Annotated in this window: 48 protein-coding genes and 1 tRNA gene (2 of these 49 only partly in view); 24 read left to right on the top strand and 25 right to left on the bottom strand. The window is 64.3% G+C overall.

All coding sequences use genetic code 11. The features are described 5' to 3' along the window. A protein-coding gene (locus MUB52_RS13360) for a vWA domain-containing protein (protein ID WP_263844829.1) crosses the window boundary here: on the top strand, positions 1 to 1,077 show its 3' portion. It extends 186 nt beyond the left edge of the window; 1,077 of the gene's 1,263 nt are visible here — the last part of the coding sequence; the start codon falls outside the window, past its left edge; it ends in the stop codon at positions 1,075 to 1,077. A 246-nt stretch (positions 1,078 to 1,323) separates the two neighbouring features. On the opposite strand, the gene purL is transcribed toward MUB52_RS13360, so the two are convergent. Then, on the bottom strand, positions 1,324 to 3,483 hold the full coding sequence (gene purL / locus MUB52_RS13355; RefSeq protein WP_263844725.1) for a phosphoribosylformylglycinamidine synthase subunit PurL: 2,160 nt from the start codon (positions 3,481 to 3,483) through the stop codon (positions 1,324 to 1,326). Positions 3,484 to 3,766: 283 nt separating this feature from the next. Further along, entirely contained in the window at positions 3,767 to 4,672 is a 906-nt protein-coding gene (locus MUB52_RS13350; protein WP_263844724.1) for a LysR family transcriptional regulator, read from the bottom strand. Positions 4,673 to 4,842: 170 nt separating this feature from the next. Between MUB52_RS13350 and MUB52_RS13345 the strand changes: the two genes are divergently transcribed. From MUB52_RS13345 to MUB52_RS13300, 10 genes are all read left to right on the top strand, one after another. Next, positions 4,843 to 8,259 (top strand): indolepyruvate ferredoxin oxidoreductase family protein, encoded by a 3,417-nt coding sequence (locus MUB52_RS13345; RefSeq protein WP_263844723.1) that lies wholly within the window; start codon positions 4,843 to 4,845, stop codon positions 8,257 to 8,259. Positions 8,260 to 8,343: 84 nt separating this feature from the next. Beyond that, a complete protein-coding gene (locus tag MUB52_RS13340) occupies positions 8,344 to 9,219 on the top strand; it encodes a lysophospholipid acyltransferase family protein (protein WP_263844722.1) in 876 nt (291 codons plus the stop codon). A gap of 27 nt (positions 9,220 to 9,246) precedes the next feature. Then, the gene (locus MUB52_RS13335; RefSeq protein ID WP_263844721.1) at positions 9,247 to 10,056 is read left to right on the top strand and encodes a glutamate racemase; all 810 of its coding nucleotides are present in this window, start codon (positions 9,247 to 9,249) and stop codon (positions 10,054 to 10,056) included. 32 nt (positions 10,057 to 10,088) lie between these two features. Continuing rightward, positions 10,089 to 11,117 (top strand): N-acetyl-gamma-glutamyl-phosphate reductase, encoded by a 1,029-nt coding sequence (argC, locus tag MUB52_RS13330; protein ID WP_263844720.1) that lies wholly within the window; start codon positions 10,089 to 10,091, stop codon positions 11,115 to 11,117. Positions 11,118 to 11,123: 6 nt separating this feature from the next. Then, on the top strand, positions 11,124 to 11,567 hold the full coding sequence (gene ccmE / locus MUB52_RS13325) for a cytochrome c maturation protein CcmE (RefSeq protein ID WP_263844719.1): 444 nt from the start codon (positions 11,124 to 11,126) through the stop codon (positions 11,565 to 11,567). Positions 11,568 to 11,645: 78 nt separating this feature from the next. Then, entirely contained in the window at positions 11,646 to 12,257 is a 612-nt protein-coding gene (locus MUB52_RS13320) for a holin-associated N-acetylmuramidase (RefSeq protein WP_263844718.1), read from the top strand. Further along, the gene (locus tag MUB52_RS13315; RefSeq protein ID WP_263844717.1) at positions 12,248 to 12,838 is read left to right on the top strand and encodes a holin family protein; all 591 of its coding nucleotides are present in this window, start codon (positions 12,248 to 12,250) and stop codon (positions 12,836 to 12,838) included. Before MUB52_RS13320 ends, MUB52_RS13315 begins: the two co-directional genes overlap by 10 nt. 59 nt (positions 12,839 to 12,897) lie before the next feature. Then, positions 12,898 to 14,865 (top strand): heme lyase CcmF/NrfE family subunit, encoded by a 1,968-nt coding sequence (locus MUB52_RS13310; RefSeq protein ID WP_263844828.1) that lies wholly within the window; start codon positions 12,898 to 12,900, stop codon positions 14,863 to 14,865. Continuing rightward, complete coding sequence (locus tag MUB52_RS13305) at positions 14,862 to 15,314, top strand: cytochrome c-type biogenesis protein (RefSeq protein WP_263844716.1); 453 nt, start codon at positions 14,862 to 14,864, stop codon at positions 15,312 to 15,314. Before MUB52_RS13310 ends, MUB52_RS13305 begins: the two co-directional genes overlap by 4 nt. 69 nt (positions 15,315 to 15,383) lie before the next feature. After that, complete coding sequence (locus MUB52_RS13300; RefSeq protein ID WP_263844715.1) at positions 15,384 to 16,160, top strand: enoyl-CoA hydratase-related protein; 777 nt, start codon at positions 15,384 to 15,386, stop codon at positions 16,158 to 16,160. A 448-nt stretch (positions 16,161 to 16,608) separates the two neighbouring features. On the opposite strand, the gene gltA is transcribed toward MUB52_RS13300, so the two are convergent. Then, complete coding sequence (gltA, locus tag MUB52_RS13295) at positions 16,609 to 17,904, bottom strand: citrate synthase (protein WP_263844714.1); 1,296 nt, start codon at positions 17,902 to 17,904, stop codon at positions 16,609 to 16,611. An 87-nt stretch (positions 17,905 to 17,991) separates the two neighbouring features. Next, positions 17,992 to 19,401, bottom strand: coding sequence for a glutamate--tRNA ligase (gene gltX, locus MUB52_RS13290; RefSeq protein WP_263844713.1), 1,410 nt, complete (start codon positions 19,399 to 19,401; stop codon positions 17,992 to 17,994). 89 nt (positions 19,402 to 19,490) lie between these two features. Between gltX and MUB52_RS13285 the strand changes: the two genes are divergently transcribed. Further along, positions 19,491 to 21,536 carry a ComEC/Rec2 family competence protein gene (locus tag MUB52_RS13285; protein WP_263844712.1) on the top strand — a complete coding sequence of 682 codons (2,046 nt, stop codon included), beginning with the start codon at positions 19,491 to 19,493 and terminating at the stop codon, positions 21,534 to 21,536. Here MUB52_RS13285 and lexA read toward each other — a convergent pair. From lexA to MUB52_RS13250, 7 genes are all read right to left on the bottom strand, one after another. Further along, positions 21,530 to 22,231, bottom strand: a complete 702-nt coding sequence (gene lexA / locus MUB52_RS13280; RefSeq protein WP_263844711.1) for a transcriptional repressor LexA — start codon at positions 22,229 to 22,231, stop codon at positions 21,530 to 21,532. The genes MUB52_RS13285 and lexA overlap by 7 nt on opposite strands. A gap of 65 nt (positions 22,232 to 22,296) precedes the next feature. Further along, positions 22,297 to 23,469 (bottom strand): molybdopterin molybdotransferase MoeA, encoded by a 1,173-nt coding sequence (locus tag MUB52_RS13275; protein WP_263844710.1) that lies wholly within the window; start codon positions 23,467 to 23,469, stop codon positions 22,297 to 22,299. Beyond that, complete coding sequence (moaC, locus tag MUB52_RS13270; RefSeq protein WP_263844709.1) at positions 23,466 to 23,945, bottom strand: cyclic pyranopterin monophosphate synthase MoaC; 480 nt, start codon at positions 23,943 to 23,945, stop codon at positions 23,466 to 23,468. The genes MUB52_RS13275 and moaC overlap by 4 nt, the downstream gene beginning before the upstream one ends. 1 nt (position 23,946) lies before the next feature. Then, positions 23,947 to 24,759 (bottom strand): indole-3-glycerol phosphate synthase TrpC, encoded by an 813-nt coding sequence (gene trpC / locus MUB52_RS13265; protein ID WP_263844708.1) that lies wholly within the window; start codon positions 24,757 to 24,759, stop codon positions 23,947 to 23,949. Next, complete coding sequence (locus tag MUB52_RS13260; protein ID WP_263844707.1) at positions 24,756 to 25,427, bottom strand: uracil-DNA glycosylase; 672 nt, start codon at positions 25,425 to 25,427, stop codon at positions 24,756 to 24,758. Before MUB52_RS13260 ends, trpC begins: the two co-directional genes overlap by 4 nt. Next, positions 25,424 to 26,443: an anthranilate phosphoribosyltransferase gene (trpD, locus tag MUB52_RS13255; RefSeq protein WP_263844706.1), complete on the bottom strand. Its 1,020-nt coding sequence runs from the start codon at positions 26,441 to 26,443 to the stop codon at positions 25,424 to 25,426. Before trpD ends, MUB52_RS13260 begins: the two co-directional genes overlap by 4 nt. After that, positions 26,440 to 27,021 carry an anthranilate synthase component II gene (locus MUB52_RS13250; protein ID WP_263844705.1) on the bottom strand — a complete coding sequence of 194 codons (582 nt, stop codon included), beginning with the start codon at positions 27,019 to 27,021 and terminating at the stop codon, positions 26,440 to 26,442. The genes trpD and MUB52_RS13250 overlap by 4 nt, the downstream gene beginning before the upstream one ends. 185 nt (positions 27,022 to 27,206) lie before the next feature. Between MUB52_RS13250 and MUB52_RS13245 the strand changes: the two genes are divergently transcribed. After that, entirely contained in the window at positions 27,207 to 28,943 is a 1,737-nt protein-coding gene (locus MUB52_RS13245; RefSeq protein ID WP_263844704.1) for a divergent polysaccharide deacetylase family protein, read from the top strand. Here MUB52_RS13245 and MUB52_RS13240 read toward each other — a convergent pair. The 9 genes from MUB52_RS13240 to fabI all read right to left on the bottom strand — a co-directional run bounded on the left by MUB52_RS13240 (position 28,940) and on the right by fabI (position 39,620). Next, positions 28,940 to 30,970: a putative bifunctional diguanylate cyclase/phosphodiesterase gene (locus tag MUB52_RS13240; RefSeq protein ID WP_263844703.1), complete on the bottom strand. Its 2,031-nt coding sequence runs from the start codon at positions 30,968 to 30,970 to the stop codon at positions 28,940 to 28,942. The genes MUB52_RS13245 and MUB52_RS13240 overlap by 4 nt on opposite strands. A 331-nt stretch (positions 30,971 to 31,301) precedes the next feature. Beyond that, positions 31,302 to 32,339, bottom strand: coding sequence for a succinylglutamate desuccinylase/aspartoacylase family protein (locus MUB52_RS13235; RefSeq protein ID WP_263844702.1), 1,038 nt, complete (start codon positions 32,337 to 32,339; stop codon positions 31,302 to 31,304). Between the two features lie 3 nt (positions 32,340 to 32,342). Then, complete coding sequence (gene trpE, locus MUB52_RS13230; protein ID WP_263844701.1) at positions 32,343 to 33,854, bottom strand: anthranilate synthase component I; 1,512 nt, start codon at positions 33,852 to 33,854, stop codon at positions 32,343 to 32,345. Positions 33,855 to 33,856: 2 nt separating this feature from the next. Further along, complete coding sequence (locus MUB52_RS13225; protein WP_263844700.1) at positions 33,857 to 35,698, bottom strand: peptidyl-prolyl cis-trans isomerase; 1,842 nt, start codon at positions 35,696 to 35,698, stop codon at positions 33,857 to 33,859. A gap of 76 nt (positions 35,699 to 35,774) precedes the next feature. Next, a complete protein-coding gene (locus MUB52_RS13220; RefSeq protein ID WP_263844699.1) occupies positions 35,775 to 36,956 on the bottom strand; it encodes an aminotransferase in 1,182 nt (393 codons plus the stop codon). 126 nt (positions 36,957 to 37,082) lie between these two features. After that, positions 37,083 to 37,595 carry a xanthine phosphoribosyltransferase gene (gpt, locus tag MUB52_RS13215; protein ID WP_263844698.1) on the bottom strand — a complete coding sequence of 171 codons (513 nt, stop codon included), beginning with the start codon at positions 37,593 to 37,595 and terminating at the stop codon, positions 37,083 to 37,085. 4 nt (positions 37,596 to 37,599) lie between these two features. Then, on the bottom strand, positions 37,600 to 38,202 hold the full coding sequence (locus MUB52_RS13210) for a LysE family translocator (protein WP_263844697.1): 603 nt from the start codon (positions 38,200 to 38,202) through the stop codon (positions 37,600 to 37,602). A 3-nt stretch (positions 38,203 to 38,205) separates the two neighbouring features. Continuing rightward, complete coding sequence (locus MUB52_RS13205; RefSeq protein ID WP_263844696.1) at positions 38,206 to 38,817, bottom strand: LysE family translocator; 612 nt, start codon at positions 38,815 to 38,817, stop codon at positions 38,206 to 38,208. Further along, positions 38,814 to 39,620, bottom strand: a complete 807-nt coding sequence (gene fabI / locus MUB52_RS13200) for an enoyl-ACP reductase FabI (RefSeq protein WP_263844695.1) — start codon at positions 39,618 to 39,620, stop codon at positions 38,814 to 38,816. The genes MUB52_RS13205 and fabI overlap by 4 nt, the downstream gene beginning before the upstream one ends. Positions 39,621 to 39,775: 155 nt before the next feature. Here fabI and pdxH point away from each other — a divergent pair, with 155 nt between their 5' ends. The 4 genes from pdxH (at position 39,776) to MUB52_RS13180 (ending at position 41,775) form a co-directional block, all read left to right on the top strand. Beyond that, a complete protein-coding gene (gene pdxH, locus MUB52_RS13195; protein ID WP_263844827.1) occupies positions 39,776 to 40,381 on the top strand; it encodes a pyridoxamine 5'-phosphate oxidase in 606 nt (201 codons plus the stop codon). A 278-nt stretch (positions 40,382 to 40,659) separates the two neighbouring features. Beyond that, on the top strand, positions 40,660 to 41,196 hold the full coding sequence (locus MUB52_RS13190) for a cold-shock protein (RefSeq protein WP_263844694.1): 537 nt from the start codon (positions 40,660 to 40,662) through the stop codon (positions 41,194 to 41,196). Continuing rightward, positions 41,193 to 41,657 carry a DUF192 domain-containing protein gene (locus tag MUB52_RS13185; protein WP_263844693.1) on the top strand — a complete coding sequence of 155 codons (465 nt, stop codon included), beginning with the start codon at positions 41,193 to 41,195 and terminating at the stop codon, positions 41,655 to 41,657. Before MUB52_RS13190 ends, MUB52_RS13185 begins: the two co-directional genes overlap by 4 nt. A gap of 41 nt (positions 41,658 to 41,698) precedes the next feature. Then, positions 41,699 to 41,775: transfer RNA gene (locus tag MUB52_RS13180), tRNA-Pro, on the top strand. Positions 41,776 to 41,797: 22 nt separating this feature from the next. On the opposite strand, the gene MUB52_RS13175 is transcribed toward MUB52_RS13180, so the two are convergent. Further along, positions 41,798 to 42,346, bottom strand: a complete 549-nt coding sequence (locus tag MUB52_RS13175) for a hypothetical protein (RefSeq protein WP_263844692.1) — start codon at positions 42,344 to 42,346, stop codon at positions 41,798 to 41,800. A 748-nt stretch (positions 42,347 to 43,094) separates the two neighbouring features. On the opposite strand from MUB52_RS13175, the gene MUB52_RS13170 reads away from it, so the two are divergent. Further along, positions 43,095 to 46,748 carry a vitamin B12-dependent ribonucleotide reductase gene (locus tag MUB52_RS13170; RefSeq protein ID WP_263844691.1) on the top strand — a complete coding sequence of 1,218 codons (3,654 nt, stop codon included), beginning with the start codon at positions 43,095 to 43,097 and terminating at the stop codon, positions 46,746 to 46,748. A gap of 405 nt (positions 46,749 to 47,153) precedes the next feature. Here MUB52_RS13170 and MUB52_RS13165 read toward each other — a convergent pair whose 3' ends face one another. Next, positions 47,154 to 47,657, bottom strand: a complete 504-nt coding sequence (locus MUB52_RS13165; protein WP_263844690.1) for an RNA polymerase sigma factor — start codon at positions 47,655 to 47,657, stop codon at positions 47,154 to 47,156. 264 nt (positions 47,658 to 47,921) lie between these two features. Between MUB52_RS13165 and MUB52_RS13160 the strand changes: the two genes are divergently transcribed. After that, positions 47,922 to 48,158 (top strand): EF-hand domain-containing protein, encoded by a 237-nt coding sequence (locus MUB52_RS13160; protein ID WP_318527430.1) that lies wholly within the window; start codon positions 47,922 to 47,924, stop codon positions 48,156 to 48,158. A 99-nt stretch (positions 48,159 to 48,257) separates the two neighbouring features. Here MUB52_RS13160 and MUB52_RS13155 read toward each other — a convergent pair whose 3' ends face one another. Then, entirely contained in the window at positions 48,258 to 49,796 is a 1,539-nt protein-coding gene (locus MUB52_RS13155) for a trimethylamine methyltransferase family protein (protein WP_263844689.1), read from the bottom strand. A 173-nt stretch (positions 49,797 to 49,969) separates the two neighbouring features. Here MUB52_RS13155 and MUB52_RS13150 point away from each other — a divergent pair, with 173 nt between their 5' ends. Further along, entirely contained in the window at positions 49,970 to 50,821 is an 852-nt protein-coding gene (locus MUB52_RS13150) for an outer membrane protein (RefSeq protein WP_318527429.1), read from the top strand. Positions 50,822 to 50,879: 58 nt separating this feature from the next. Here the strand turns inward: MUB52_RS13150 and MUB52_RS13145 are convergent, their stop codons facing one another. Further along, positions 50,880 to 52,052, bottom strand: a complete 1,173-nt coding sequence (locus tag MUB52_RS13145; protein ID WP_263844688.1) for a pyridoxal phosphate-dependent aminotransferase — start codon at positions 52,050 to 52,052, stop codon at positions 50,880 to 50,882. A 223-nt stretch (positions 52,053 to 52,275) separates the two neighbouring features. Here MUB52_RS13145 and cysS point away from each other — a divergent pair, with 223 nt between their 5' ends. The 4 genes from cysS (at position 52,276) to MUB52_RS13125 (ending at position 57,127) form a co-directional block, all read left to right on the top strand. Continuing rightward, positions 52,276 to 53,688 (top strand): cysteine--tRNA ligase, encoded by a 1,413-nt coding sequence (cysS, locus tag MUB52_RS13140; protein WP_263844687.1) that lies wholly within the window; start codon positions 52,276 to 52,278, stop codon positions 53,686 to 53,688. A 331-nt stretch (positions 53,689 to 54,019) separates the two neighbouring features. Next, positions 54,020 to 55,642: a citramalate synthase gene (gene cimA, locus MUB52_RS13135; RefSeq protein ID WP_263844686.1), complete on the top strand. Its 1,623-nt coding sequence runs from the start codon at positions 54,020 to 54,022 to the stop codon at positions 55,640 to 55,642. Then, positions 55,639 to 56,367: a class I SAM-dependent methyltransferase gene (locus MUB52_RS13130; protein WP_263844685.1), complete on the top strand. Its 729-nt coding sequence runs from the start codon at positions 55,639 to 55,641 to the stop codon at positions 56,365 to 56,367. Before cimA ends, MUB52_RS13130 begins: the two co-directional genes overlap by 4 nt. Continuing rightward, positions 56,357 to 57,127: a squalene/phytoene synthase family protein gene (locus MUB52_RS13125; protein ID WP_263844684.1), complete on the top strand. Its 771-nt coding sequence runs from the start codon at positions 56,357 to 56,359 to the stop codon at positions 57,125 to 57,127. Before MUB52_RS13130 ends, MUB52_RS13125 begins: the two co-directional genes overlap by 11 nt. Positions 57,128 to 57,183: 56 nt before the next feature. Here MUB52_RS13125 and MUB52_RS13120 read toward each other — a convergent pair whose 3' ends face one another. Then, a protein-coding gene (locus MUB52_RS13120) for an MFS transporter (RefSeq protein WP_263844824.1) crosses the window boundary here: on the bottom strand, positions 57,184 to 57,460 show its 3' portion. It continues 947 nt past the right edge of the window; only the last 277 of its 1,224 coding nucleotides appear in the window; the start codon falls outside the window, past its right edge — the gene reads right to left on this strand; its stop codon occupies positions 57,184 to 57,186.

Raw genomic sequence — 57,460 nt, 5'->3', positions numbered from 1 at the left:
TGTTTCGTGAACCGGCCAGAGCATCGCCTCGTCTTCGGCCAGATCTTCCGGCTCTACTGGCGTGATCCGCGTTATCTGGAACACATGATGTCCTACATGATCCCGGCGGTCCGGGGCGTGCAGGAGGAGCGCCGCGCCCAATCGGCGGAGAAGCGGGCGGCGGAGGCGCTGCTCGACGGGGCCGAAGTGCCGGATTTTGGCGATAGCGATGCGGAAGACACGGGCGAGACGGAGATCGAGATCGACGCGAGCCTCACGATGTCGTCCGAAGAGCGGCTGCGCAGCCTCGATTTCGAACAGATGAGCACGGCCGAGATGGCGGCGGCCAAGCGGATGCTCGCAAAGCTGAACCTGCCGGTGCCGCCGATCCTGTCGCGCCGGGCGCAGGCCGATCCGCTGGGGCGCCGGGTGGATGCAGCGCGGACCTTGCGGGGCGCGATGCGGCAGGGCGGCGAGCTTCATCGGATCGCCCGCCGCGCGCCGCGCCCGCGCTGGCCGAACCTGGTGGTGCTCTGCGATATCTCCGGGTCCATGAGCCAGTACTCAAGGGTTGTGCTGCATTTCCTGCATGCGGTGGCGAACGCGAAGGGGGCAGGCTGGGCGAAGGTGCATGCCTTCACCTTCGGGACCCGGCTGACGAATATCACCCGGCATCTGAAGCACCGCGATGTGGATGCGGCGCTGGCGGCGGCGGGGGCGGAGGCGCAGGACTGGGAAGGGGGCACGCGGATCGGTGATTGCCTGACCGCCTTCAACCGCGACTGGTCGCGGCGGGTCATGGGGCAGGGCGCGGTGGTGCTCCTGATCACCGACGGGCTCGACCGGGACGATCCGGAGGCTCTGGAGCGGCAGATGGAGCGGTTGCATCTCTCATCGCGACGGCTCATATGGCTGAACCCTTTGCTGCGCTGGGAGGGGTTTGCGCCGAAAGCGCGTGGGATTGCGGCGATGCTGCCGCATGTGGACAGCTTTCGCGCCGGCCATTCGATTGCCTCGCTGGAGGATCTGGCGGTGTCGCTCTCGCGCCCGGATGACATGGGTGAGAAAGACCGGCTGATGCGGGCGTTGGCTGGTTAGGTTTGATCGGCGGAGCGCGCTGGCGCGCGCATTCCATTTTTTGTTCGGGGCTGCGGGCTCACCAAAAACCAGCCGGGTTGCGGCGCGGCCCTTGCTGTGCGTCGCGCCTGACAGACCCGGACGCTGCGATCAAGGACAATAGCCGTCTCCCCGCCCGGGGCGGGGCCCCTCGGCGATTCTCCTTGATCCCACCATCCGCGCCTATCCGGTCGAAGCTGCGCAAGGGCGGCTCCGAAAACCGGCCGGTCAGGCGACAGCTTTGGCAAAGGCGGTGCGGTAGAGTTCGGCGAGCTCGGCGAGGGGGGCGCTGCGGCTGCCGAGGGTGACGGCGTCGCCGCCGAATGTGCCGACCTCGGTCAGCGGGAGGCCCGCCTTGGTGGCAGCTGTCGTGAGAACTGCGGCCTGCTCGGGCGTGGCGGCGATCAGATAGCGGGCCTGGTCTTCACCGAAGAGCTGGGCGGTGTCGTCGGCGGTGAGGGTGATGCCGAGGCCGGCGGCCTCCGCCATCTCGAAGGCCGCGAGCGCCAGGCCGCCGTCGGAAAGATCGGTGCAGGCGGCGATGCTTGCGCGGTTCGCGCGGATGAAATCGCCATGGGCTTTTTCCTCGGCCAGATCGACCGGCGGGGCGTCGCCCTCCGACCGGCCGAGATGTTCGGCAAGCAGGGCGGATTGGCCGAGGTGTCCGGTGGTCGCGCCCAGCAGAAGGGCCAGGTGGCCGGGACGGATGTCGAAGCCAATGATGTCGTCGGTGTGGGCGATCAGGCCCACGGCACCGATGGTTGGGGTGGGCAGGATCGCCGCACCATCGGTTTCGTTGTAGAGCGAGACGTTGCCGGAGACGATGGGCATGTCGAGGGCCGCGACGGCTTCGCCGATACCCTTGATGGCGCCCACGAACTGGCCCATGATGCGCGGCTTTTCGGGGTTGCCGAAGTTCATGTTGTCGGTCGTGGCGAGCGGCGTGGCCCCAACGGCGGTGAGGTTGCGGTAGGCCTCGGCCACCGCCTGTTTGCCCCCCTCAACCGGGTTGGCCAGCACGTAGCGGGGCGTCACGTCGGAGGTGAAGGCGAGCGCCTTGTCTGTGCCGTGGACCCGGATGATCCCCGCGCCCAAGCCGGGCGTGCGCACCGTATCGGCCATGACCATCGTGTCGTATTGCTCGTAGACCCAGTGCTTGGCGGCGTAGTTGGGGCTGGAGAGGAGGGATTTCAGACCTGCGATAGGATCGATCTGCGGCACCTCTGCGAGTGGGGTCGGGCTGGGCGTTTCCTCCCACGGGCGGTCGTATTCGGGGGCGGTGGAGGCGAGCTTGGAGAGCGGCAGGTCGGCCTTCACCTCGCCGTTCAGCATGATGAGGAAACGGTCTTCTTCTATGGTCTCGCCGACGATGGCGAAATCGAGGTCCCACTTGTCGAAGACGGCCTTGGCTTCTGCTTCAAGTTCGGGGCGCAGGACCATGAGCATGCGTTCCTGGGATTCGGAGAGCATCATCTCGTAGGCGGTCATCGCCTCTTCGCGCACGGGCACGTTTTCCAGATCGAGCTGGACGCCAAGGCCGCCCTTGTCGCCCATCTCGACGGCGGAGCAGGTGAGGCCGGCTGCGCCCATGTCCTGGATCGAGATCACCGCGCCGGTGGCCATCAGCTCCAGCGTGGCCTCCATCAGGCGCTTTTCGGTGAAAGGGTCACCGACCTGCACGGTGGGGCGCTTTTCCTCGATGGTCTCGTCGAACTCGGCGGAGGCCATGGTGGCGCCGCCTACACCGTCGCGGCCGGTTTTGGCGCCAAGATACACCACCGGCATGCCGACACCGGAGGCCGCGGAGTAGAAGATCTTGTCGGCATCGGCGAGGCCCGCGGCGAAGGCGTTCACCAGGCAGTTGCCGTTGTAGGCGGGGTCGAACCGGACCTCGCCGCCCACCGTGGGCACCCCGAAGGCGTTGCCGTAGCCGCCGATGCCCTCGACCACACCGTTGACCAACTGACGGGTCTTCGGGTGCGACGGTTCTCCAAAACTCAGCGCATTCATCGCCGCGATGGGCCGCGCACCCATGGTGAAGACGTCACGCAGGATGCCGCCCACGCCCGTGGCCGCGCCCTGGTAGGGTTCGATGTAACTGGGGTGGTTGTGGCTCTCCATCTTGAAGACCACGGCCTGCCCATCGCCGATGTCGACCACGCCTGCATTCTCACCGGGACCGCAGATCACCTGCGGGCCTTCGGTGGGCAGCGTGCGCAGCCACTTCTTGGAGGATTTGTAGGAACAATGCTCGTTCCACATGGCCGAAAAAATGCCCAGCTCGGTGAATGTCGGCTCCCGGCCCACGATCTCGAGGATGCGCGCGTATTCATCGAGGCTGAGGCCATGATTTGCGATCAGATCTGGTGTGATGGCAGGTTCGGTCATCGCTCGATTTGGCCCCCCATGGCAGGTATTGCCAGTGTCTTTAGAGGAAGGGCGGCGCGGGGAAAAGGGCAAAGGCCGCGCCGGTCTTTTGCGCCATTTGATAGCCGCGAAAAAAGAGGCCGAGCACAAAGCTCGGCCAAGTCCAACAGGGAGGTATGAAGGAAGATGCAGCGCATCCGCTCCTTCAAGAGAGCAAATAAGAGGCGGACTGCACACGATCAAGGCTGATTCAAAATTGTTTCAGCATGTCTGATATGCGCTTGATGCATAGCTGACTATTTGGTCAAATTTTCTGCTTGTCTCTCAGTTGTTTGCGGTAGGCAATGATCTCGTCCTGCACGAAATCCTTGAAAGCGGCAACCCGCTGCGAATGACGCAGCTCTTCGGGGTAGGCCAGGAAGACGGGCACATCGGCGGATTCGACATCCGGAATGACCCGGACCAGATCGGGGAAATCCTCGGTCACGTAGTCGGGCAGCACGCCGATGCCGAGGTTGTTCAGCACGCCTTGCAACACCCCGAAATAGTTATTCACCGTGAGCGTTGAGCGGATGTCGTAGGTCATCAGGTGCTGCACCAGGTTCCGGCCCGCTCCAACCTGATCGCTGTTTGTGTTCTGACAGATGAGCCGGTGGCTTTCGATGTCTTCGATCTCGACGGGCGTGCCGTTCTCGGCAAGGTAGTCCGGCGTCGCGAAGAGGCACATGCGGATCATCATCAGCTTCTTGCGGATGAGATCGGCCTGGCTCGGTTCCTTCATGCGGATGGCCACATCGGCCTCGCGCATGGGCAGGTCGAGCACCCGTTCCTCCAGCATGAGGTCCACCTTAAGGTCCGGGTATTGCTCGTAAAGTTTCGGCAGGCGCGGGGCCAGCCAGAGCGTGCCGAAGCCGGTTGTGGTGGTCACCCGCAGCTCGCCGAAAACCTCCTCTTCGCTGTCTCGAATGCGGGCCGAGGCGGTGTCGAGCCGCTTGGTCATCGCGGAGGTCGCGTCGAACAGAAGCTCGCCCTGTTCGGTCAGAATGAGCCCGCGCGCGTGGCGGTGAAAGAGCGTGGTGTTCAGCATCTCTTCGAGCCCGCGCACCTGACGACTCACCGCCGATTGCGACAGGTTGAGCTTGTCGCCGGCGTGCGTCAGCGAGCCTGCATCAGCCACCGCGTGAAATATTCGAAGCTTATCCCAATCCATGAAACACCCTGTACCAACCTTCGCGCCTTCCCTAGCGACATATTGTTTCGAAATACAGCGGAGCCGCGCGCATTCAGGACGAAACGGCAAAAATTTCCTATACAGGTCAGCTTTCATGACCTATTATTGGGCTAAATCTATGCAAGACTGGGAAAGCTGGGAGGCGACCGATGAGCACTCAGAAGATCTCACTCAATGACCGCTATGACCTATCCAAAAGCCCGGTTCTGTTGAACGGAACGCAGGCGCTGGTGCGTCTGATGCTGATGCAAAAGGCCCGGGACACGGCCGCGGGGCTGAACACCGCCGGGCTGGTGACCGGCTATCGTGGCTCGCCGCTGGGGGCGGTGGATTTGCAGATGCAGCGGGCACTCAAACCACTGACGGAACATGACATTACCTTTCAGGCTGGCTTGAACGAGGATCTGGCCGCGACCGCACTCTGGGGCAGCCAGCAGGCGGAATTGCGGGGCGAGGGCAAATTCGATGGCGTCTTCGGGCTCTGGTACGGCAAGGGGCCGGGGGTCGACCGTTCGGGCGATGTGATGCGGCATGCGAATATGGCCGGATCTTCCACCCACGGCGGTGTTCTGATGGCCATGGGCGACGATCACACTGGCGAAAGTTCGACCGTACTGCACCAATCCGAATGGGCGATGGTCGATGCCTACATGCCGGTGGTCAGCCCCGCGGGCGTGCAGGAAATCCTCGACTACGGGCTTTATGGCTTTGCCTTGTCGCGGTTTTCCGGGCTCTGGGTCGGGCTGAAGACGATGAAGGATACGGTCGAGGCGACCTCGGTGGTCGATGCCGATCCGGCGCGGGTGCAATTCGTACTGCCGAACTTCGAAATGCCGGAGGGCGGGCTCAACATCCGCCTGATCGACACGCCGCACGCCCAGGAAGCGCGCATGATCGACTACAAGCGCTTTGCGGCAGAGGCCTTCTCGCATGCCAACGGGATGGACAAGCGCGTCTGGGGAAAGCCGGGTGCCAAGATCGGTTTTGTGGCGGCGGGCAAGAACTGGCTCGACCTCGAACATGCGCTGGCGCTGCTGAATATCGACGCGGGCGAGGCGGAGCGGCTCGGGATCACGACCTACAAGGTGGGGCAGACCTTCCCGTTGGATATGGAAGGGTTTCACGACTGGGCTGAGGGGCTCGATCTCATCGTGGTGGTCGAGGAAAAGCGCAAGCTCATCGAGGTCCAGATCAAGGAAGCCATTTTCGACGATCGGCGGGGGCGTCGCGTCTATGGCTGGTACAAAGGTGGCGCGGGGGCTATGCACCGCGAGGAGCTGTTCCCGACGCGCGGCGCACTGGACCCGATCATGATCGCCGAGAAGCTCGGCGGCATCCTGATCGATGAGGGGCGGGAGACCGATGGGATCAAGGCGGGCTTGCACCTGCTCGAAGAGGCGCGGCGCAATGACAATGCCGAGGATATCGCGGCGCGGTTGCCCTACTTCTGCTCGGGCTGTCCGCACAACTCTTCCACGAAGCTGCCCGAAGGGTCGCGGGCCTATGCCGGCATCGGCTGTCACTACATGGTGCAGTGGATGGACCGCGAGACCACCGGCTTTACCCATATGGGTGGCGAGGGGGCGAACTGGATCGGCGAGGCGCCGTTTTCGACCCGCGATCACGTGTTCCAGAACCTGGGCGACGGGACCTACAATCACTCCGGCGTACAGGCGATCCGTGCGGCGCTGAACGCGGGCACCAACATCACCTACAAGATCCTCTACAACGACGCGGTGGCCATGACCGGCGGGCAGCAGAACGAGGGCGATCTTGATGCGCCGCGGATCGTGAAGGAGTTGCAGGCGATGGGCGTTCCGCATATCGCGGTGGTCTATGACGAGAAAGAAGATGTTGATCCGAAAGCGTTTTCCGGTGTTGAGGTTCATGAACGGGCAGATTTGCAAACTGTTCAGGAGAAGTTTGCAAAGTTGTCGGGAGTCTCGGCGATTGTTTACATTCAGACCTGCGCGGCCGAGAAGCGGCGGCGGCGCAAGCGCGGGCTGTTCCCCGATCCGGACAAGCGCGTTTTCATCAATACGGATGTCTGCGAAGGCTGCGGCGACTGTGGGGTGCAGTCGAACTGCGTATCGATTGTGCCGAAAGAAACCGAACTGGGCCGCAAACGGGCCATCGATCAATCCTCCTGCAACAAGGATTTCAGCTGTCTCAAGGGCTTCTGCCCGTCCTTTGTGACACTTGAAGGTGCGACGGTCCGGAAAGACCCGACCGCGCGCCTCGATATCCCTGATTTGCCACAGCCAGAGCTCCCCGCCATCGACGGGACGTGGAACGTGGTCGTCACCGGGGTTGGCGGCACCGGTGTGGTGACCATCGGGGCCGTGATGGCGCAAGCCGCGCATATCGACGGGAAGGGTGCCGGCATGATGGAGATGGCCGGGCTGGCCCAAAAGGGCGGCGCCGTACACATCCACTGTCGCCTTGCTGAAAAGCCGAGTGATATCAGTGCAATCCGCGTTGCCACCGGCGAAGCGGACGCCCTGATTGGCGGCGATCTGGTGGTCTCGGCCGGGGCAAAGACGCTTGGGCTGACGCGTGCGGGGCGGACCGGGGCGGTGGTGAACAGCCATGAGATCATCACCGGCGACTTCACCCGCGATACCGAGTTTCAGCTGCCCAGCGAACGGCTGGCGCTGGCCCTCGAAGCGCGGCTGCAGGACCGGGTGGATCTGTTCGATGCCTCCGATCTGGCCAAGGCCACGCTGGGCGACTCTATTTTTTCGAACATGATGATCTTCGGCGCGGCCTGGCAGCGGGGTCTGGTGCCGCTGTCGCTGGAGGCGATTTCCGAAGCGATCACACTCAACGGCGCCGCGGTCGAGCGGAACCTGCGGGCCTTTGAAATCGGACGTTGGGCCGTTCTCTACCCCGAGGAGGCCGCGGCGCTGGTCCAGCCCAAGGTGGTTCGCCTGCCCAAGACCGTGGACGAGCAGATCGCGTTCCGCGCCGACCACCTGAAGGCGTACCAGAGCGCCCGGCTTGCCAAACGGTACCGGAGTTTCCTGGAGCAGATCACTGATCCAGAGGTCCGCGCGGCTGCTTTAAAAGGCTATCATAAACTGTTGTCTTACAAGGATGAATATGAAGTCGCGCGGCTCTTGCTGACCAGCCGCGAGAAGGCGGCGGAAGAGTTCCACGGCGACTTCAAGATGACCTTCCACCTCGCCCCGCCGCTGTTGTCGAAAACCGGGCCGGACGGGCGGCCGCAAAAGCGAACCTTTGGGCCCTGGCTGGAACGGCCCCTGCGGCTGTTGACCCGTCTGAAGGTTCTGCGCGGCACACCGCTTGATCCCTTCGGGTACAACACGGAACGCCGCATGGAACGGGCGCTGATCAAACAATACGAGCGCGACATGAAGGAGGTGCTGGGGCGGCTGGATGATTCCACCCGTCCCGCGATTGTCGCGCTGGCCGCCCTGCCGCTCGACATCCGTGGCTTCGGACCGGTCAAGCAGCAGAACGAAGCGAAGGCCGCCAAACGGCGCGAGGAATTGCTCTCGGTGATCCGGGCCGGTGGGGCCGAGACCGCGCGCGCTGCGGAGTGATCTTCACATATTTGACATATCTTCTGGGCATAGTGCGCCGCCAAAGCTAGAGTTGCGCCGCAGCGGCAAGAGGACATGCTCTGAATGGTACGCGCCAATATCACGCGGGATATCAGCTATTCGTATTCGGCGCAGACCAAGGGCGGGCGCGCGCTGATCCGCATGATGGAGAACAGCACGGGGCGGCTGCGCCTGATCAAACGCGCGCGCGGCTATGAGCATGAAGTGGCCGCCGGCCGCGGCTTCTTCGACGTCATGGTCGAACGGTACGGGCTGACCCTCGATGTGGTGGGCGGCGCTCTTGACAATATCCCGCGGGACGGCCCGCTGATCATGATCGCCAATCACCCCTACGGTATCCTCGACGGGCTGATGATGGGGCACATTCTGGGGCAGAGCCGGTGTGACTTCCGGATCATGGCGAATTCGGTCTTTCGCAAGGCTGAGGATCTGAACCGCTTCATCCTGCCCATCAGCTTCGAGGAGACGAAGGACGCGCTGGCGCTCAACATTGCAACGCGGAAGGCGGCGCTGGCCTATCTTGAGCAGGGCGGCGCCATCGGAGTGTTTCCGGGCGGGACGGTCAGCACTGCGGCCCGACCGTTTTCGCGGCCCATGGACCCGGGCTGGCGCAGCTTCACCGCGCGGATGATTGCAAAATCGCGTGCCCATGTGGTTCCGCTCTACTTCGATGGACACACCAGCCGGCTGTTCCAGATCGCGAGCCACATGCACTCCACCCTGCGCATGGGGCTGCTGATCAAGGAGTTCAAGACACGCGTCGATACGCCGGTGCGCATCGTTGTCGGCCAGCCGATCGGGCGCGACATTCTGGACCCGCTGGCCAAAGACGGCAAAGCGATGATGGATTTCCTCCGAAAAGCAACGTATGAGCTGTCAACGGACCCCGAGAAGCGGTTTGACCTGGGGTATGAATTCGAGGAGCGGCACCGATCCTGAACAGGTGCCCGAAAGAGGCGCCTGAGCATGGCAGTTGGGATTTTTGACAGCGGATTGGGCGGCTTGACCGTCTTGCAGGCGGCCGAAGCGCGGCTGCCGGAGTTGCCGTTTGTCTATCTCGCCGACAGTGCCCATGCGCCTTACGGGGTGCGCACGGCCGATGACATCTTCGATCTGACCTGTGCGGCGGTGACCCGGCTCTTCGAGGCGGGCTGCAATCTGGTCATTCTGGCCTGCAATACCGCCTCGGCGGCGGCGTTGCGGCGGATGCAGGAAAGCTGGGTGCCGTCCGACAAGCGTGTGCTGGGTGTCTTCGTGCCGCTCATCGAAGCGCTGACCGAACGGCAATGGGGCGACAATTCTCCGCCGCGGGAGGTCAACGTCAAACATGTGGCACTCTTTGCAACACCCGCCACAGTGGCCAGCCGCGCCTTCCAGCGCGAGCTGGCGTTTCGCGCGATTGGCGTGGATGTGGAGGCGCAGGCCTGCGGCGGGGTGGTGGATGCGATCGAGGATGGTGACATGATCCTGGCCGAGGCTTTGGTGCGCAGTCATGTCGAGGCCTTGCAGCGCAAGATGCCCGAGCCGGATGCTGCGATCCTCGGCTGCACACATTATCCGCTGATGCAGTCGAGCTTTCAGGCAGCGTTGGGCGAGGAGGTCCGTGTCTTCAGCCAGGCCGCGCTCGTGGCCGACAGCCTCGCCGATTATCTGGATCGGCATCCGGATATGCTGGGCACGGGCGAGCGGTGCTTCCTGACCACCGGTGATCCGCGGCGGGTGAGCGACCGCGCCACCCAGTTCTTGCGACGACAGATCGTGTTTCAATCCGCCTGAACCACCATCTTCTCTTTCGATACGGACGAACCATGACCTATTCCATCGCCATTCTTGGCGCTTCCGGCTACACCGGGGCTGAACTGATCCGGCTGATTGCCGAGCATCCCCAAATGACGCTCACCGCGCTTGGGGCCAACACGAAGGCGGGGCAGAGCATCGCCGAGGTGTTCCCGCATTTGCGGCATCTGGACTTGCCGGCGCTTTTGCAAATCGATGAGATTGACTTTGCAAAGATCGATCTGTGCTTTTGCGCGTTGCCGCATAAGACCAGCCAGGAGGTGATCGCGCGCCTGCCCGGCGATCTGAAGATCGTCGACCTGAGCGCGGACTTCCGGCTGCGCGACCCGCAGGCCTATCAGACATGGTACGGCAACGCTCATGCTGCGGTGGAGCAGCAGAAAGAGGCGGTCTATGGCCTCACCGAGTTCTATCGCGACGAGATTGCGCGAGCACGGCTTGTCGCGGGCACGGGCTGCAATGCGGCGACGGGGCAGTTCATGCTGCGGCCCCTGATCTCTGCTGGGGTGATCGATCTCGACGAGATTATCCTCGATCTGAAATGTGCCGTCTCCGGCGCCGGGCGCAGCCTCAAGGAGAACCTGCTGCACGCCGAGCTGTCCGAAGGCTATCACGCCTATGCGGTCGGTGGCACGCACCGGCATCTGGGCGAATTCGATCAGGAATTCAGCGCTCTGGCTGGCCGTGCGGTCAAGGTGCAGTTCACCCCGCATCTGCTTCCCGCGAACCGGGGCATTCTGGCGACCGGCTATGTCAAGGGCGCGCCGGAGGCCGTGCATGCCGCATTGGCCGCAGCCTATGCGGATGAGCCGTTCATCGTGGTCCTGCCCTTTGGCGAGATGCCGAGCACACGGCACGTGCGGGGCTCCAACTTCTGCCATATCGGGGTCGTCGGAGACCGTCTGCCGGGACGGACAATCGTGATTGGCGCACTGGATAATCTGACAAAAGGTAGCAGCGGCCAAGCGTTGCAAAACGCCAACCTGATGTTAGATATTGAAGAGACCACGGGGTTGATGATGGCCCCGCTGTTCCCGTGAGGACGCATGAAATCGCTCAAGAAACAGCGCCGGATACAGGTTATCGCCGTAGCTGCCGTGGCGCTTGTTCTGTCGACGGCGTTGATTGGCTATGCGATGCGCGACGGGATCAATTTCTTTCGTGCGCCCAGTCAGATCCTGGCCGAACCACCCGAGCCGACGGAGGTCTTCCGGATCGGCGGGCTGGTGGAAGAAGGCTCCATCGTGCGCGGACAGGGAGAGACCATTCGCTTCAGCGTGACCGATGGCGGTGCCGTTGTGCCGGTGACCTATACGGGCGTTCTGCCGGATCTCTTCGAGGAGAACCAGGGCATGGTCGGCACTGGACGCTACATTAACGGTGTCTTCGAAGCTCATGAAATTCTTGCGAAACACGATGAAACCTATATGCCTGCCGAGGTGGTTGACGCGCTGAAGGAACAAGGCGTCTACAAACCCTCCGACAGCTGACAGCGTACGCTCACATCAGCCTGAATTAACCATTCCTTGTCCATTTTTCCGCCCACGACGGCTGAAAAGGGGACAGGCATGCAGACGGTCAGAGAGATCGCCACCGAGATCGTGGCGCGGGAAGGCGGGTTCGTGAACGACCCGGACGACCCCGGTGGGGCCACGAAATACGGCGTTACGATTCACACCATGCGGGCTCTGGGCATCGACCTCGATCACGATGGAGCGGTGACCGTTGCCGACGTGCGGGCTCTGACGAAGGCGCATGCCATCGAGATCTTTGAGAAACACTACTTCGAAAAGCCGCTGATCGCGCTTCTTCCGCAGGTGCTGCATGCGACCGTCTTCGACATGTATGTGAACGCCGGCAGCAACGCGGTGAAGATCCTGCAGCGGTTGCTGCGCGACATGGGCCATCCGGTTGCGGTTGACGGCGTTCTGGGGCCACAGAGCATTGGCGCGGCGCAGGCCGCCTATCTGGAGGCACCGGACTTTCTGGCTGACGCCTACGGGATTGCACGCCGCAACTATTACTTCCGGATCGCCGATCGTCGGGCCGCCAGCCGAAAATACGCGCGCACGCGCGCCGGCGGCAAGGGCGGCTGGATCAAACGCGCCGAGGAGTTCATCTCGCCGCGCTACCATCTCACACGAGAGCAGTTTCAGCAGAGGGTTTCAGCATGGGTCTGATATCGGGGCTTCTCAACATCATCTTTGGCAATGATCGCAACGTGATCGCGCAGACTGCTGAAGTCTTTCGGGAGAACACGGAGGAGGGGGCGGCCCGTGCGCAGCAGCTGCGCCTTGGTGCGATGGCGCAATTCGCGCAGGAGTTCGAGGTGGCCCCTCAGGGGTGGTTCGACCGGATGATGGATGGCGTAAATCGGCTGCCGCGCCCTGCCTTGGCGCTGGGGACGCTGGGTCTCTTTCTGGCCGCGATGATCGACCCGGTGTGGTTTGCCGCACGCATGCAGGGCATCGCGCTGGTTCCGGAGCCGCTCTGGTGGCTTCTGGGGGTGATCGTGTCGTTCTACTTCGGTGCGCGGCACCAGATCAAAAGCCAGCAATTCCAGAAGTCGATCGCGCGCACCATGTCCTTTGCACCAAAGGTGGTCGACAACATCTCGGCGCTGGGTGCACTCAAGGCCACGTCGCCCGGCGTTGCGGATGCGGGCCATGATGCGCAGCTCGCGACACTCTCTGTGGCCCCGGATGAGAATTCGGCGCTGGCCGCGTGGCGGGCACAGAAAGGCGCGCCCGCGACAAAGTGAGCCGCTGACTGGCGCGTTTGTCATTGGACGCGCCAGTGCGGCAGTTTATACTGCTGCACATGATCACAGAGTTCGGACATTTCGCCCTGATCCTCGCCTTTCTGGTGGCGATCGTTCAGATGATCGTGCCGCTGATTGGGGCACACAAACGCTGGCCGGCCTGGATGGCTGTGGCCGAGCCCGCCGCCTCGGCGCAATTCCTGCTGACGGCGTTCTCGTTCGCAGCGCTGATGTACGCCTTTATCATCTCCGATTTCAGCCTGCGGCTGGTCACCCTGAACAGCCATTCCGCCAAGCCGATGATCTACAAGATCAGCGGGACCTGGGGCAATCATGAAGGCTCGATGCTGCTCTGGGTGCTGATTGTCACGCTCTTCGGCGCCATGGCAGCGTGGTTCGGCGGCAATCTGCCACCCACGCTGCGCGCCCGCGTCCTGGCCGTTCAGGCGGCCATCGGCGTGGCGTTTTTCGCTTTTATTCTATTCACTTCCAACCCGTTCTTGAGATTGGCAGTGCCACCCTTCGACGGCCAGGATCTGAACCCGCTGCTGCAGGACCCCGGTCTCGCGTTTCATCCGCCGTTTCTGTACCTCGGATATGTGGGTCTGAGCATGGCCTTCAGTTTCGCGGTCGCCGCGCTGATCGAGGGCCGGGTCGATGCGGCCTGGGGCCGCTGGGTGCGGCCCTGGACACTGGCGGCGTGGGTGTTCCTGACCATCGGCATCGCACTAGGGTCGTGGTGGGCATACTATGAACTCGGCTGGGGCGGCTTCTGGTTCTGGGATCCGGTAGAAAATGCCTCCTTCATGCCGTGGTTGCTCGCGGCGGCGCTGTTGCACTCGGCCATCGTCGTGGAGAAACGCGAGGCACTGAAGAGCTGGACGATCCTGCTCGCGATCCTCGCCTTCGGCTTCTCGCTCATCGGCACTTTCATCGTCCGCTCGGGCCTGCTGACAAGCGTCCATGCCTTCGCCAATGATCCGGAGCGCGGCGTGTTCATCCTGATGATCATGGGCTTCTTCATGGGCGGCGCGCTTATCCTCTTTGCGCTGCGCGCGAGCGCCATGGAGGCCAAAGGGGTGTTTGGGCTCGTCAGCCGCGAGAGCGCGCTTGTGGCGAACAACCTGCTGCTTGCGGTGTCCTGCTTCGTGGTTTTCGTCGGCACCATGTGGCCGCTGGTGGCCGAGATGTTCTTTGACCGCAAGCTCAGCGTCGGCCCGCCCTTCTTCAACATGGCGTTCTCGCCCTTCATGCTGGTGCTGGGGCTGATCCTGCCCATCGGCTCGGCGATGCCCTGGAAACGCGCGCGGATCATGCGTGCCGTCCGGCCGCTGCGCTATGTCTTCGTTCTGGCGCTGGCCATCGGCGGGTTGGCTTATGCGATGCAGACCGGGCGGAGCCTGCTGGGGCCGATTGGCCTGTTTCTTGCAGCTTGGGTCGTCATGGGCACGCTGGTGGATTTTGCGCAGCGGACGGGCCGCGGACCCGGGCGCTGGGGCCGCCTGCTGCGCCTGCCGCGGGCCGATTGGGGCAAGATGGTTGCCCATACCGGCCTTGGCGTCACGATGATGGGGGTCTGCGGGCTCATGGCCTGGCAGCAGGAGGATATCCGCGTGGCGCAATTCGGCGAGCCCTATGAGGTCGGCGGCTACACGATCACCCTGGATGACGTCATCAACAAGGAAGGTCCGAATTTTATCTCGACCATGGGGTACATCACGCTGGCCAAAGACGGGCGCGAGATCGCACAGCTGCGGCCCGAGAAGCGGATTTATCCGGTGGCGCAGATGCCCACGACGGAAGCGGCCATCGACTATGACCTCGCACGTGACGTCTATGTGGTGATCGGCGACCGGCAGGAGACGGGCGGCTGGGCGGTGCGCACCTACATCAAGCCCTTCACCAACTGGATCTGGATCGGTTCGGGCCTGATGGCGCTTGGCGGTTTCCTCAGCCTGTCCGACCGGCGCTTCCGCGTGGCGGCGGGCGCTCGCAAAGCCCCGAGCCAAGCGGTGCCGGCCGAATGAAACGTTTGGCGCTGATCTTTCTGTTTCTGGCCAGCCCGCTCTGGGCGCTGGACCCGTCCGAGATGCTCGAGGATCCTGAGCTGGAGGCCCGCGCGCGGGCGCTCGATCACGAACTGCGCTGCGTCGTCTGCCAGTCCGAATCGGTGGCCTGGTCCAATGCGAACTGGGCCGAGGATGCGCGCCGCACCGTGCGTGAGCTCGTGTCCGAGGGCGCAAGTGACGAGGCGGTGATGGATTTCTTCGTGGCCCGCTACGGGGAATTCGTGCTCATGTCGCCGCGTGCGAGCGGCTCGACCTGGGCGCTCTGGGCCGCAGGGCCCGCGATGCTGATCCTCGCGCTGGGGATGGGTTTTGCCTATCTGCGTGGGCGATCGCGGACCGTTGCCCCGCAGGAGGCCGCGCTCTCGGAGGCCGAAGCGGCCCGGTTGCGCGAAATCCTGAAGGACTGACGCCTCGTTGCTCTTTTCTGAACCGGTCAGTTTGATATGACGGGGCACGCCTGACAAAAAGGACGCCCCATGGAATACCATACGCTGACCTATACGCTGCACGACGGTGTGGCCACGATCACCCTGAACCGGCCCGAGAAGATGAACGCGCTCAGCACCCAGATGCGGGCCGAGATTGCCTATGCGGTCTCGGAGGCCGGCAAAACGGCGCGGGTGGTGGTGATCACCGGCGCGGGCAAGGCCTTCTGTTCGGGGCAGGATCTGGGCGACCGGGTCAGCGCTGCGAACCTCGATCTGGAACGGACGCTGCGGGATGAGTACCAGCCGATGCTGCATGCCATAGTCGACTGCCCGGTCCCGACCATCGCCGCGGTCAACGGTCCGGCGGCGGGCGCGGGGGCCAATCTTGCGCTGGCGGCGGATGTGGTGATCGCGGCAGAGAGCGCCTATTTCCTGCAGGCCTTCGCGCGCATCGGTCTCATCCCGGATGCGGGTGGCACCTATGTATTGCCGCGCACCATGGGCACCGCAAAGGCCATGGGGGCCGCTCTGTTCGCCGACAAGATCACCGCCCGGCAGGCGGATGACTGGGGCATGATCTGGGAAGCGGTGCCGGACGCCGGTTTCGAGGCCCATTGGCAGGCCCGCGCCGCGCATCTGGCGCAAGGCCCCACGGCGGCCTATGCGGCGATCAAGAAGGTGATCCGCGGCAGCTGGGACAACTCCATGGACGAGCAGCTGACGCTCGAAGCCAAGCAGCAGGGTCAATGCGGCAAGTCGCGGGACTTCAAGGAAGGCGTGCTGGCTTTCACCGAAAAGCGGCCCGCGCAGTTCGAGGGGCGTTAGGGGCTCATGAGCAATCCGGCGGCGCGACCGGACCACACGCGATTTTGCTGGTCACGGGGGCGGACGTGCGGCTGAGGGGCAGTCAAACGAATAGGGAGCCGCATGGATTTTCCATACAGCTCCCTCGTAGACCTGAATCACTGTTTCCAATACCTTGCTGTGCACGGTCGATCCGAAGATCACCCAAACGCACTCACCTTCCCACTGACTAAGTGGCAGTATTCTTATACAGTGTGTGGGGGCTGGCCGGTCAAGCTTCCAAAATCTTGTGTTACGCTTTGAAACGATCCTGTGATTTTGCCACGGATTTCTGTCGGCCGTCCGGCGCAATTCGGGTAGGTTCCCGCATCGATGTCATGTGTTCCGACGTGATTGGCGTTCGAGGGGTCGGCAAGCGCGACCGTCGGACCTGCCGACTGTCGTCGATTCGACCACCCGACTGCCTCTGTCAGCGATTTTCGATGTCGATGTAGTCGCGCGCGGTTTCGCCGAGATAGAGCTGGCGCGGGCGGCCGATCTTGTTCTGCGGATCGGCGATCATCTCTTTCCATTGCGAGATCCAGCCCACGGTGCGGCTGAGCGCGAAGATCGGCGTGAACATCGACGTCGGGAACCCCATCGCCTCGAGGATGATGCCCGAGTAGAAATCGACGTTCGGGAACAGCTTCTTTTCGGCGAAATATGGGTCTTCGAGCGCCTGTTTTTCCAGCTCCATCGCCACCTGCAGCAGCGGGTTGTCCTCGACGCCCAGAAGGTCCAGCACCTCGTCGGCTGATTGCTTCATCACGGTCGCGCGGGGGTCGAAGTTCTTGTAGACCCGGTGACCGAACCCCATCAGGCGGTAGCTGTCGTTCTTGTCCTTGGCCCGCGCGATGAACTCGGGGATGCGGTCGGGCGTGCCGATCTCCTTGAGCATCTCCAGACAGGCCTGGTTGGCCCCACCATGCGCGGGCCCCCAGAGACAGGCGATGCCGGCGGCGATGCACGCGAAGGGGTTGGCGCCCGACGACGACGCCAGCCGCACCGTCGAGGTGGAGGCGTTCTGCTCGTGATCCGCATGCAGGGTAAAGATGCGGTCCATCGCGCGGCTGAGGATCGGGTTGACCTCATACTCCTCCGCCGGAACCGAGAAACACATCCGTAGGAAGTTCGACGCGTAATCCAGATCGTTGCGCGGGTACACAAAAGGCTGCCCGATGGAGTATTTGTAGGCCCAGGCCGCAATTGTCGGCATTTTCGCAATCAGCCTGTGGCTCGCGATTTCACGCTGGCGTTCGTCGGTGATGTCGGTGCTGTCGTGATAGAAGGCCGACATCGCCCCCACGACACCGACCATGATCGCCATCGGATGCGCGTCACGGCGGAATCCGCGGAAGAAGTTCACCATCTGCTCATGCAGCATGGTGTGATGGGTGATGTTCAGCTCGAATTCCTCAAGCTGCGCGGCGGAGGGCAACTCGCCATAGAGCAGCAGGTAGCACACCTCGAGGTAATGCGACATGCTGGCGAGCTGGTCGATGGGGTAGCCCCGGTGCAGCAGTTCGCCCTTGTCGCCATCAATGAAGGTGATGGTGCTGTCGCAGCTGGCCGTGGAGGTGAAGCCCGGATCGTAGGTGAAAACACCGGCCTGGCCATAGAGCTTGCGGATATCGACCACATCCGGCCCCGCGGTGGGGGAGAAGATCGGCAACTCGTACTCGTTCCCGTCAATGCTCAGCGTTGCGGATTTCGTGCTTTCAGCCATCAGAGGTCCTTCCTGTCTTGCTTGCGGGCGCACCCGCCGTCCGGCGCTTGACGCAAGGCGCGTCAGACCGATGGTTTGCGCGTGGGCTCACCCCGCGTCCTTGCTTGCATCTGTCAATCGGGCGAGGGTCTCATCTTGGCCCAGAACCAGCATCATGTCGAATACCGAAGGTGTGACCGCCCGCCCGGCGAGCGCGGCCCTGAGCGGGCCAGCCAGTTTCCCGAACTTGGTTCCTTTGCTTTCCGCGAAGTTGTTCAGGAGGTCCTCCAGATGTTCTCTGCTCCAGCTATCAGTTTGCAGCTGCGGCGTCAATTCTCTCAGTATACCACGGGATACCGAGTCCAGCGCCCTGGCGGCCTTCTCGTCCGGTTCTATCGGCCGGGACGTCAGCGAAAAATGAGCCTTATCAAGAAGCTCCGGCAGAGTCTTCGCGCGCTCTTTGACGCAATACATGGCGCGCGCAAGCATCTTTTCCTGGGCTTCGGTCAGGGCCTCTTGACCCGCTGCCTGCAGATATTCCGTGATTTCACGCTGCAATGCGGCATCATCTGCGAGTGCAATGTGCTGGCCCGAGAGGTTTTCGAGCTTCTTCAGATCGAACCGCGCGGGGCTCTTGCCGATCCCATCCAGATCGAACCACGCCCGCGCTTGGGCGTCGGTGAAGAACTCATCGTCCCCATGGCTCCAGCCGAGCCTGGCGAGGTAGTTGCGCATGCCCGCCGCCGGATAGCCCATCACCTGATACTCCTGCGCGCCAAGGGCTCCATGGCGCTTGCTGAGCTTCTTGCCATCAGGCCCGTGGATCAGTGGGATATGCGCCCAGACCGGCACCTCCCAGCCCATCGCCTCATAGATCATCATCTGACGCGCGGCGTTGTTGAGGTGGTCATCCCCCCGGATCACATGGGTCACGCCCATATCGTGGTCATCGACAACAACCGCCAGCATATAGACCGGCGTGCCATCGGAACGTAACAGCACCATGTCGTCGAGCTGATCGTTGCGAATGGTGACATCGCCCTGCACCCGGTCGCGGATCACCGTCTCGCCCGTCTGCGGCGCTTTGATGCGGATGACGTAGGGCGCATCGGGGTGCGTGCCGGGATCCGCATCGCGCCAGGGCGAGCGGTAGAGCGTGCTTTGCCCCGCTGCGCGCGCCGCTTCGCGGAAGGCGGTGATCTCGTCCTGTGTCGCGAAGCACTTGTAGGCTTTGCCCGCCGCCAGCAGCTCTTGTGCCACTGCGGCATGGCGGGGCGCGTTTTCGAACTGGCTCACGATCTCACCATCGTGGTCGAGCCCGAGCCACGCCAGGCCCTGCAGGATGGCTGCGGTCGCTTCGGGCGTCGAGCGCGCGCGGTCCGTGTCTTCGATCCGCAACAGGAATCGGCCACCACGGCCGCGCGCGTAAAGCCAGTTGAACAGCGCCGTGCGCGCGCCTCCGATGTGCAGAAACCCCGTGGGCGAGGGGGCAAACCGGGTGACGACAGGGGCTGACATGCGCGCGTTTACCTTTCAGTAACCAAGAACGGCCTAGACCTAGATCGCCTGTCTATCCAGTGCGGGGAACGGGGGCAAGGAGGTGTCAGGTGAGACGCATCAGCTCCGTTTTGCTGGAGCAGCGCGGGTCGCTCTTCGAATGGGTGCCCGTCTGTATGGCGATTGGAATCGGCATTTACTTTCTGCTGCGGTTCGAGCCCACGATGCCGCAGCTCTGGTCGGTTGCGGGTGGAGCGGTGGCCCTGCTTCTGGCCGCGCGCTGGCTTGGTGAGGCGTTTCGCCCCCTGGTCATCGGGCTGGTCATCGTCGCCTCGGGCTTCCTGCTGGCCGCACACCGTGCCCACGACGTGGCGAGCCCGGTGATGAGCTGGCGCTACTACGGGCCCGTCGAGGGCCGGGTGGTGAACCTCGACCGCAGCAGTTCGGATGCCTTGCGGATCACACTCGACCAGGTGGTGCTGGAACGTGTGCCGCCGCACCGCACGCCCGAGCGGGTGCGGATCTCGCTGCATGGCGATCAGAGCCTCAGCGTGCTGCCCGCGCCCGGGCTTCGGGTGATGACGACCGCCCATGTCTCGCCGCCCGGCGGCCCGGTCGAACCTGGCGGCTTTGACTTCCAGCGCCACGCCTGGTTTGGCCAGCTGGGCGGTGTTGGCTATTCGCGTGTCCCGCTTCTGGCCATCGCGCCTCCGGAGGAGGATCGCTGGGAGCTTGCGGTCTTCCGCATCCGTATGGCCATCGGCGCGCGGATGCTGCAGGTGCTGCCCGGCGATGTGGGCGGCTTTGCGGTGGCGGTGACGACGGGCGCGCGCTCCTCGATCAGCCAGCAGGCGCTCGACGATCTGCGCGCCAGCAACCTCGCGCATTTGCTGGCGATTTCGGGCCTGCACATGGGGCTGCTTACAGGCTTTGTGTTTGCGCTTCTTCGGGTGACCATCGCGCTGATCCCACCGCTGGCCCTGCGGGTGCCGGCGCGCAAACTGGCCGCGGGCGGTGCGCTGATCGTCGCGGCTGGCTATCTGGCGCTGTCGGGGGGCAACGTGGCGACCGAACGCGCTTTCATTATGGTCGCAGTCGCACTCTCGGCGGTGATGCTGAACCGGCGCGCCATCTCGCTGCGCGCCGTCGCCATCGCCGCGGTCATCGTCCTGCTGCTGAGACCCGAGGCGCTGCTGGGCCCGGGCTTCCAGATGTCCTTTGCGGCCACCACCGCACTTGTGGCCGTCTTCGGCTACATGCGCGATCATCGCATCGGCATGGGCCCCAATTGGGCGAAGCCGGTGGTGGCGGTGCTGATCTCGTCCGGCGTGGCCGGGCTCGCCACCGCGCCGATCGGGGCGGCGCATTTCAACGCCATTTCGCACTACGGGCTCATCGCCAATCTGACGTCGGTGCCGATGATGGGCACGGTGGTGATCCCGGCGGCGGTGCTCGCTCTGATCCTGGCGCCGCTGGGGCTCGACTGGATCGGGCTGTGGATCATGGGCGTGGGCCTGCGCTGGATTCTCGAAGTTGGCAGCTTCGTTGCGGGCCTCGACGGTGCGCGCTCTTTCGTGCACGGGCCGGGACTTGCGGTGTTGCCGATGATCGCGCTTGGATTCCTGTGGCTCTGTCTCTGGCAGGGGCGGACACGGCTGGTCGGGGGGCTTCCGCTGGTGGCGGCCTTCGGGCTCTGGGCCTTGGCCGAGCGGCCGGTGGGCCTGATCGCCGAGAACGGCACCCTGGTCGGTGTCATGACGCCGGAGGGCCGCGCGCTCAGCAAGGCGCGCGGGGCGGGTTTCATCGCGCAGAACTGGCTGGAAAACGACGGCGAAGCCACGGATCAGACGACGGCCGCCGCTCGGTGGCCCGAGACGCGCGCGGCACCGCTGCCGGGCGGTGTCGCGTTGACGCATCTTGCGGGGAAGGCGGCAGTCGCCGCGTTTGAGGGCTGCAGCGCGGGTCAGATCGTCGTGGCCAATCAGCCGTTGCCAGCGGTACCGTCAGAGTGCCTGCTGCTTGATCCGGATCGGCTGCGGGACATGGGCGCAGTCGCCATTCTCGCCCGGCGCGACGGGGTGCATCTGGTCTCGACCCGCGACCGCACGGGCGACCGGCTGTGGACGCCCTGGTACCAGCGCGCGCAGCTTCAGTAGGTGCGGATCAGACCCACCAGCTTGCCCTGCACCTTCACCTGATCTTCGGTGAAAATCCGCGTCTCATAGGCCGGGTTGGCCGCTTCCAAGGCGATGGTGCTGCCCTTGCGGATAAAGCGCTTCAGCGTCGCCTCGTGATCTTCCACCAAGGCCACGACGATATCGCCGTTGTCGGCCACGCTGGTTTCGCGGATCACCACCACGTCGCCATCATTGATACCGGCGTCGATCATGGAATCCCCGCGCACTTCCAGCGCGTAGTGCTCGCCCGAACCCGAGAGCATCTGCCCGGGCACGGCGACGCTGTGCGAGCGCTGATTGATCGCCTCGATGGGCACACCCGCAGCGATCCGGCCCATCACGGGCAGCTCGGTCGCAAAGGCGGTCGTGACAGGTTGGGCGTTTGCGGGCATCGGCGCATTGGGCTTGTCACCCTCGATCACCCGTGGCGAGAAGCCGCCCGTGGGTTCGCCGCCGAGGCTTTCGGGCAGCTTCACGATCTCGATGGCGCGGGCGCGATGGGCCAGCCGGCGAATGAATCCGCGCTCTTCCAAGGCGGTGATCAGACGGTGGATGCCCGATTTCGAGCGGAGATCCAGCGCTTCCTTCATTTCATCGAAACTCGGCGGAACACCGTCCCGCTGCATGCGCTTGTGAATGAACTCGAGCAAATCCAACTGCTTCTTGGTGAGCATCTTTGGTCCTCCGACGCCTGAATTTACCTTTGTTCTAGAGATGTTCCCGTTTTGTGTCAACGGTGTCAGAGCGGCAGGTAGGAGACGGTCTCGCCTGTCTCGCGTCCGGCGTCGTGGGGTGGGCGGACGATCAGCGCATTGGCACGCGACAGAATACCCAGCAGCGAGCTGTCCTGATTGTCGAAGGCGCGCAGGCCGTCCTCGGCGAGAACCGCGCGCATGTAGTGCTCACGCGGGCCATTGGGGGTGAGTGGTGCCGCGAGCTGCGCCTGCAGGGTCCGCGCGGGCTCGGCCCGCAGGCCCAGCAGCGCGCGCACGACGGGGGTGACGAAGATCTTGCCACAGACCATGGCCGAGACCGGGTTGCCGGGCAGCCCGATCATCGCCGCGTCGCGCAACCGCCCGGCCATCAGCGGTTTGCCGGGCCGCATCGCGACCTTGTAGAACGACTGTTGCATTCCCAGCGTGTCCGCCACCGGGGCGACCAGATCGTGATCGCCCACAGAGGCGCCCCCGATGGTGACGATCAGGTCCGCGCCGGCTGCGAGCCCGAAGGCGGTCGTCAGCGATGCGGTCGTGTCCCGCGCGATGGGGATCATCCGCGCCTCGGCACCCTCCGCCTCCAGCATGGCGGCCAGACCGAAGCTGTTGGAGGCGATGATCTGGTCGGGACCAGGCGTCTCGCCCGGCATGACAAGCTCATCGCCCGTTGCCATCACGGCCACCACCGGGCGGCGGGTCACCGGCACCTCGGGCACGTTCATGGCGGCCAGCAGCGCGATGTCGGTGGGGCTCAGCCGTCGCGGCGCGTCCATCACATCGCCAGCGCTGAAGTCCCCCCCGGCCGGACGAATATTGTCCTTCCCGTCCATGTCGCCGTTCAGCGTGATCAGATCGCCACGGCGGGTCACGTCCTCCTGGATCACCACATGATCCAGCCCCGCCGGGACGGGCGCACCGGTAAAGATGCGCACACATTGGCCAGGGCCGACGGTGCCGTGGAAGGCGTGCCCCGCTGCGGCTTCACCCACGAGTTTGAACATCGCATCGGGCTCGACCTCGGCGCTGCGCAGGGCATAGCCGTCCATGGAGGAGGCGTCGAACGGCGGCTGGGTCCGGGTCGCGGCCACATCCCGCGCCAGGACGCGGCCCGCAGCTTCGCGCAGCGGCACTGTCTCGGTCTCAAGCGGGCGGACCAGCGCAAAGAGATGCTCCAGCGCCTCGGCGACCGAGATCATGGCGCCTCGAACCGGCCGGACTTGCCTCCGTCTTTAAGAACAACGCGCAAATCTCTGATCTGCATGGATTTATCGACAGCCTTCGTCATGTCGTAGACGGTCAGCGCTGTGACGGAGGCGGCCGTGAGCGCCTCCATCTCCACGCCAGTTTGCCCGGTCGTCTTGACAGTCGCTTCGATCCGGTAGCCGGGCAGATCGGGATCCGCCTCGAAGTCGACGGAAACCTTGGTGATCGGCAGCGGATGGCAAAGCGGGATCAGATCCGAGGTGCGTTTCGCGGCCATGATGCCGGCGAGCCGGGCGGCCCCCAGCACGTCACCCTTCTTGGCATGCCCTTGCGCAATGATCTCGAAAGTCTCGGGCTGCATCGCGATGTGGCAGCGCGCCACGGCGATCCGGTCAGTGACCGGTTTGGCCCCCACATCGACCATATGCGCATCACCCTTGGCATCGAAATGCGACAGCTTGCCCGCCACCTCACATGCCCCCGGAGGTCACGGGATTGGCCAGCAGCTTGCGGGTCGCTGCCTCGACATCGTCCTCGCGCATGAGGCTCTCGCCGATCAGAAAGATCCGCGCACCATAGCGCGCGAGATCAGCCAGATCCTCGGGCGTCCTGAGACCGGATTCCGCCACGATCAGCCGGTCTTCAGGCACCTCGCGCGACAGCTCTCGTGTCGTTTCGAGCGTGGTCTCGAAGGTCTTGAGATCGCGGTTGTTGATGCCCACAAGGCGGCTCTTGAGCTGGCTCGCGCGCGCAAGCTCTTCCGCGTCATGGACTTCGAGCAGCGCATCCATGCCCCACTCCATCGCGGCCTCTTCGAGATCCTGCGCCTGCTCGTCGCTGACCGAGGCCATGATGATCAGGATGCAGTCGGCCCCCAGTGCGCGGGCTTCGGCCACCTGGTAGGGGTCATACATGAAATCCTTCCGCAGAACCGGCAAGTCGCAGGCAGCGCGGGCCTGCTGCAAGTAGGATTTGTCACCCTGAAAGCTTGGCGTGTCGGTCAGGACCGACAGGCAGGTGGCGCCGCCCTCGGCATAGGCTTCGGCGAGTGCCGCAGGCTCGAAATCGGCGCGGATCAGCCCTTTGGACGGGCTCGCCTTCTTGATTTCCGCGATCAGACCATACCCCTGGATCGTCGCCTGATGCAGCGCATCGGCAAAGGGCCGCACGGGCGGCGCTTCGCGCGCCTCGGCTTCGACCTCGGCAAGCGGCTTGGCGGCCTTGTCCGCGGCAATCTCTTCCAGCTTGTAAGTCTTGATCTTGTCGAGAATTGTGTCGGTCATGGGGTCTCCGGCGGGTTGGCCCAATTTATGGCGCGCTGGCCGCGGGCCTGCAACCACGCATTGGTGCGGCTGAACGGGCGCGAGCCGAAAAAGCCGCGCCGGGCGGAGAGCGGCGAGGGGTGGGCCGTCTCGATCTTGAGGTTGACCGCAGGATCGATGCCCGCGGCGGCCTTCTGTGCATTGGCGCCCCAGAGCAGATAGGCGCGAGGCCCATCGGCGAGCCGATCCAGCACCTGCTGGGTGAGCGCCTGCCAACCCAGGCCATCGTGGCCCTTGGCTTCGCCCGCAGGAACCGTCAGCACCGTGTTCAGCAAAAGCACGCCCTGATCGGCCCAGAATCCGAGGTCCGCGGACCGTGGATGCGCGCCGATATCTGCCTGCATTTCCTTGAATATATTGCCCAGCGACCGGGGCAGGGGCCGTACGCCAGCCGCGGCCGAGAAGGCCAGACCATGCGCATGGCCGGGTGTCGGGTAGGGGTCCTGTCCGAGGATCACCACACGCGCTTCGTCGGGCTGCACCCGCTCCAGCGCGCGGAACATCTGCGGCGCGGGCGGCAGGACCACTCGAGGGTCTTCCGCCAGCTTGGCTGCGAGGGCGGGCCAGGCGGTCTGGAAGAACGGCAGGTGCGCCCAGGCCCCCAGGGCGTGCAGCCCGGCCTCGGTCACGCCGCCTGCGTAATCTTCGCGACCGCTTCGATCTTGGCGCGCGCCGCCCCGCTGTCGATGGCAGCTGCAGCCTGTTCGACGCCCTCTTTCAGATCGGCCACCGCATCGGCCACAAGCAGGGCCGCGGCGGCGTTCAGCAGCACCGCGTCGCGATAGGCTGACGCGCGGCCATCCAGCAAGGCATTGAAATCGAGCGCATTCTCCTCTGGCGTGCCGCCCACGATCGCCTCGAAAGGATGGAGCGGCAGGCCCGCGTCCTCGGGGTGCACCTCGATCTCCGTCACGCTGCCGTCGGGCGCCAGCGCGCTGACCCAGGACAGGCCGGTGATCGTCAGCTCATCGGTGCCGTCGGAGCCATGCACGAGCCAGGCTTTCTCGGACCCCAGTGCGCCCAGCGTTTCCGCCATCGGGCGGATGAGATCGCGCGAAAACGCGCCCGTCAATTGCCGTTTGACGCCTGCGGGATTGGTCATCGGACCGAGGATGTTGAAGATGGTGCGTGTTCCCAGCTCGGCCCGCGTGGGCATCACATGGGCAATCGCCGGGTGGTGCATCGGCGCCATCATGAAGCCGATGCCCGCCTCGGAGAGCGCCCGTTCGACCACCTTGGGCCCCACCATCACATTGAGACCCATCTGCGTCAGCGCATCCGCCGCGCCGGACTTCGAGCTGAGGTTGCGGTTGCCGTGCTTCGCCACGACCACGCCCGCGCCTGCCACCACGAAGGCGGTGGCGGTGGAAATGTTGAGCGTGCCCTTGCCGTCGCCGCCGGTGCCGACGATGTCCATCGCGCCCTCCGGCGCTTGCACGGCATTGCACTTGGCCCGCATCACGGCGGCCGCTGCAGCGTATTCGTCGACCGTCTCGCCGCGGGTGCGCAGGGCCATCAGGAGGCCGCCGATCTGGCTGGGCGTGGCTTCGCCCTCAAAGAGGATCGAGAACGCCTGCTCGGCCTGGTCCTTGGTCAGCGGCCCCTCGGCGGCAGCGCCGATGAGCGGCTTGAGCGCCTCGCTCATGCGGGCACCTTCATCTCGTCGATGAAGTTCTGCAAAAGCGCGTGCCCATGTTCCGAGCGGATGGATTCGGGATGAAACTGCACCCCGTGGATCGGCAAGGTCCGATGCTGCACGCCCATGATCGTGCCATCATCGAGCTCTGCGGTGATCTCCAGATCGTCAGGCAGGCTGTCGCGGTCAACGACCAGCGAGTGATACCGTGTCGCGGCGAAGGGCGTCGGCAGGCCCGCGAACACGCCCCGTTGCCGATGCGCGATCCGGCCCAGCTTGCCGTGCACGATGTCCTTGGCCTGCACCACCTTGCCGCCGAAGACCTGACCGATGGTCTGATGTCCGAGGCAGACGCCCAGCAGCGGTGTGCCGGTTTCCGCCGCTGCATGGGTCAGGCTGAGGCAAATTCCCGCCTGATCGGGCGTGCTGGGCCCCGGCGAAAGCAGGATGCCCGCAGGCTTCAACGCCATCGCTTCCTGCACGTTCAGCGCATCGTTACGGTGCACAACCACATCCATACCGAGGCTGCCGACGTAGTGCAGCAGGTTGTAGGTAAAACTGTCGTAGTTGTCGATGAGAAGCAGCATGTCCAAAACTTTGAATTCAGGGCTGGAGACCGAGGCCCCGAGCGCGGTATACGTGGGGCTACATGTTCAGGCTTGCGGGCGTGCGTCAAGGGGCGCAAGCTCGGGTGTGCCCGGACAAGGTGCAAGGGCCGCGCCTCCGACGCAGCAGCGGAGTGCGGCACGTGACGACAAGAGGTGAGCAGAGCGTGGCACGAGGATTTCTGAGAGGAGCACTCTGGGGCAGCGCCGTCGGCCTGGGCGCCGTCGCGGTGCTCTCTGCCGTGACCGAGCCGCCGCGCCCGCCGGATGTCGAAGCCGCCGCGCCCGTGACCGAAACGGCACCCGAGCCCGCGGTGACCGATGCGGCCCAGCCGCGGGAAGACCGTGTCCCGGTGACGGGTCAGGAAGGGCCGAAAGCTCCGGCGCCCCAGCCCGATACGCTGGCCGCCGTCGGCGACGAGACCCTGCGCCCGGCCGCGCAACCGCAGACCGGCGAGGCACCGGGGCTCACCGATCCCGGACCGGCGGCCGATACCAGCGGCGTGACCCGTGGTGAGACCGAGACCCGGGAAACGCCCCGCCCGCAGGCGCTTGGCCTGACGGCGCCCAAGGTCGAGCCCGGCGTGGCAGTCTCGACCGAACCGGCGACACCGCCAGGGCAACCGCCCCAGCCCGCGCCCGACGGCGAGCAACTCGCCCTGACGGAGGATCCGCAACAGCCCACCGCACCCCTGCCGGATGCGGAAAGCATCGGGCTGGCCGAACCCGCGCCTCCGGCTGCGGCGGTAGAGGCGCCGGATGGCTCGATTTCGCAGGACCCCGAACAGCCGCCGCTGCCGGATGTGCCCGCCGAGACACAGGCCTTCGCGCCCGAGCCCGCGGTCGAGCCTGACCCGCAGCCCGCGCCCGATACGCCGGCGGCTGCCGATACACCGGCGCCCGCGGAGGATGCGGTGACCCCACAGATCGCCGCCGGTGGTCCCGGCACCGCGACATCGCCGTCCACGCCGCGTGCGCAAGAGCGCGGGAGCGCGCAGCCACCGGCCCAGACGCTGCCCGAGGAAACCACCGCGGTACCGGAGCTTGCGTCCGAAGACGTCCTTGCAGGCGTTGGGGCGCCGGTTGGCAGGGTGGGCAATCTGGCGCCCGACGTTCAGATCAACCGCCTGCCCAACCTGCGCGATGAAACACCCGCCGCGCTGGGGCCGCAAACGGCACCCGATCCGGAGGAGGCTGAGACCGCTCCTCCGGTCTTGGCTCGCCCCATCGAACGTTTCGCCGTTCCGGTGGAGAACCCCGAGGGCAAGCCGATGATGGCGATCGTGCTGATGGATGGTGGGGTGGATCTGAGCGCCGGCACCATCGGGCTGCCAGCCTTGCGCAGCTTCCCCTATCCGATCAGCTTTGCCGTGGACAGCAGCCTGCCGGACGCGGCCGAGCGCATGGCGGCCTATCGCGCCGAAGGCTTCGAAGTCCTGGCGATCGTGGATCTGCCCCAGGGCGCGCAGGCGCAGGATGCCGAAACCTCGCTGTCGGTGGCGCTCGATGCGGTGCCCGAAGCGGTCGGAGTGCTGGAGGGCGTGGGCGAGGGGCTGCAAGGCTCGCGAGAGGCGGCCATGCAGGTTGCTGAGATCCTCGCCCAAACCGGGCATGGGTTCGTCACCCAGAACAACGGGCTCAACACGGTGCAGAAACTCGCGGCGCGCTCCGGCGTACCCTCGGCGGTGGTGTTCCGCGATTTCGACGATGCGGATCAGTCGCCGACTGTGATCCGGCGGTTCCTGGATCAGGCCGCGTTCCGCGCCGGACGGGTTGGGACGGTGGTGATGCTGGGCCGTTTGCGTGAGGATACGATTTCGGCGCTGCTCATCTGGGGACTGCAAGATCGGGCAGCACAGGTTGCGCTGGTCCCGATTTCGGCCGCGTTGACCACAGAGCCTTAGGCGCGGCGCTCCTCGGCCGCCGCGAAACCGTCATACCAGAGCGCAAACGCCTCCGCATCCATGGGATGGCCGACCAGGAAGCCCTGGACGACATCGCAGCCATGCGCTTTCACGCGAGAGAATTGCTCTTCGGTTTCAACGCCTTCCGCGACGATCCTCATGTCAAGACTGCGCGACAGCGTGGTCAGCGCAGCGACAATGCTCTCGGCGCGGTCGTTCGGGATCGGTGCAATGAGAGAGCGGTCGAGCTTGATGCCGTCGAACAGCAGGCGCGACAGCGTCGACATGGAGGCATATCCGGTGCCGAAATCGTCCAACACCACGGAAAAACCGGCTTTCTTGAGCTGCTCGACACTGAGAATGGCATGGTCGTCCTCACTGCGGATCAGCGTCGTCTCCAGGATCTCCACCGTCAGGTCATGCGGTGTCATCCCGCGGGCCAAGACCTCCTGCAAGAGTCGGTCCGACAGGTTCGGGTCGCGGAGGGTCGCAGGGGAGACGTTCACCGAGATCGACGGGATCACATAGCCGCGATCCCGCAGAGATTCGAGCAGGTCGAGCCCCTTTTCCACCATGATCAGGTCAATCTGCCGGATCAGCCCGGCCTCTTCGGCAGCGGCAATGAACGTCGCGGGCGGCACGATGCCACGCTCGGGGTGGCGCCAGCGTGCGAGCACCTCGCAGCCGGAGAGCTTTCCGGTGCGGGTGCAGAGCTGGGGCTGGAAATGCGGCTCGAACTGATCGGCCGCCAACGCCGCGTCGATCTGCGCGAAAAGGATGCGCCGCCGCTCGAACTCTTCGCGCAGATCGCAGGAGTGGGCAAAAACCTGTCCGCGCCCGCTGCGTTTCGCCTCGTAGAGCGCGAGATCCGCCTCGATCAGCAACTGATCGGGCGTCGCTTCCGCCGAGGTGGCAATTGTAAACCCTATGCTGGCGCCGATTTCGCAGGCTGCATCCTCGATCATTATCGGTTGGCTGATCGCGGTCACAAGGCGATGGCCGAGTTGCTCGAGAGCCTCCACCGACTTCGGGGCTTTCATCACGATGACGAACTCGTCCCCGCCGATCCGCGCCACCAGATCGTCCGCGCGCGCCTGGTCCAGCAGCAGCCGGGCCACTTTGATCAGCACGTCGTCGCCAGCCTTGTGTCCGAGGCTGTCGTTGATCGCCTTGAACCGATCTAGATCGAGCTTCATGACCCCAACCGTGACTTCGCCGCCCGAGCCGTCCTCAAGGCGTGAAAGATAGTCGTAAAGCGCGCGGCGGTTGAGCAGGCCGGTCAGCGCATCGTGATTGGCTGCATGCGCGAGGTTGTTGCGGGCGGCCAAGAGTTCGGCGTTGCGCTGCCGCAGGGCGTTGAAGGACGAGGTCAGCTGCCGACCGCGCCGTTCGAGCCGCTTGATCGTGCGGTTGACGGACACCTGCGCTGGCAGGAAAATGAACAGCGCCTCCAGCAGGAGCACGATCACGGCACCAGCGAGGGCAATGGTTTCCAAGCTGTGCAACCATCGGTTCTGGGCATCGGCGCGGGTCTGGTGCAGCCGTGCCGCCGTGCTGAGGGCCACCAGAAGGTCCTGCTGCCCAAGCGAGACCAGCTGGTTCTGCATGTTCGTCTTGACCTGTCCGCTGGCTTGAAGCGAGTAGCGCGCGGTCTCGACGAAGCGGCGCGAGAAGTAATCGAGCGGGAACGCCTCATCCTCGAAATAGAGCGCGCGCAGCTCTGGCGAGAGGTTGGCCCGGTTGGTCAGCCAGTCGTGCGACGTCTCGAAGAGCTGAATGGCGGATGCGAGCCGGGCGTCGATCTCGGGCGATCCGCGGCGTTCGCTTTCCCGCATGAGAAACAGGATGCGCTGGCTCAGCATCACCTGACGCGTGCTGATGTGGCTGGCATCGGCATCGGCATCAGCGCCGCTGATTGCACCGATCGAGAAGTAATGCGCAGCCGAAATCGTCAGACACACGATCGCAAGGCCGAGCACATAGCGCCGCCAAAGCGATTGTGGCCGTGTAATGCAGACGAGGCGCATCGCGCGACGCCTGAAATGCTTGACGATCCCGAACAAAAGGGTCCCCGCGACTGTCTCCCTTGCAGGGCTGGCGGACACAACCCAAAGATGGCGCTGCGTACCCTGCTCCCGGACAAAGTCTCCCAGAGGCAGGTTTCAATACCGTCAAGAGCCGGGTGGATGCGCGCTGTGTAGACCGGGTTTTTACCAAGAATTTTCAGCTAAAGCATTTCGATTTATGCTTGAATCACAATTCGCTGCCTCTCCCAAACGGTCGAACGCGATGTGTGATGTTTGATGTCTCAAATTAAAATCGAAACGCAATAATTCGCGTCCATTCGGGGGGTAGAACTCAGATAATCTCGTCTTCATCAAAGAGCGGGTCGCGCTCCAGCTGCGCTGCGAGGTCCTCAACCGTGTCGTCCGCCGCACGCGGGTTGAGCGCGGCGAGGTGAAAGATCGCGTCGCCCTCGTTGACCACGGGCAGGATCGCCCGGCCGATCAGAATGCCGGGTGACGGCGCCTGCAGGTCGGTCTCGGCCCCGCCGAACGGGTCCGAGATCGTCGCCAGAAGATCACCGGGCTGCACCAGTTCGCCTTCCGCCCGGAAGGTGCGCAGCAGGCCACCGACCGGCGCGCGGAGCCAGGTGGAGCTTTCGCAGAGATACGGACGCGCCTTTGCCGGCGCAACGCTTCTGGCAGGAAGCATCGCGAGACCGCGCATCACCCGCAGGATGCCTGCGACGCCGGCCCGCACTGCCATTTCGTCAAAGCGCAGGCCTTCGCCCGCCTCATAGAGCAGGACGGAGGTCCCGTGCTGCGCCGCTTCGGCCCGCAGCGATCCATCGCGCAAAGGCGAGCTCAGCACCACGGGCGCGCCGAAGGTCATCGCCATCTCGCGGGTAGGACGGTCGCCGGGCGAGATCCGGATTTGCGGCAGGTTCGTGCGGTGGATGGCCGCCGAATGCAAGTCGATCCCCACTTCGCACCGCTGCACCACCTCGTTGAGGAAGATATGCGCCAGCCGTGCACCGAGCGAGCCCGAACGATGCCCCGGAAAGCAGCGGTTGAGGTCGCGCCGGTCGGGCAGGTAGCGCGAACGGTTGAGAAAGCCGAAACTGTTGACCACGGGCACGACCAGCAGCGTTCCGCGCAAGCTCTTGAGTTGCGGCGCGCGCAACAGCCGCCGCACGATCTCCACACCGATCACCTCGTCGCCATGCACGGCGGCCGAGACGAACATCACCGGACCCTCGCGGCGGCCGTGATGGACCTGCACAGAGAGGCTCACCGGTGTGTGGTCGGGCAGGCTGGAGACGGGCAGGTGCACTGTCTCGATACTGCCCGGCCGGATGGTTTGCCCGGCGATTTCAAAGGGCTGGCGCGGCATGGCTCAGGCGTTGCCCTGGCCGGAGAACCGCGCTGCATCCGCGGCTGCGCGTCGGATCGCGTTCGATTTATGCACCGTTTCCTGATACTCCAGCTCGGGGTCGCTGTCGTAGACCACGCCGCCACCCGCCTGGATATAGAGCGTCTGGTCCTGTACAACGGCGGTGCGCAGAGCGATGCACATATCCATGTCGCCGCCCGCGCTGAAATACCCCACGCCGCCGCCGTAGATGCCGCGTTTCTCAGGCTCCAACTCGTCGATGATCTCCATGGCGCGGACCTTGGGCGCGCCCGAGACGGTGCCCGCGGGCATGCCCGCGAAGAAGGCATCAAGCGCGTCCTTGCCCGCATCGAGCTCGCCCACGACGTTGGAGACGATGTGCATCACATGGCTGTAGCGCTCGACGATGAACTCTTCGGTCGGGCGCACGGTGCCGATCCTGGCAACGCGGCCCACATCATTGCGGCCCAGATCGAGCAGCATCAGATGCTCGGCCAGTTCTTTCTGGTCAGCCAAGAGGTCCGCTTCCAATGCCCGGTCCTCCTCGGGCGTCGCACCACGCGGGCGTGTGCCGGCGATGGGGCGGATGGTGACCTCATTACCGAAAACCCGCACGAGGATCTCGGGGCTTGCGCCGATGACCTGAAAGCCGCCGAAGTTGAAATAGAACATGAAAGGCGAGGGGTTCGTGCGCCGCAGCGAGCGGTAGAGCGCGAAGGGATCCTGCCGGAACTCCTGCCTCCAGCGTTGGGCGGGCACCACCTGGAAAATGTCGCCCTTGCGGATGTAGTCCTTCGCGGTCTTCACCGCTTGCTTGTAGCCCTCGTGGGTGAAGTTGCTCACCGGGTCGCCGGGGGGTTCCGCATCGCCGAGATCGCGTGTGGCCATGGGCATCGCGCGCTCCAGATCGCGCACCGCGTCCATCACCCGTTCGGCCGCCTGAGCGTAGGCCGCACGCGCAGATTGCCCGTCGCTGACCCAGGCAGGCGAGACCACGGTGACCTCGCCCTTCACACCATCCAGCACCGCCACAACCGAGGGGCGCAGCATCACCGCATCGGGCAGGCCCAGCGGGTCGGGGTTGATGTCGGGCAGATGCTCGACCAGCCGCACCATGTCGTAGCCGAGATAGCCGAAGAGACCAGCTGCGGCCTGCGGCAGGTCATCTGGCAGCTCGATCCGGCTTTCTTCAAGCAACGCGCGCAGCGTGTCGAGCGGATTGCCGTCTTGCGGCGCGAAGGCCTCTGCGTCATAGCGCGCGGCACGGTTGATCTCGCTCTGATCGCCATGGCAGCGCCAGATCAGGTCAGGCTTCATCCCGATGATCGAGTAGCGCCCGCGCACCTCGCCACCCGTCACCGATTCCAGCACAAACGCGTCTTTCTGGGCGCCGGTGAGCTTCAGCATCAATGACACCGGCGTGTCGAGATCCGCGGCCAGCCGCGTGTAGACGATCTGGTTGCGGCCCTCCGCATAGGCCGCCTCGAACCTGTCGAACTCGGGGGTCAGAGCCATTGTCAGGGGAAGTTCACGTGAACCGCTTGCAGTGCCTGCGGGTTGATCTGCGGATTGGCGCGCAGGACCACGTCTGCACCGTAGATCTCGAAGAGATCCTGCGCGAGCGCCTGATTGGCCTGCCCGGTCAGCTGGGTGCGCAGCGCGGTGGTGTCCTCATCCTCCTGCGGGGCTTCGATGGCATCGAGTCGCACCACCACGAGGGCGCCATCCTCCGGCAGCACGGAGACGTCACCCGCGGACATCGTGAAGACCTCTGCCATGAAGTTGGCCGGTGTGCCGCCCACGAAGTCGCTGCGCAGCAGCCCATCCTCGCGCATGGCATCCATGCCGACCTGCGCGAACTCGGCCCCGTCGGAGAGTTGCGGCAGCTGCGCCTCGACCTGTGCGGTCAGCCGCGCCTCGGTCTCCGCAGCGCGCCAATGCTCCAGCACCGCATCGCGCACGTCCTCGAAGGGGGCCGGCCGCGGCGGCAGGACGGCATCGAGCCGCAGGGCAAAGAGCCCGCCATCTTCCAGCTGTGCGATCTCGGGGAAGTCGTCCGCACTTACCGCCTGGGCCGCGCGCCGGAAGGCTTCATAGGCAGCGATGTTCTCGGTGCTCTCGCTGGTCCAGTCGACCTGGGCCAGCACCATGTCGGTGTCGGTGGCAAGCTCCTCCAGCGTCGCGCCGCCCGCCAGCAGGTCATCGAGCGACTCCGCCTGCGCCTCGACCAGGCGGCGTGCCCGGTCAGCGGCGACTTCAGGCCGCAGGATCGCCTCGGCCTCCTCGAAGGGGACGAATTGCGCCGGCAGTACCGCGTTCACGCGAAACAGGGCAGGCCCGAGTGAGCTCGGCAGCGGCCCCACCACATCGCCGACCGACGCCGCGAAGACCTCCGCACCCGCCTCGCCCAGATTGGCTTCGGTCACGTCGCCCAGATCGATATCCGCAAGGTCGAGGCCGCGCTCCGTCACCAGCGCCTCGAAGGCCTCGCCCTCGGCAATTCTGGCGGCGGCGGCAGCGGCGCTGTCCTCGTCGAGATAGGCGAGCCGCTCGACCAGACGCCGTTCGGGCTGGTTGAACTCCGCGTCGCGCAGCTCATAGGCTTCGCGCAGGTCGGTCTCGGAAATCTCGACCTGATCGACCATCGCATCGGGACTCAGCAGCGCATAGGTGATCTGCTTGGTCTCGGGCAGGGTGAAATCGTCGATATTCGCATCGTAATGGGCGCGCAGCGTCGCTGCGTCGGGCTCCGCGATGGGCTCCGCCAGATCCGCCTCGTCGAGCCGGGCCCAGGTGAAGCTGCGCCGCTCGGCGACATAGTTGATCAGCGTGTCGGCGTAGGCTTCAGGCATCACGACCCCGCTGATGATCGCGCCCTGCATCAGCGTGCGCGACACCTCCTCGCGCAGCTGTGTCTCGAACTGCGACTCCGAGATGCCATTCTGTTCGAGCGCGAACCGATAGCCTTCCCGGTCGAAGCTGCCGTCGACGCCGCGGAAGGCCGGAATCTCGAGTATGCGGTCGCGCAGGTTCTCGTCACCGATCGAAAGCCCGATCTGCGCGGCCTCGTGATCGAGCGCGCGCTGCGCCACGATGCGCTGCAGAACGGCCCGGTCGAGCCCGATGGCTTGCGCTTGTGCAAAGGGAAGGATCTGGCCGGTCTGTTGCTGTACCGCCTGGATTTCCTGCTGCAACTGGCGCGCGTAGTTGTCGACGGAGACGGGCATGTCACCCACCGTCCCGATGCTGCGGATGTTGCCCGTCAGATTGGTGGCCCCGAAGCCGCCCAAGGCGATGATGAGCAAGCCCAGCAGAACCCAGACAGCGGTTTTCGAGATGCTTGAAGAGCCTTTGGCCATGTCACTCCCTTGCGCGGTCGCACCTGTCACAGTCGCGGTTCTGTCTATGCGCAGCGGGCGCGGGGGGCAAGGGCCCTCACAGGCGGGGATCGAGCGCCTGAAGCCGGTCGAACAGCACGCCGATCCCGGCCCGGTCGAGGTTGGCGAAGGCGATGCGCAGTTGCGCCCCCCCGCTTGGATCATCGGCAGGGTAGAACATGGTCCCTGGCAGGCAGAGGACGCTCTGCTCCCGGACCAGATATTGGGCGAGCGCGTCGGATGCCATTTGGACCGGGTGTTGCATGTAGGCGAAATAGGCGCCAAGCCCCAGCAGGCGCCAGCCGCGCGCCTCCAGCGGCGCGAAGCCCTCGGAAATGGCGGCCCGGCGCGCGAGGATCTCGGCACGTTCGCCGGCCAGCCACTGGCGCAGGTTCTGCATGCCCCAGAGTGCTGCGTGCTGGCCGATCTGGCCGGGGCAGATCGCGACCGTGTCGAGGAACTTCTCCACCTCGGCAAGACGCGCTGCACTTGTGGCCAGAGCGCCGACCCGATGCCCGGTCAGGCGATAGGCCTTCGAGAAGGAGTAGAGGTGGATCAGCGTCTCGGGCCAATCGGGATCCTGAAAGAGATCATGCGGTGCACCATCCAGAGCGTGAAAGTCGCGGTAGGTCTCATCGAGGATCAGCGCGATCCCATGGCGCTGCGCCAGCGCAAAGAAGGATCGGATCAGCGCGGCAGGGTATTCGACGCCGGCGGGATTGTTGGGTGAGACCAGCGCAATCGCCCGGGTTCGCGGCGTGATCAGCGCTTCCGCTGCCGCCGGGTCGGGCAGCAACGCCGCGTTGGTCTTCAGCGGCACGCTCTGCACCCCGGACATGTCGAGCCACATCTTGTGATTGAAGTACCAGGGCGTCGGCAGGATCACCTCGTCCCCTTCGGCGCAAAGTGTCGCGACCGCGGCGGCAAAGGCCTGGTTGCAGCCGGATGTGATTGCGACCTGACGGTCCAGAACCTCACCACCATAGATCCGCACGGTTTCGGCTGCGAGCCCCGCGCGCAGCTCGGGCAGCCCGAGCACCGGACCATAAAGATGCGCGTCATCGCGCTTGAGCGCCACCTCGGCCATGGCCTGCCGCAGGGCGTCGGGGGGCGGATCGACCGGCGCCGCCTGGCTCACGTTGATCAGCGGACGCTCTGGCGGAAAGGACACGCCTTCGAGCCAGCGCCGGGCCTCCATGACGGGTGGGGCGAAGGTGGCGGCGGTGCGCGTCATGCTCATCGGTCAGGTCCTGTCGATAGGGCGGGTGCCTCCGGCGGGGATATTTTGGGCCAAGAGAAAGCGAACGCCCTCTGCTTCTTCTGGCCAGAAATATCCCCGCCGGAGGCAAGAAAACTCTTTTGCGGATCAGTCTGTGCCGCGATAGGGTTCGACATATTGCAGCGCCATGTCCCAGGGAAAGAAGATCCAGGTGTCCTGGCTGACCCCCGTGATGAAGGTGTCGACCTTCGGCTCGCCCTTGGGCTTGGCGTAGACGGTGGCAAAATGGGCGTGCGGATACATGCTCCGCACCACTTCCAGCGTCTTGCCGCTGTCCACCAGGTCGTCGACGATCAGAATGCCGGTGCCGTCCCCCATGAGCGTGTCGTCAGGCGCCTTCAAGACCTTCGCGTCCGACTGCTTCTGGTGGTCGTAGGACTTGATGGAGATCGTATCGACCGTGCGTATATCGAGCTCGCGCGCCACGATCATCGCGGGCGCCATCCCGCCGCGGGTGATCGCCACCACCGCCCGCCAGGCGCCGCTGTCGGGGCCCTGGCCGTCGAGCCGCCAGGCCAGCGCGCGGCTGTCGCGGTGGATCTGGTCCCAACTGATATGAAAGCCCTTCTCATGGGGCAGGCGGCTTGGGTCTTTTCTCATCGTCTTACCTTTCAGTCAGCAGCCGCACACCAAGAGCGCCGAGCAGCGTGGCTGCGATGCGGTCCAGAACCGGTTTTGCGCTCATGTACCCGCGTCGCGCCGGTGCGCTCGACAAGAAGAGCGCGATGAGGCCGTAAAAGACGACCTCCAGCACAAAGTGATTGATGACGATCAGCGCGATATCGGCGCCCGCGAGCCCCTGAGGAAAGACGACGACGATGACGGCCGCCGCAAAGAGCATCGACTTGGGATTGCCTGCATTGATCAGAAGGCCCGAAAGAAATGCACGCCCGGTTGGCCGCTGGGTCTCGCCCACGGGATCGCGGGCATGCCGCCAGGTCTGAACGGCGATCCAGATCAGATAGAGGGCGCCGCCGATCTTCAGGATGGTGTAGGTCCAGGGGAAGAGCCGGAAGATGGCTTCGAGCCCCAGAAGGGCCGCCAGTGTCCAGCAGGCGGCCATCAGTCCGAGACCCACGCCGGTGGCCATGCCGGCGGCGCGCCCGGCGGCCACGGTGGTCTTTATGGCATAGAGCAGGGCGGCGCCGGGGCTGGCCAAAGCGGCCAGCAGGACGAGATTGAAGGCGATGAGAGAGTCGATGGTCATAGCTTACCCCGCTGCGATGCGCGCTCCGAAAAGGCCGAGAATAGCGCCGAAACAGCGCTCTGCCCTTGTCTTGATCCGGGCGTAGAGGCGCCGCGGCCCGCTGCGTGAAAATACCAGCGCCAGGCAGGCGTACCAGCCTGTCTCGACCACAAAGATCACCGTGAGGATCATGGCCGCGTCCTGCCAGGTCATGCCCTGCGGAATGATCCCGGTGAAGACGGCGGCGAAGTACGCCAGCGCCTTGGGGTTCGCCAGATTGCACCACAGCCCGAGCCAGATAGCCTGTCGCCCGCTGCGGGGCGTGCTTGCGCCCGCTTCTGGCAAGGGTTCTGAGGCGTGGCGCCAGAGCGAGATCCCGATCCAGATCAGGAAAAGCCCACCAGCGACACGCAGCCCGGTCTGGACCCACGGCATGAGCTCAAAGACAAGCGACAGTCCGGCAAGCGCCGCCATTGCCCAGAGCAGCACGCCCGTCGTCAGGCCGAGGTTCAGAATGAGGGCCGGGCGCAGGCCTTCGCTCGCTGCGGTCCGGATCGTCAGAACCGCCGCGGGGCCTGGGCTCATCGCGAGCATGAGCTGCAAGACTGCCAGACCTGCAAGTGCCGCGAGCGTCATTCCTTGGCCATGTCCGGTGCGTCCACCGCCTTCATGCCGACCACGTGATATCCGGCGTCCACATGCAGGTTCTCACCGGTGGTGCCCGAGCCCAGATCCGACAGCAGGAAGAGTGCGGCCTTGCCGACATCTTCTGTCGTCACATTGCGGCGCAGGGGCGAGTTGTACTCGTTCCATTTCATGATGTAGCGGAAATCGCCGATGCCCGAGGCCGCCAGTGTCTTGATCGGCCCGGCGGAGATGGCGTTCACGCGGATGCCGTCCTTGCCCAGATCCTCGGCCAGATACTGTACCGAGGCCTCAAGTGCTGCCTTGGCCACTCCCATCACGTTGTAATGCGGCATCACCTTCTCGGCGCCGTAGTAGGTGAGCGTGAGGCAGGAGCCGCCATTGGTCATCAGCTTCTCGGCCCGCTGCACCACGGCGGTGAAGGAATAGACCGAGATGTCCATCGACAGCGCGAAATTGGCGCGGCTTGTGTCCACATAGCGCCCGCGCAGCTCATTCTTGTCGGAAAATCCTATGGCATGGACGATGAAATCCAGACGGCCCCAACGCTCCTTTAGCGCCTCGAACAGCGCGTCGATCGACGCCTCATCACCCACATCGCAGGGCAGCACGATGTCGCTGCCAAGCTGTGCCGCCAGCGGATCCACCCGCTTCTTCAGCGCCTCGCCCTGGTAGGAGAACGCAAGCTCCGCGCCCGCCTCCGCACATGTCTTCGCAATCCCCCAGGCAATGGACTTATCGTTCGCGAGCCCCATGATAAGGCCGCGCTTTCCCGCCAGAAGATTGTTTCCCATGGAAGTCCCTCGGAGTATGGTACGGTATTTATACTCATCGACCTTTAGGCGATTGCGCGAGCACCATCAAGGCGGCTCCAGGGATGCGGCAGGATGCCCCTTGACCTTTCGGCGTGTTCCACCACTTGCTGCATCGACCGATGAGTGAGGACGATATGGACAGCAGACGCGGCAAGTTCGATGGCGATGATCCGTTCGAGATCGCCCGGCGCTGGCTGGGCGAAGCGGAAGAGACTGAGCCGAATGATGCCAACGCCATTGCGCTCAGCACCGTCGATGTGGACGGGCTGCCCAATGTGCGTATGGTGCTGTTGAAGGAGATCGAGGCGTCGGGCTTCGTCTTCTACACCAATTACGAAAGTGCGAAGGCGGGCGAGCTGGACAGCGCTGGCAAGGCGGCCTTCGTGATGCACTGGAAGAGCCTGCGCCGCCAGATCCGGGTGCGCGGGCTGGTCGAGAAGGAAGACGGGCCGCAGGCCGATGCCTATTTCGCCACGCGGTCGCTGAAGAGCCGGCTTGGCGCCTGGGCCTCCAGGCAGTCGCAGCCGCTCGCCAGCCGGGCCGCGCTCATGGCGGAGGTTGCCAAGGTGACCGCCACGAAAGGGCCGAACCCGCCGCGTCCGCCGTTCTGGGGCGGCTTTCGGATCCGTCCGGTCGAGATCGAGTTCTGGGCCGACGGCGAGTTCCGTCTTCACGATCGCTTCGTCTGGCGACGCAAAACCGTGAACGACAGCTGGTCGGTGACCCGTCTGAACCCCTGAGACAGGAAAAAATCCGCGGTCTCAATAACTCACTGTTTGTCAGACCAAGGGAATCTGTGCATAGATCGGATGTGCCTTTCATTTTCAGGCATTTACGGGTGGTAATTCAACCTCAGCTAGAATGGCCGGAAAAATCCCGGCTGCCGGACACTTGTTCGGGATGCATTTCGACGTTAGGCGAGGAAATTCAGCCCGACTTTCTTGTTTCAACTTGAAACATGAAAGTTAATTCGCGCAAGACTGTGCTAGAAGGCCGTACGACGACTGAAAGAAGACGAGTGAGCGATAACGAAGACATATCTTCCCCGGTGACGGGTCTGGTTAAGTGGTTTGATCCGGTAAAGGGGTTTGGCTTCGTGGTTGCGGACGCGGGCGGTCCAGATATTCTTTTGCATGTGAACGTCTTGCGCAACTTCGGGCAAAGCTCCGTTGCGGACGGTGCTCGGGTTGAGCTGAAAGTGCAGAAAACCGAGCGCGGCGTGCAGGCGACCCAGGTTCTGGCGCTGATGCCGCCGCAGGCGGGTGAGTCGGTCGGGCTCTCCGATATCGCGGCCCTCGATCCTGCCATCGTCGCCGCTGCCCCGCTGGAGCCGGCCCGCGTGAAGTGGTTCGACAAGGGCAAGGGGTTCGGCTTTGCCAATGTGTTCGGACGGCGCGAGGATATCTTTCTGCATATGGAAGTGCTCCGCCGGTCCGGATTGTCGGACCTCGCACCGGGTGAGGCGCTGGCGTTGCGGGTGATCGAAGGCAAGCGCGGCCACATGGCGGCGGAAGTCTTTGCCTGGGAAGCAGCCCTCGACGCGCCAAGCGCATGAGGCTTTGGCTTGCGGCCTGGCTGTGCCTTGCTGCACAGGCCGTGGCCGCGCAAGAGTGCCGCACCGACACTGTCTATCTGAAAGGCGAATGGGGTGAGGCCCGCTTTGCGGTGGAAATCGCCGATGATGACGCCGAACGCGCCCAGGGTCTCATGCACCGCGAGCATTTGCCATCCTCCGCGGGCATGCTGTTCGTCTACGAGCAGCCACAGCGGCTGTCCTTCTGGATGCGCAACACGCTGATCCCACTCGATCTGATCTTCATCGACCAGACCGGCCGGGTAAAAACGGTGCATCATTCCGCACAGCCGCTCGATGAAACCCCGATCCCCGGTGGGCCCGACCCGCTGACCCACGTGCTCGAGATCAACGGCGGTCTGGCCAGGGCGATGGGCATCGCCGAGGGCACCTTGGTGCGCCATCCGACATTTTCTTCCGAGACATCGGAATGGCCCTGTTAGGGCTTTTCAAAACCGCACGCCCCGTCTAAAGAGAGCGGCGTCGGAGCGTGGCGCAGCCTGGTAGCGCACCTGTTTTGGGTACAGGGGGTCGGAGGTTCGAATCCTCTCGCTCCGACCATATCGGATTTCCTCATGGCCCGTTATCTGAGAAGCGCCTGCGCCTTGCGCAGGCGAACGGCAACGGCGCCTTTGGGCTCACGGCGCGCGGCCTGATCCAGCATCGCCCGCACCCGCGTTGCATAGACCGGATGCTGCCGGGCCAGTTGCGCCGCGCCATAGAGCGACCAGGCTTTGACAAGCAGCTTCGTCGCGGTGGCGCCCACCTCGACGCTGCGGAAGACCGCTTGCGCCGATGGCTCTGGAATGGGCAGATGATCGGTGCACTGAAGGAGGTGCAACTGCGCTTCCCACGAAGAGAATTCGGGCAGCTGCGCATAGAGTGTGCTCCGCAGCGGCTCGGGGAAATCGCTTTGCCCGCGCTCGCAATGGTGCTTGATCAGCCAGGTGCCGGCCGTCTCGGTTTCGGGATGCGCACAGGCCGCCACCAGATCGGTGACGAAATCAGGGGCCGCGCGATGGGCCTGGTAAATCGCCGCAAGCGCTGCTGCGGACTTTCCGTCCCAGCGCCGCATCGCCGCCTGCAAGGGCTGGGCGGTATCGGCAGGCACGGTCTGTGGATCGGTCGGCATGCGCAGAGTGTTCCGCGCGTCGCGCCATCTTGCAAATGGGAATCAGCGTCGAAAACCAGAATCAACCGACCCATACGTGAGCGAATAGGTCATCAGCGCAGGATACAATATCTGGTAGAAGTGTCGGGGCGGATTGGCCTTCCTCACCATATATGGGGAGGGCCGGAGATTGGAAATCCGCGCATCGTCGCAAAACTGTAACACTTCGTGAGCTGCTTGCCTTGCAATCTCATGGTGCGGCCTTTGCCTCGGACGTCCATTCCCCTTGCCGGGCTCCGATGTGGACAATTTCACCTGACGCCTCAGCCGCGCAGGCTAAGCGGTCCAATCCATTTGGAAAAAGACGTCCCGCTTGTTGCGGGCTCGGATGTCCGGTTCTGGGGATATTAACCCCCTGTTAATTTATTGAATCACGCCAGCGGGCGGTCTGACCAAAACGCCAGTTACGTCAAGTGAGGAAACTTCAAAAAAACTCCAAAAATTTCGTTGACCGAATAGGGCAAGATACGTCAGGTTGTGGAGGCCGAAGATGACGCCACAACATATAGTGGTCAACACGCAGAGGCGGATCGACGGGACAGGGGCTACAGACGACAGATTATCGATCTGATCCGCGGGCGGCGCGGGCGGTTGTGTCGCCGCCGCACATGAGAGCTGTGCGTCTGATCCGCGGCAAAGGGCTGGAGCGGGGCTGCAATGACGGCGCCGAACCGAGAGATAAACATGCTGAACATGAGGCAGCGATAAAATGAAGATCGAACGGAAATTCACAAAAGCCGGGCAGGACGCTTATGCAGAGCTCGATTTCGTCACCACATCCTCCGAAATCCGCAATCCGGACGGGACCGTCGTGTTCCGGCTTGATGAGGTCGAGGTCCCCGGAAGCTGGAGCCAGGTTGCCAGCGATGTGATCGCGCAGAAGTACTTTCGCAAGGCGGGCGTGCCCTCCAAGACCCGCAAGGTCAAAGAGAAAGGCGTGCCCGAGTTCCTGTGGCGGTCGGTCCCGGTCGACGGCGCGGAAATGGGCGGCGAGACCTCGTCCAAGCAGGTCTTCGACCGTCTCGCGGGAGCCTGGGCCTACTGGGGCTGGAAGGGCGGCTACTTCTCCTCCGAAGGCGATGCCCGCGCCTACTTCGACGAAATGCGCCATATGCTCGCCAGCCAGCGCGCAGCGCCCAATTCGCCGCAGTGGTTCAACACCGGTCTGCACTGGGCTTACGGCATCGACGGGCCTGCGCAGGGGCACCACTACGTCGACTACAAGACCGGCAAGCTGACCAAGTCCAAGTCCTCCTACGAGCACCCGCAGCCGCATGCCTGTTTCATCCAGTCGGTTGAAGACGACCTCGTGAACGACGGCGGGATCATGGACCTTTGGGTGCGCGAGGCGCGGCTTTTCAAATACGGCTCCGGCACCGGCACGAATTTTTCATCGCTCCGCGGAGAGGGCGAGAAACTGTCGGGCGGCGGCAAATCGTCCGGTTTGATGGGGTTCCTCAAGATCGGGGACCGCGCCGCCGGCGCCATCAAATCGGGCGGGACCACCCGGCGCGCCGCCAAGATGGTGATCGTCGATGCGGACCACCCCGACATCGAGGATTTTATCAACTGGAAGGTCATCGAAGAGCAGAAAGTGGCGAGCATCGTCGCCGGCTCCAAGATGCACGAGCAGAAGCTCAACGGTCTCTTCGAGGCGATCAAGACATGGGACGGGGCTGAGGCCGACGCTTACGACCCCACCAAAAACGACGCGCTGAAGACAGCCATTCGCGCGGCGAAAAATGTCTCAATCCCAGAGACTTACGTCAAGCGCGTGCTCGACTATGCCAAGCAGGGCCACACCTCCATCGAGTTCCCCACATACGATACCGACTGGGACTCGGAGGCCTACAACTCCGTCTCGGGCCAGAACTCGAACAATTCGATCCGGGTGACGAACGCTTTCCTCACCGCGGTCGAAAAGGACGCCGATTGGGAGCTGATCAACCGTGTCGACGGCACAGTTGCCAAGGTGGTCAAGGCCCGCGACCTTTGGGAGCAGATCGGCCACGCCGCCTGGGCCTGCGCCGATCCGGGCATCCAGTACCACGACACGGTGAACGACTGGCACACTTGCCCCGAGGACGGCGCGATCCGCGGCTCCAACCCCTGCTCGGAGTACATGTTCCTCGACGACACGGCCTGTAACCTTGCGTCGATGAATCTGCTGACGTTCCTGCAGGACGGCGTGTTCCAGGTCGAGGACTACATGCACGCCACGCGCCTCTGGACCGTGACGCTGGAAATCTCGGTGATGATGGCGCAGTTCCCGTCGAAAGAGATTGCGCAGCGCTCCTACGACTTCCGCACCTTGGGTCTGGGCTATGCGAACATCGGCGGTCTGCTGATGAACATGGGCTATTCCTACGACAGCGACGAGGGCCGCAGCCTCTGCGGTGCCCTGACCGCGATCATGACGGGCGTCAGCTATGCCACGTCCGCCGAGATGGCGGGCGAGTTGGGCGCCTTCCCGGGCTATGCGAAGAACGCGCAGCACATGCTGCGGGTGATCCGCAACCACCGCACCGCGGCGCACGGCAAGGTCGGCGGCTACGAAGAGCTGTCGGTCATGCCCGTGCCGCTCGACTACATCAACTGCCCCGATGCGCGGCTGATCGAAGTGGCGCGCGGCGCCTGGGATCAAGCGCTGGAGCTCGGCGAGACGCATGGCTATCGCAACGCGCAGGTCTCGGTGATCGCGCCCACGGGCACCATCGGTCTGGTGATGGATTGCGACACGACAGGCATCGAACCCGACTTCGCATTGGTCAAATTCAAGAAGCTCGCGGGCGGCGGCTACTTTAAGATTATCAACCAATCCGTGCCCGCAGCCCTCGAAAAACTGGGCTATGACTCGGCGCAAATTGAAGAAATCGTATCTTATGCGGTCGGGCACGGCACCATCGGCAATGCGCCGGGGATCAACCATACCTCGCTCGCCGGGCACGGCTTTGGTGCCAACGAGTTGGCCAAGGTGGATGCCGCACTGGCGCAGGCCTTCGACATCCGCTTTGTCTTCAACCAGTGGACGCTGGGCGAGGAGTTCTGCACGCAGGTGCTCGGCATCCCGGCGGCAAAGCTGAATGATCCGACCTTCGATCTGCTGCGGCATCTGGGCTTCTCGAAGGCCGAGATCGACGCGGCGAACGATCACGTCTGCGGGACCATGACGCTGGAGGGTGCGCCGCATCTGAAGGAGGAGCACCTGCCGATCTTCGACTGCGCCAACCCCTGCGGCAAGAAGGGCAAGCGCTTCCTGTCGGTGAACAGCCACATCACCATGATGGCCGCGGCGCAGAGCTTCATTTCCGGTGCGATCTCCAAGACGATCAACATGCCGAATGACGCGACCATCGAGGATTGTCAGGCCGCTTACGAGCTGTCGCACCGCCTTGGCGTGAAGGCCAACGCGCTCTACCGCGACGGCTCTAAACTCTCGCAGCCCTTGGCCGCCGCTCTCGTCGAGGATGACGAGGAGGCACAGGAGGCGCTCGAGACCGGCTCGATCCAGGAGAAGGCCACCGTGCTGGCCGAGAAGGTGGTCGAAAAAATCGTGGTCAAGGAGATCGTCCGCAGTCACCGCGAGAAGATGCCGCAGCGGCGCAAGGGCTACACTCAGAAAGCCATCGTCGGCGGGCATAAGGTTTACCTGCGCACCGGTGAGTATGAAGACGGTAATCTCGGCGAAATCTTCATCGACATGCACAAGGAAGGTGCTGGGTTCCGGGCGATGATGAACAACTTCGCTATCGCGGTTTCAGTGGGGCTCCAATATGGCGTGCCGCTGGAGGAGTTCGTCGACGCCTTCACCTTCACCAAGTTTGAGCCCGCGGGCATGGTGCAGGGCAACGAGACGATCAAGAACGCGACCTCGATCCTCGACTATGTGTTCCGGGAACTTGCCGTCAGCTACCTCGATCGTACAGATCTGGCGCATGTGGCGCCCGAAGGTCACAGCTTCGACGATCTGGGCCGCGGTGAAGAGGAAGGCGTGAGCAACGTCAAGGAGCTCTCCGAGACGGCGGCCACCAAGTCCTTGGAAGTGCTGAAACAAATCAGCTCGACCGGGTATCTGCGCAAGCGCCTGCCGCAAGAGCTGGTGGTGCTGCAAGGCGGCCAGCAGGGCTTCGCGGAGGAGGCAGTCTCCTTCGAGGGGCTCGCGCCTGTCTCCGAAGGCAGCGTTGCGGTCGCGATGGCCACCACGGCGGTCTCCAGCGGCTCGGTCAGCATGGACGCCCGCACGAAAGCCAAGATGCAAGGCTACGAAGGCGAAGCCTGCGGCGAATGCGGTAACTACACATTGGTGCGAAACGGCACCTGCATGAAATGCAACACCTGTGGTGCCACGTCCGGGTGTAGCTGAGGAAAACGCGCCCTCCGGGGGCGTGTAGGGGTGGCGGTTCTGCCAAAGGGCAGGCCGCACCCCGACGAATACCGGTAAGGGCAGGGTGGGACCTTGGCCTACCAGTTACCCAGCGGGGCAGGACTCCGCAGGTTTTCTTGAGAAAACCCGCTCTGTCCTGCTCCGTGAGAAATCCTTGGATTTCTCACGGGACAAGGGGCGGGTGCGCTCGCCTCCGACGACGTTCAGGCCGCAGGCAGAACAATACCGAGCGGTTAACATATTGAGCCTGAACGGCGAAACTCAAGTGGGGGGCCTCGGCCCCCCGTTTTTTTGGGAAAAGGTGGCCTGAAAGCCCACCTGACCTGCCGGTGTCTGACCTCGGGGTTGGCAGGTGGGGTGGGCTTTCAGGCCACCCCTGTCGCCTCAGAACAGCTCGGAGACAGGCGCTTTCTGGGGGATGCCCATCTCCGCCCGCAGCTTCGAGCGGGCGCGCGCAAGACGGGACATCACCGTGCCCAGCGGCAGGCCGGTGCGCTCTGCCAGAACGGCCGGGCTGCTTTCCCCCGCCGCAATCATGTGGATCAAATGCGCTTGCGCTTCGGGCAGCTTCTCGACCGCTGCGGCCAAGTCGGCGCAGGCCATGCGGGCGGGGGCGGTGGGTGGCACAGCGGCGTTCTCCTCTTCCAGGGGATCGGTTGGCCGGTCCGCACGCCAACGCTGCCGCGCGAGGTTGCGTAGGATGGTCATCGCGTAGCGGTCGATGTTGTCCACCTCCGCCCCTTTGCGCAGCGCCGCCCAAAGCTTCAGCGCGGTCTCCTGGGCCAGGTCGTCTGCATCGCTTTTGCTATCGCTCAACCGTCGCGCACGCCCTGCGAGACGGGACAGCAAGGCGTCCAGATCGTATGCAGTCTCGTATGTTGGGTCCATGTCGGGCTCCTTTGCGTGGGACCAACGCCAACATGGCAGCTCTGTTCCGGCGTACCAGACCGGGGCTTTTTGCCGATGGTCCATTTCGACCCTTTTTCGGCAACGCGCCGCCGCTGCCCGAGGCGGCAATCGGCGGGGAATGGCGCGCGCGGGAAATGCCGCGCTGCGGCGCGGACGGAACGGCGCTTTCGCGCATCTACTCCAGTGAGGCGCAGAGCAGCGCCTTGGACACTTATGTTCGAACCAAAAAATGGGAGTACCCAAATGAAACTGATCACCAAAACCACGGTCGCATCCATCGTTCTGTTGTCGGCCACAGCGGCCTTCGCACAGCTCGCAGCGGACGCGAATGGCGATGGCGTTCTGACAATCGATGAGGTCCAAGCAGTGTACCCTGACATTTCTGCCGAGTCCTTCACCACCATGGACCTGAACGCGGATGGTGCGCTGGACGAAGCCGAGGTCCAAGCCGCGCAGGAAGCCGGCCTGATGCCGGCCTAAGGAGCCAGCCGGCCTGAGCAGAGCCGGATTATATTTTTAGTCACAGGCGCTCAGGTCGCGGATGCCCGGTTTCTCCCCCAAGAGCCGGGCATCCTCTATTCAGGCGGGCAGGTGTATGGCGAACCGTGCCCGGATCGCGGCGTCAAGCGTCTCGTCGAACCGCGCCGCCGCGCGCTGGGCCAGGATCTCATGCTTGCGGGCCGTCGCCTTTTCCACGAGATCGGGCTTGCCCAATTCGTCCCATTCCTTGGGTGAGGTGCGGTCCCCAAAGGTGGGGTAGACGTGATCCTGCTGCATCCGTCCCAACGTTTGTTCCGTCCCCAGGTAGTGGCCCGGCCCGCCGAGGCAGACCTCGCGGATCTGGTCGACGGCCAGCGTCTCGTCATTGACCTCGATCCCCCGCACGCAGCGCAACGCCTGGCCGATCAGATCGTCACCGAGGATCAGCGACTCGTGGCAGAACCCCAAGAGAGAGGCATGCATGCCGGCAGCCTCATAGACCATGTTGAGCCCGGCGAGCCCCGCCATCACGTTCGAGCACATCTGCTCCCAGCCGGCCTGCATGTCCGGCAGTTTGCTGTCAGCGATGCCCGCCGCCGCACCGCCCGGCAGGTCGTAATACTTGTGCATCTGGGCGCAACCGGCCGTCAGCAAGGCCTGCTCGCCCGAGCCGCCCGTCATGGCTCCTGTGCGCAGGTCGAGCCCGAAGGGCCAAGTGCCGAAGACCGCCGGGTGGCCGGGGCGCACCGCGTTCACATAGACCAGCCCGGCGAGGCATTCGGCGACAGCCTGAACGATGGCGCCGGCCACGGTGGAGGGCGCGGTGGCACCCGCCATACCGGCCGAGAGCAGCAGCACCGGCATCCCGGCCTTGATGCAGGCCTCCATGACCTCGCAGGACTCCGTGGCGAACTTCATCGGCGGCACCACGAAGCAGTTCGTGTTGCTGACAAAGGGCCGGGCGCGCCAGGCGTCCTCGCCGCCGGCGATCATGTGCAGCAGCTCCACGCCGTGTTTGACGAAAGCCGGATCGCTGAAAGAGGTGCCAATGTGCTTGGTGGTGCCCGCACAGCAGGCGTAGATGGAGTTCACATCCATCTCCAGATTGTCGGTGATATCGCGGCAGACCATCGGGCGTTGCACGAAATGGATGTTCTGGAGCGTATCGGCAATTCGCGCGGCGTCGTGCAGATCCTGCACGCCGCATTCGCGATAGCTGCGGCCATCGACTTCGACCAGATGCACCGCCGCACCTGCGGTGCCATAATGCACCCGGGTTCCAGAGAGATCGAGGTCATGCTCAGGGTCGCGTCCGCAGAGGGTGATGGACCGGTTCGCACGGGCAATCGTGTCCTCCACCAGCGCGCGCGGGAAGCGGATGCGACCGTCGGCGCCTTGGGTGGCGCCCGCGCCGGTGAGATAGGCAACGCCGGAGGCAGGCGCATCGGCCAGACCGATCTCCTCCAGAGCTTGCAGCGCGGCCCCGTGGATATTGTCCATATCGGTGGCGGTCAGCGGAGCATAGGTGCCGCCCGAGAGGCCGGGGCGGATCGGACGCAGATGTGTGGCAAGCGGTGCGGCGCGGGCGGCGCGCCGGGCCGCCCGGCCACCGCTGCGGGACGTGGTACGTTGTATCATAAATATGTCCTGAATCGTGGGAGATGGGGCGGATGACGGCCTATCGCGCGACAGGCCGTCCCCGTGCCGCACGCCCGCGCTCTGCACCGATGGTGCGAACAACCAGTTTGATCTTGCTCAGATCGTCCTGCATGGGCAGCGGTCCTCTCCTCCGAAGTGAAACATGCCGTGACTTGGAAGAACCGGTCAATCGCATTTGCGACCCCGTGTCGTTTTCAGCACTTTCCGCACTTTTAAGTGCGGCAGAGGAACGCAGCAAAGACCTGCCGATCATTCCGCGGCGTGTCGGTCGATTTGAGCCTGTTTCCGCCACTTCACTTTTGATTGATCGCCCAGGCATTGAACCAAACCGCTTAGTTCACAGTTATGCCTGCAAGGACGGCCTGCGACGTCGTCCGGGATCCCAGAATAAGGACATGACAATGAAGACGTTTTTGAGTGCAGCAGCCGCGGTCGCCGCGACATCCCTTATGGCAGTCCCCGCTCTGGCCGGTTCGCTGGATGAACCGGTTGTCGAGCCCGTGACAACCGCACCTCCGCCCGCACCTGTTTACACGGGAGGCGACTGGACAGGCTTCTACGCCGGTGCGCAGTTCGGTAACCTTGACGTGGACGGCGAAAATGGTCTCGCCGGCGTTGGCGGGGACGACACCACCTACGGTTTGCACGCCGGTTACAATTATGACTTCGGCACATGGGTCGTCGGTGGCGAACTCGACTATGATGATGCCAGCGTCGATCTCGACCCAGGCGATGCCTCGGTCGACTCCGTCTGGCGCGCGAAGCTCCGCGGCGGCTATGATTTCGGCCGCACCCTGCTTTATGCGACTGCGGGCTGGGCTGATCTGGACACCTCTGTGGGCAGCGACACGGGCGAATTCTACGGCCTGGGTGTGTCCTACAAGGCGACCGAGCAGTTCATCGTGTCGGGCGAATATCTGATGCATGACTTTTCCGACATTGGTGCGCCCGGCGTCGACGCCGAAGCTGACACCTTCACAATCCGGGCATCCTGGCAGTTCTAACTGCCCACTCCTCCCCCCCGGATCGGAGCCCGGCACCTCTCCCGGTGCCGGGCTTTTCTTATGCCGCGCGCCGCTCCGCATGTCTGCAGAGCGTCTCGAGGGCTTGCCGGAAGGCGGCGTCTTCGATGGTCATCGCCACGCGGATGTGCCCTGCCGCCGAGGCACCGAAGCTCTCGCCGGGCATGACGGCGATGCGATGCGTGTCGAGCAGATCATAGGCAAAGGCCTCGCCGGTCATGCCGGTCGCGCGCACGTCCAGCATCAGATACATCGCCCCCTGCGCGGGGATCAGCCCGACGGTATTCTGCCGCGCGATCACCTCGCGCGCGATCTCTCGTCTCCGCCGGAAGGGGGCTGCGATCTCCGCCTCGAAACGCTCTCCTCGTGTCAGGGCAAATTCACTGGCGTCCTGGATGTAGCCGGGCACGCCGTAGGTTGTGTGGGTGGCCAGCGTGATCAGATCGGCGATGACCGCCTCGGGCCCGACGATCCAACCACAGCGTGACCCGGTCATGGCGTGCGATTTGGACATCGACCCCACGACCAGCGTGCGCTCGGCCATCCCGGGTAGCGCGCGGGGCGAGACGTGCCGCCCCTCCCAGACCTGCGTGTCATAGACCTCATCCGAGATCAGCCAGAGGTCATCCTCCCGGCAAATCTCTGCAACGACGTTCAGCGTCGCGTCGGAATAGACCACGCCGGTGGGGTTGTTCGGCGTGTTGATCAGCAATGAGACAGCGTTGGCCGAGTGCGCGCGCAAGGCCTCGGCGCGCGGCTGGAAGGCATCCTCGGCCCGCGTCCGGATCGCCTGCGGTACCGCGCCCGCCCCGCGCAGCGTGCCGGGATACGTGGCGTAGTAAGGGTCAATATAAAGCGCGGTGTCGCCCGGATCGCAGGCGGCCATATGCGCCGCAAAGAGTGCCGCTTGCCCGCCTGGTGTGATCACCACGTTGTCGCGCGTGGTCGGCACGCCCGTGCGCGCCTGCACGCGGGCCGCCACCGTATCGCGCAGGGACGCCGTGCCCGGCACTGCCGCATAGCCCGTGTGGCCGCCGATGGCGGTGCGGTGCATCTCCTGCAGGATCGGGGCCGCAGTGCGCACGTCATGCTCGCCGATCGTCAGCTCGGTCACGGCGATGCCTTGGGCGATCATCCGGCGGGCTTTCAGGAAGACATCCCAGCCGTCCGAGCCACCACCCGTCAGTCCCCTGATCCGCTCAGATTGCCGCATGGCTGCCTCCGTGTCGCTTGGGCGCAGGGGTGCAGAGGCCGTTTGATTCGTCAATCAGCCTTGACCGGGCCCGTCGCGTCGGGCTAGGGAAGGCGCATGACCCAGAACACGCTCATTTGCTGTCTCATTATTTGCTGATCGCACCCCGCGGGCAGTTTTCGGTCGTTTCCAACCCTCCACAAGATTGCTCAGCCCGCGTCACCTCCGCGCAAGGACGCCTGTCATGACGACACTCAAGCTCTACAATACGAAGTCCCGGTCGAAGGAGGTCTTCACGCCGATCGATCCCGAGAATGTGCGTATGTATGTCTGCGGGCCGACGGTCTATGACCGCGCGCATTTGGGCAACGCGCGGCCCGTGGTGGTCTTCGACGTGCTCTTCCGGCTGCTGCGGCACCTCTACGGCGCGGAGCATGTGACCTACGTGCGCAATTTCACGGATGTGGAAGACAAGATCAACGCCCGCGCCGCCGAGACCGGCCGGCCGATCGGCGAGATCACCGAAGAGACCATCGGATGGTATCTCGAGGACATGGCGGCGGTCGGTGCGCTTCCGCCCACCGAGATGCCGCGCGCGACGCAGTACATCCCCCAGATGGTCGCGATGATCGCCGATCTGGTGGCCAAGGGCCATGCTTATGAGGCCGAGGGCCACGTGCTCTTCGCCGTGGAAAGCTATGCCGAGTATGGTGCGCTCTCGGGCCGGACGGTCGAGGACATGATCGCCGGTGCCCGTGTGGAAGTCGCGCCCTACAAGCGCAACCCGATGGATTTCGTGCTGTGGAAGCCCTCGTCCGACGATCTGCCGGGCTGGGACAGCCCCTGGGGAAGGGGCCGCCCCGGCTGGCACATCGAGTGCTCCGCCATGGCGCATGACCTGCTGGGCGAGCGCTTCGACATCCACGGCGGCGGCATCGACCTGCAGTTCCCCCACCACGAGAACGAGATCGCACAGAGCCGCTGCGCGGGCCACGATTTCGCGAATGTCTGGATGCACAACGAAATGCTGCAGGTCGAGGGCAAGAAGATGTCCAAATCGCTGGGCAACTTCTTCACCGTGCGCGATCTGTTGGATCAAGGTGTCCCGGGCGAGGTGATCCGCTTCGTGATGCTCTCGACGCACTACCGCAAGCCGATGGACTGGACGGAGAAAAAGCGGGAGGAGGCGGAGAAGACGCTACGCAAGTGGCGAGGGCTCGTCACGGGCATCGAGCCCGCGCCGAGCCCGGCGCCCGAGGTGATCGCTGCGCTTTGTGACGATCTGAATGTGCCGGGCGCCATTGCCGCGTTGCACCGATTTGCGAACGACAATGATATAGAAGAATTAGCTGCATCGGCATCTATGCTTGGATTGTTAGGCAATGAGTTGGCCAGTTGGCCGACAATGGACCCGGTTAGTGACCAGATAAGAGACGCTGTTGGGGACATTATTGCAATTTGGTCAGACAAGCGTCGGAACAAGAATTGGAAAGAAGCGGACGCAATTCGGGATTGGCTTCTCGAAAAAGGTATCCGGCTGGTTTCACACAAAGGAAAAATGCATGAATGGCGGCATGAAAATCCTGACATGTCTGATCCGGATAACAGGCGTTTGAAAGCAAGCGAATTGGAAGCTTTTAAGGAGGCCCTGAAATGACCGCCCTCCAACCGCAGGACAGCCCCCGGCCGCGGGTGGGGGGGAAGCCCCCGCCCGGGGGGGCGGTCGGGGGCTGTCCAGGCCGTTGGCCCGGACGGGAAAAACCGGACTGGTTGGTCTCCACCCCGCACGGCTATTCAGCGTCTTTGACCGCCAACTCTCGCCGCCCAAGGAATGAAGGCTTTGTGACCCCACCGGGCGCCGCGCACCGACGTGATACCGACGTGATACCGACGCGATACCGATGCGGCACCGACGGTGGCCCAAGGCCCACCGGACCTGCCAGCCCTGAGGTTCGGCGGGCTTCAGGCCGCCGCTCGGGAAGACCATCATGACCCGCGAGCGTCTTTATCTCTACGACACCACGTTGCGCGATGGGCAGCAGACCCAAGGCGTGCAGTTCTCCACCGAGGAAAAGCGCGCCATCGCAGAGGCGCTCGATACGCTCGGCGTCGACTACATCGAAGGTGGCTGGCCGGGGGCCAATCCCACCGACAGCGCATTCTTCGAGGCGGCCCCCAAAACCCACGCCACCATGACGGCCTTTGGCATGACCAAACGGGCTGGGATGTCCGCCGAGAACGATGACGTGCTCGCCGCCGTGCTCAACGCGGGCACCTCCGCCGTCTGCCTCGTCGGCAAGACTCATGACTTTCACGTGCGCGCAGCCCTGGGCATCTCGCTGGCGGAAAACACTGAAAACATTTCGAAATCCGTCGCCCACCTCAAGGCGCAGAGCCGCGAGGCGCTGTTCGACGCGGAACACTTCTTCGATGGCTACCGCGCCAATCCGGACTACGCGCTGGAGGCCGTGACGGCCGCCTATGACGCCGGCGCCCGCTGGGTCGTGCTCTGTGACACCAACGGGGGCACGTTGCCCGATGAGGTCGGACGCATCACCGCCGAGGTCATCGCGTCCGGCATCCCCGGCGACTGCCTCGGCATCCACACCCACAACGACACGGAAAACGCGGTGGCCTGCACCCTCGCCGCCGTGGACGCGGGCGCGCGGCAGATCCAGGGCACGCTCAATGGCCTGGGCGAACGCTGCGGCAATGCGAACCTCACCGCGCTCATCCCGATCCTGCTGCTCAAAGACCCCTACGCCAGCCGCTTCGAGATCGGCGTGACGCGAGACGCGCTCAAGGGCCTCACACGCACCAGCCGCATGCTTGACGAGATCCTCAACCGGGTGCCCTTCCGGCAAGCGGCCTTCGTGGGCTCCTCGGCCTTTGCGCATAAAGCGGGGCTGCATGCCTCCGCCATCCTCAAGGACCCAACCACATACGAGCACATCGACCCCGCGGATGTCGGCAACGCCCGTATCATCCCCATGTCGAACCAGGCTGGGCAATCGAACCTGCGCAAACGGCTGGGCGATGCCGGCTTGACGGTCAAAAAGGGCGACCCGGCCCTTGGCCTGATCCTCGACCGGATCAAGGCGCGCGAGGCGGAAGGCTATTCCTACGATACGGCGCAGGCGAGTTTTGAGCTCTTGGCCCGCGACGCACTTGGTCAGATGCCCGACCTCTTCGAGGTCAAGCGCTACCGCGTGACGGTCGAGCGGCGCAAGAACAAGTACAATCAGATGATCAGCCTGTCTGAAGCGGTTGTGGTCGTGAAAGTGGGCGGCGAAAAGAAACTTTCGGTCTCGGAGTCAATGGATGAGAGCGGCTCGGATCGTGGACCGGTGAACGCGCTGGCGAAGGCGCTCGCCAAGGACCTCGGCCCCTATCAGGAGATCATTGACGACATGCGCCTTGTCGACTTCAAGGTTCGGATCACTCAAGGCGGCACCGAGGCGGTCACGCGCGTGATCATCGACAGCGAGGACGGGCAGGGGCGGCGCTGGTCCACCGTGGGGGTTTCGCCCAACATAGTCGATGCCTCCTTCGAGGCGCTGCTTGATGCCATCCGCTGGAAGATCCTGCGCGATGCGAAAGCCGCTGCATGACGGCTGATTGGGAGGCCTTCTTCACCCTGCACCGGGATTTGCCGCGAGAAGGGCCGGGCGAGCCCTCCGATGTCGCCTGGGCCGCGGCCACGGCAGCCACGCCGGCAACCGCGCGCATCTGCGACGCCGCCTGTGGCCCGGGCGCGGATCTTGCCGCGTTGCACGCGGCCGCTCCACAGGGCCATGTGACGGCGCTCGACAAGCACCCGCAGTTCGTGGATCAGGCCCGCGCGCTGCATCGTCAAGACCCGGCGATGACTCTGCACGTCGGCGACATGGCCGAGATCACCGGCCCCTATGACCTGATCTGGTGCGCAGGTGCCCTCTACTTCCTGGGGATCGCCGACGGGCTGAAGACCTGGCGCAGTGCGCTTGCGCCGGGGGGCGCCGTCGCCTTCTCCGAGCCCTGCTGGTTCACCGACGACCGCGCGCAAGAGGCCGCTGACTTCTGGGCCGGCGAATACCCCGCCATGACGGACGCGGCCGGTATCGATGCGCAGGTGCGGGCAGCAGGCTACCGCACGCTGGGCACCCGCAAGCTGTCGGACAGCGCGTGGGAGGCTTACTACGGCCCGCTTGAGCGTCGAGTTGCCAGCCTTTCGCCCGGTGACACGCCGCAGATGCAACAGGTGCTGGACGACGCGCGCCGCGAAGCCCAGATCTGGCGTACCTACCGCGACAGCTTCGGCTACCTGCTCAGCGTCGTTGTTCCGGATGACGTTTGACGCCGATCTCAACGCCTGCGCTGCCCTCGTGCGGCAGGGCGACCCGGATCGCTTCGCCGCCACCATGGCGAGCCCGGTCGACGCCCGAGGCATTCTCTTCCCGCTCTACGCCTTCAACGTCGAGGTTTCGCGTGCACCCTGGGTTACGCAGGAGCCGCTGATCGCCGAGATGCGCCTGCAATGGTGGCGCGACGCGCTGGACGAGATTGCCGGGGGCCGCGCGCCACGGCGCCACGAGGTCGTGACCCCGCTTGCGGACATCCTCACGCCGGATCAGGCGCGCGGGCTCGATGCTCTGATCGATGCGCGGCGCTGGGACATCGGATCGGATCCCTTCGATGACGAAGCGAGTCTCTGGACTTACCTCGATGCCACAACCGGCACCCTGCTCTGGACCGCGGCCGCCGCGCTTGGTGCACCCGCCGAAGAACAGGCCAGGCTACGCCAGATCGCCCGGGCCGTGGCGCTCGCCAACTGGCTGTCCGCCCTGCCGGAGTTGGAGGCCCGCGGAAAACGCCCCATGCACGACGGGCGGCCCGAGACGCTCGCGGCTCTTGCCAAGGGCGCGCTCAAGGACCTTGCCGCACAGCGTGGCCTCAGCCCCGCATCCCGGCTTGCGCTGCTGTCGGGCTGGCGCGCCCGCGGCATCCTGAAAACGGTCGCCCGGCAGCCGCAACGGGTCGCGCGCGGCGATCTCGTCACCCCTCAGATCGGACGCAGCCTCAGTCTGATCCGCGCGCGCATCTTGGGCAAAATCTGAATTCTTCTGGCCAGAAATATCCCGGGTGAGCCGCGGCAGCGGCGAGGGCAGCGCCCTCAGACGACCTGCGGTTTCGGCCGCATCACCAGCCAGATCAGCGCACAGCCCGCGAGCACCAGGAATGGGATCATCGCGATATTCACCGCGGCCCAGCCGTCTTCCGCAGAGCCGCCCGAGCAGTTCATCAACCCGCCCGAGGCCAGCGAGGCGAGCGTCACCCCGCCAAAGACCAGAAGATCGTTCACCCCCTGCATGCGCCCGCGCTCATGCGGCTCATGCGCGCCCGCCAGCATCGTCGTGGCGCCGATGAAGCCGAAGTTCCAGCCGAGGCCC

This window comes from Roseobacter sinensis, from assembly GCF_025755255.1.
In the GTDB taxonomy this organism is placed as follows: Bacteria; Pseudomonadota; Alphaproteobacteria; order Rhodobacterales; family Rhodobacteraceae; genus Roseobacter; species Roseobacter sinensis.
Note: the sequence above shows the minus strand (reverse complement) of the source record. Positions and strands in the feature narration are given on the sequence as shown.

Excerpts from the sequence above, each read along its gene's own strand:
- MUB52_RS13300 (WP_263844715.1), top strand. The coding sequence starts at position 15,384 with ATGGAATACCATACGCTGACCTATACGCTGCACGACGGTGTGGCCACG.
- MUB52_RS13145 (WP_263844688.1), bottom strand. The coding sequence starts at position 52,052 with ATGCGGCAATCTGAGCGGATCAGGGGACTGACGGGTGGTGGCTCGGAC.
- MUB52_RS13250 (WP_263844705.1), bottom strand. The coding sequence starts at position 27,021 with ATGCTGCTTCTCATCGACAACTACGACAGTTTTACCTACAACCTGCTG.
- ccmE (WP_263844719.1), top strand. The coding sequence starts at position 11,124 with ATGAAATCGCTCAAGAAACAGCGCCGGATACAGGTTATCGCCGTAGCT.
- gpt (WP_263844698.1), bottom strand. The coding sequence starts at position 37,595 with ATGAGAAAAGACCCAAGCCGCCTGCCCCATGAGAAGGGCTTTCATATC.
- MUB52_RS13335 (WP_263844721.1), top strand. The coding sequence starts at position 9,247 with ATGGCAGTTGGGATTTTTGACAGCGGATTGGGCGGCTTGACCGTCTTG.
- lexA (WP_263844711.1), bottom strand. The coding sequence starts at position 22,231 with ATGCTCACCAAGAAGCAGTTGGATTTGCTCGAGTTCATTCACAAGCGC.
- MUB52_RS13240 (WP_263844703.1), bottom strand. The coding sequence starts at position 30,970 with ATGCGCCTCGTCTGCATTACACGGCCACAATCGCTTTGGCGGCGCTAT.
- fabI (WP_263844695.1), bottom strand. The coding sequence starts at position 39,620 with ATGGGAAACAATCTTCTGGCGGGAAAGCGCGGCCTTATCATGGGGCTC.
- cysS (WP_263844687.1), top strand. The coding sequence starts at position 52,276 with ATGACGACACTCAAGCTCTACAATACGAAGTCCCGGTCGAAGGAGGTC.
- MUB52_RS13130 (WP_263844685.1), top strand. The coding sequence starts at position 55,639 with ATGACGGCTGATTGGGAGGCCTTCTTCACCCTGCACCGGGATTTGCCG.
- MUB52_RS13225 (WP_263844700.1), bottom strand. The coding sequence starts at position 35,698 with ATGGCCAAAGGCTCTTCAAGCATCTCGAAAACCGCTGTCTGGGTTCTG.
- trpC (WP_263844708.1), bottom strand. The coding sequence starts at position 24,759 with ATGACCGACACAATTCTCGACAAGATCAAGACTTACAAGCTGGAAGAG.
- MUB52_RS13205 (WP_263844696.1), bottom strand. The coding sequence starts at position 38,817 with ATGACGCTCGCGGCACTTGCAGGTCTGGCAGTCTTGCAGCTCATGCTC.
- MUB52_RS13155 (WP_263844689.1), bottom strand. The coding sequence starts at position 49,796 with ATGATACAACGTACCACGTCCCGCAGCGGTGGCCGGGCGGCCCGGCGC.
- MUB52_RS13345 (WP_263844723.1), top strand. The coding sequence starts at position 4,843 with ATGAGCACTCAGAAGATCTCACTCAATGACCGCTATGACCTATCCAAA.
- MUB52_RS13185 (WP_263844693.1), top strand. The coding sequence starts at position 41,193 with ATGAGGCTTTGGCTTGCGGCCTGGCTGTGCCTTGCTGCACAGGCCGTG.
- MUB52_RS13305 (WP_263844716.1), top strand. The coding sequence starts at position 14,862 with ATGAAACGTTTGGCGCTGATCTTTCTGTTTCTGGCCAGCCCGCTCTGG.
- MUB52_RS13340 (WP_263844722.1), top strand. The coding sequence starts at position 8,344 with ATGGTACGCGCCAATATCACGCGGGATATCAGCTATTCGTATTCGGCG.
- MUB52_RS13235 (WP_263844702.1), bottom strand. The coding sequence starts at position 32,339 with ATGCCGCGCCAGCCCTTTGAAATCGCCGGGCAAACCATCCGGCCGGGC.
- MUB52_RS13310 (WP_263844828.1), top strand. The coding sequence starts at position 12,898 with ATGATCACAGAGTTCGGACATTTCGCCCTGATCCTCGCCTTTCTGGTG.
- MUB52_RS13320 (WP_263844718.1), top strand. The coding sequence starts at position 11,646 with ATGCAGACGGTCAGAGAGATCGCCACCGAGATCGTGGCGCGGGAAGGC.
- MUB52_RS13170 (WP_263844691.1), top strand. The coding sequence starts at position 43,095 with ATGAAGATCGAACGGAAATTCACAAAAGCCGGGCAGGACGCTTATGCA.
- MUB52_RS13160 (WP_318527430.1), top strand. The coding sequence starts at position 47,922 with ATGAAACTGATCACCAAAACCACGGTCGCATCCATCGTTCTGTTGTCG.
- MUB52_RS13165 (WP_263844690.1), bottom strand. The coding sequence starts at position 47,657 with ATGGACCCAACATACGAGACTGCATACGATCTGGACGCCTTGCTGTCC.
- pdxH (WP_263844827.1), top strand. The coding sequence starts at position 39,776 with ATGGACAGCAGACGCGGCAAGTTCGATGGCGATGATCCGTTCGAGATC.
- MUB52_RS13275 (WP_263844710.1), bottom strand. The coding sequence starts at position 23,469 with ATGATCTCGGTCGCCGAGGCGCTGGAGCATCTCTTTGCGCTGGTCCGC.
- argC (WP_263844720.1), top strand. The coding sequence starts at position 10,089 with ATGACCTATTCCATCGCCATTCTTGGCGCTTCCGGCTACACCGGGGCT.
- MUB52_RS13175 (WP_263844692.1), bottom strand. The coding sequence starts at position 42,346 with ATGCCGACCGATCCACAGACCGTGCCTGCCGATACCGCCCAGCCCTTG.
- gltX (WP_263844713.1), bottom strand. The coding sequence starts at position 19,401 with ATGTCAGCCCCTGTCGTCACCCGGTTTGCCCCCTCGCCCACGGGGTTT.
- purL (WP_263844725.1), bottom strand. The coding sequence starts at position 3,483 with ATGACCGAACCTGCCATCACACCAGATCTGATCGCAAATCATGGCCTC.
- gltA (WP_263844714.1), bottom strand. The coding sequence starts at position 17,904 with ATGGCTGAAAGCACGAAATCCGCAACGCTGAGCATTGACGGGAACGAG.
- MUB52_RS13315 (WP_263844717.1), top strand. The coding sequence starts at position 12,248 with ATGGGTCTGATATCGGGGCTTCTCAACATCATCTTTGGCAATGATCGC.
- trpD (WP_263844706.1), bottom strand. The coding sequence starts at position 26,443 with ATGAGCGAGGCGCTCAAGCCGCTCATCGGCGCTGCCGCCGAGGGGCCG.
- MUB52_RS13125 (WP_263844684.1), top strand. The coding sequence starts at position 56,357 with ATGACGTTTGACGCCGATCTCAACGCCTGCGCTGCCCTCGTGCGGCAG.
- MUB52_RS13350 (WP_263844724.1), bottom strand. The coding sequence starts at position 4,672 with ATGGATTGGGATAAGCTTCGAATATTTCACGCGGTGGCTGATGCAGGC.
- trpE (WP_263844701.1), bottom strand. The coding sequence starts at position 33,854 with ATGGCTCTGACCCCCGAGTTCGACAGGTTCGAGGCGGCCTATGCGGAG.
- MUB52_RS13210 (WP_263844697.1), bottom strand. The coding sequence starts at position 38,202 with ATGACCATCGACTCTCTCATCGCCTTCAATCTCGTCCTGCTGGCCGCT.
- MUB52_RS13220 (WP_263844699.1), bottom strand. The coding sequence starts at position 36,956 with ATGAGCATGACGCGCACCGCCGCCACCTTCGCCCCACCCGTCATGGAG.
- cimA (WP_263844686.1), top strand. The coding sequence starts at position 54,020 with ATGACCCGCGAGCGTCTTTATCTCTACGACACCACGTTGCGCGATGGG.